Raw genomic sequence first — 40,479 nt, 5'->3', positions numbered from 1 at the left:
CCGCGGCAGCCTTCGGCGAACAGCGTGTACTTCGCGTGCAGTTCCATGCCGAGCTGGAAGTTCTCGGTCGGCTCGCCGTCCTTGCCTACGCCCATGTTGCCGGTGGCGACGCCTTTCACGGAACCGTCGTCGTTGTAGAGAATCTCCGCGGCCGGAAAGCCCGGGAAGATCTCGACGCCCAGGGCTTCCGCCTGCTGGCCGAGCCAGCGCGTGACGTTGCCGAGTGAGATCACGTAGTTGCCGTGGTTCTGGAAGTTGGCGGGCAGCGCCCAGTTGGGCGTCGTGACCGCGCTCTTTTCCGACAGGAACAGGAAGCGGTCTTCCGTCACCTCGACGTTCAAGGGCGCACCCTGTTCCTTCCAGTCGGGAAACAGTTCGGTGATCGCGCGCGGGTCCATCACCGCGCCCGACAGGATGTGCGCGCCGATCTCGGAACCCTTCTCGAGCACGCACACGCCGATCTCGGTGCCTTTCTCGGCGGCCAGCTGCTTGAGCCGGATCGCGGCCGACAGCCCGGCCGGGCCGCCGCCGACGATCACGACGTCGTATTCCATCGATTCGCGCGGGCCGTATTGTTCAATAAGAGAAACGTGGGACATGAACGTACAAGAAGGCAGGGATTAGCGTTCGACCGACTCGATCGCGATCGAGATCAGGCGGGAGTCAAGTGCGTCGGACTGCAGATCGATTTCTTCGCTGCGGCCGTCGAGCCACAGGCCATGCATCGGCAGCAGGGTCTGGGTACTGAGCGACGCGCTGCTGAAGCGCCATTGGCCGGCCGCGCAAATCAGCAGATGCGTCGGCGCCGGCGTCACGCGGCGTGAATGCGTCGCCACGCTCACGGTGGCCCGGCAGGCCGCGCGGCGCGTCATCACGTTGAGGACGTGCGTAGGCCGTACGATGTCAGTCGTCCACACCGGCAAATCGCCGGGAAAGCATGCTGGCACGATCGGGTGCGCGACGAGATGCCCGTCCTGCGCGCGCAGTTCGACGCTCGCGTTGTCGACCGGCACGAGTATCCGGTCGACGCCCGGAAACTGCGAGAAGCGGGCCGGTCCGTCGAGCGTCGCGAGACTGATACGCCAGTCTACGTTGCCGTCGGCGTCGATGCGGTTGGCGATCGTTCGCGTGACGCCGGCGCCGTTCGCCCAGGCTTCAGGCTCGACTTGCGCGCAATCGACAAACCTGACGGACGGGTAGTGCGATGCCGACGATGCACTCCCGCTGGAGGAACGCGGTGCAGGTACGCGCGGGACGCCGCCCTGCCCGGAATCCGGGTGCGTCATGCGCCACCCCCGGCGTCGACGTGACGTTCGAGTGCAGCCATCACGTCGAACAGGTCCCCCACGAAGCCCACGTCCGCAAACGAGAAGATGGGCGCATCCGGATCCTTGTTGACGGCGACGATCAACTTCGAATCCTTCATGCCGGCCAGGTGCTGAACGGCGCCCGAGATCCCGAACGCGAGATAGGCGTCGGGGGCGACGGTCTTGCCGGTTTGCCCGACCTGGATCGCGTTCGGTGCGTAGCCGGCATCGACCGCGGCACGTGATGCGCCGAGGGCTGCGCCGACACGCGACGCGAGCGTGCCGAGCCGCGCCATGTTCTCGCTGGACGCGAGCCCACGCCCGCCGGACACGACGATCGGCGCATTCGCGAGATCGATGCCGGCTGTCTGAGTGCTGTTGCGTTCGATGAGCGTTGTCGCGGCGAATGCGGGCGGCGCATCCACGGAATCGATCGGTGCCGGTTCCGCTCGCGCGCCTGCCGCCGCGAACGACGATGCGCGCACGGTCGCAAAGCTGGTCTCGCGCGCGCTTTCGACGGTCGCGACGATGCTTCCCGCATACAGGCCGCGCACGAAGCGTCCGTCGTCCGTGATGCCGGTCACGTCCGCGACGAACGCCGCGCCGGCGAGGGCCGCGGCCCGCGGCAACGCGTTCCGGCCCAGCGTGCGATGGGCGGCCGCGATCAGCGTGTAGCGTGGCGCCAGTCCGGCAAGCAGCACGGCGAGGCTTTCCGGCGTGACGGCGCCGGCCGTGCCGGGCAGATCGGGCCGGAGTACACGGTCGACGCCGTCGATCAGCGCGGCTTGCGCGGCCGCCGCGGGATCGAGCACAAGCACGTCGACAGGATGCCGGCATGCCGTTGCGGCAGTCACGACGCGCCGGACCGTATCCGGCAGCGTATGGTCGGCCGCGGCTTCGGCAACAACGAGCGTTCTCATGCGCAGACTCCTGTATGGGCAAAGACGTTGTGTGCCGCGAGCGCGGCGATCAGTGCGTCGATGTCGGCAACGCGGTGACCCGAGCGCTGTACGGTGGGCTCGTCGAGTTGCACTGCGCGCGACGACGGTGCGAGGTCGACTGCGAATCGCGTGGCGGGAACGATTGCGAGCGGCTTCTGCTTGGCCTTGACGATGCTCGGCAGCGTCACGCGTCGCGGTTCGGCCAGGCGCAGGTCGGCGCTCACGACGGCGCGTCCGGTCAGCCGCCAGGTTGCGGTGCCGCTGTCGTCGCCGCATGTGACGCGCCAGCCGTCGCCCTCGGGTGCGAGAGCGGTCGCGTCGAGACCTTGCGGCCAGCCGAGCAGGCCGGCGAGCATGGGCGCGACGCCGCCGGTGTCGTCGTCGATCGCCTGCTTGCCGCAAAGCACGAGGTCGTAAGGCGACGTGCCGAGGTATGCGTGGAGCAACCGTGCGACGCCCAGCGAGTCGAGCGACGCGGCGACGTCGCCGGTGTCGATCAGGATCGCGTCGTCGGCACCCATGGCCAGGCCGGTGCGCAGCACGTCCTGGCAAGCGGCCGCGCCGCACGTGACCACGCTCACCTGGGCGGCATGGCCTGCCTCGCGCAGGCGCAGCGCCATCTCGAGTGCGCATTCGTCGAACGGGTTGATGGACATCTTGAGGCCGGTCGTCTCGATCGAGCCGGTTGAACCGACCCGCACGCGCACGTTCGGATCGACGACGCGCTTGACGGGCACCAGTATCTTCAGGGGCATGGGAATGTCTCGTCGAAAGGATGAAGATCAGGACACGGCGCCGAGGCCATACTTGCCGGTAAGCAAGGCGCCGGTCGCAAAGCGTTCGAGCGAGTAAGGGGCGAGCGACACGTCGGTCGCCTGTCCGAGCGCATGCTGTGCGAGCAGTTTGCCGATGCCGGGCGACAGCTTGAAGCCGTGGCCCGAGAAACCGAAGCCAACCACGAGTCCGTCGATGTCGCCGATGTTGCCAAGCACCGGGTTCCAGTCGGGGGTCACGTCGTAGACGCCGGTCCACGACGACGCGAGCCCGGCTGTCTCGTAGGCGGGAAAGCGTTCGGCGACCTGCGCACCGACTTCGGCGACGTAATCCAGCGAAATGTCGCCCTGTTCGGTTTCCGGCGCATTCAGCGTCTCGCCGACGACGCCCTCGGAGACCAGCATCTGGCTGCCGCCATAGCTGCGGTAATAGAGCATGCCGGGCGAGCCCAGGTCCTTGAACGCCGGCATCTGGAACGAATATCGTGCGTCGCACTCGAGCGCCAGCACGGTGTGCCGTTCCGGTTTCACAGGTAGCGGGACATCGATCCAGCCGGACAGTTCCGGGGTCCAGATGTTCTGCGTACTGATCAGCGTGCCGCACATGAAGCGGCCGGCACTCGTGTCGACGCCGACGATGCGGCGGCCGTCACGCACGACCCCCGTCACGGTCGTGCCTTCGAGAATCTTCACGCCGCGCCGGCGTGCCGATTTCGCGAAGCTAGTCGCGACGAGATAGGCGTCGGCGAAGCCCGCTTCCGGCTCGAAGCCGATCAGCGCCGCGTCGTCGAACCGTGCGATCGGCAGGCGGGCACGTGCGTCGTCCCGATCGAGCAACTGCACCTCGATGTCCATCGCGCGTTGCGCGTCGAGCGAGGCGCGCAGCGGCTCGAGCTTCGCCCCCTCCGGCGCACAGATCATGTAGCCGCACTTGACGAGCCCGCACGACGCCTCGTCGTCGCCGACGTATTCGGCGAAGTTGTTGAAGGCCGACCACGACGAGCGCGCCAACTCGACGTTCTGACGGACCGAATAATGCGTGCGCAGCAGGCCGGACGATTGCGACGTGGTGCCGGCGCCGATCATGCCCCGTTCAATGACGAGCACGTTGCGTGCGCCGAGCGACGCAAGATGATGCGCGACCGACGTGCCGATCACGCCGGCACCGATCACGATGAAGTCGAAGTGGCTCATGGCTTCCCTCTGGATGGACGACGTGCCGATTCTAGGGAGCCGCGGTGCCGCCGAATTTTGTATTAGGCAAACTTATGCAACGTGCCCGGAAGTGCTCATCCTGCGTCCGGGCAGGCCGAATCGGCGCACCATGCGTTCCGTATTGCCGGAATGGACGCCGCCGCCACTGGAGCCTCTATGCGACGCACCCTATCGCCTATCGACCTGCGTGCCCTGCAGGCCTTCGTCGCCGTGTGCGAGACCGGTTCGATGACCGCCGCGGCCAGGCGGATCGGGGTCAGCCAGAGCGCGATCAGCCAGGCGATTTCCGCCCTCGAGCGCGAACAGGGGACGGTGCTGTTCGATCGGGACAGCCGCCCGCCGCGCCCCAATCTCGCCGGCCGGGCATTGCTGGAACTGGCCGGCCCGCTGCTCGAGCATGCGCAGATGGTCAGCACGCGCGTCGGCGATGCGTCGGACGCGGGGCGGGTGCCCGTGCGGCTCGGCTGCGTCGACTCGTTCGCGGCGACGGTCGGCCCGGAACTGATTCGCGCGGTGTCGGGCACTTCGCGACAGATTTCGATGTGGTCCGGGATCACGCCGGGTTTGAGCAAGCAATTGCATGACCGGGAGATCGACGTCGCCGTATGTACGCAGACCACGCTCAGCGACGCGCGTATCGTCGAAGTCCCGTTGTTCTCCGAAGCATTCGTCGCGGTCGTCGCGCGCGCGCATCTGGCCGGGCGCCAGCAGGCCGACTGGCGAACGCTGGCCGCCGAACTGCCGTTGATCCGTTACACCGCACGTTCCGTGATCGGCCAGCAGGTCGAGCGGTTCGCGCGCCATCTCGGCATTGATAGCCCGAGGCGCTTCGAATTCGACGCGACGGATCCGCTGCTGAGCCTGGTTGCCGCCCGGCTCGGCTTCGCGATCTCGACGCCGCTGTGCCTGTGGCAGGCGCGCCATTACCTCGGCGACGTCGTGGTCGTGCCGCTGCCGGGTGGCCGGCTCGGCCGGCGCGATTTCTTTCTCCTGCACCGACAGGGCGAGTGGGAGGACTTCGTCACGGAGATCATCGAGCTGACGCGCGGCGTGCTCGACCATTCGATCCGGCCGGCGCTCGCGCGCGCCGTGCCGCAGTTACCCGAAGATGCATTGCTTTGATTCGTACGGAGTGCTCGATGAGTGACCTATACACGCTGCAACGCGGCGATGCGCCGCTGCTGATTTCGATTCCGCACCTGGGAACGGCGATACCCGCGCCGTTGCGCGACGCGTACACCGACCGCGCGCTGACACTCGCCGATACCGACTGGCACCTCGACCGACTGTACGCGTTCGCGACCACTCTCGGCGCGACGATGCTCGGTGCGACGGTTTCGCGTTACGTGATCGACCTCAATCGTCCGTCGGACGACGAGAGCCTGTACCCCGGCCAGACGACGACGGGCTTGTGTCCGACCGAAACGTTTCGGGGCGAGCCCGTCTATCGCGAAGGATGCGAACCGGATGCGGCGGAGAAAGGTCGCCGGGTCGACGCATACTGGCAGCCGTACCACATGGCGCTGGCGGCCGAGCTGGCGCGGCTGCGCGAGCGTCACGGGCACGTGCTGCTTTGGGAAGCGCACTCGATCGCGAGCCTGCTGCCGCGGCTGTTCGACGGCAAGCTGCCCGACCTGAACATCGGCACGCAGGACGGCAGGACCGTCGCGCCGTCCGTGCAGGCCGCGGTCGAGCGCGAGGCTGCCGCAAGCCCGTTCACGTGGGTCGCCAACGGTCGCTTCAAGGGCGGCTTCATCACCCGCTCGTCCGGCCGGCCGTCACACGGCGTGCACGCGATCCAGCTGGAGATGTGCCAGTGGACCTACATGGACGAAGCTTTCCCGTTCGCCTACGACACCGAACGCGCGGCCCGCGTGCAGCCGACCGTGCGCCGGATGATCCGGGCGGCGCTGGATGCGCTGGCGGCACTGCCGCGGCTCGCAGCATAAGGAACGCTGATACATCTTCGTAATCAGGGTTCCCGTATCAGTGCGACGTTGCACCGAAGTTGGCGTGGCGCTGCACCCGCAGCACGCAGGGAGCGGGTTCTCACCCGCTGACGCACGGGTGTCATCTCGCCCGAAGTGTTTATTCACGGGAATCTTTGATTCCTGTAGATAAACCTGGCACGAGGCTTGCGTTATCTCTCGCGACGGGAGGGTCATTCGTCGGCAGGGGGGCCGTAGACGAAGATCGACAGGAACTGGATCGGGGTCTTGATCAGGCGTTCCGGGCCGTGCGGTACGTCGGCGCGGAACGTCAGGGTGTCGCCCGGATGCAGGATGTAGGTCTGCTGACCGTGCCGGTATTCGATCACGCCCTTGAGCATGTGGATGAACTCGGTGCCGGGATGCTCGAAGACGGGAAAGCGTTCCGCCTGGTCCTCCATCGTGATCAGGAACGGCTCGAAGGTTTTACGCGGACCCTGGTCGTAGGCGAGCAGATGGTAGGTGTGGCCGCTTTTCGTGCCTTTCCGGACGACTTCCATGCCAGCGCCCTTCTTCACGAGCTGGGCGCCGCCCTGCGGGACGTCGAAGTTGCGGAACAGCACGGCCATGGAGACGCCGAGCGCCTGGGCAATGCGGTGGAGTACGTCGAGACCGGTCGAGGTCTGTGCGTTTTCGATCTTCGACAGCATGCCGCGGCTGATGCCGGCCTGTTCGGCGACCTGGGCGATGGTCAGGCCGTGGCTCTGGCGAAGCTCGCGGATGGTCGACCCGAGATAGCGTTCGAGCGGGGTCTTGCTGTCGTCAGCGGTATGCATCGTCGACCTCGGCAAAAGGGGCAAGGGTAGCAGATTGTGGTACGCGCGCCGGCACGGTCGGGACCGCCGGCGTGCGCACCGCAAGTTTCATATGGAGAATTATTGTTTCACAACAATAAATCCCTTCGCATGCAGAAGGCGTGATCGCAGCGTACCGGACGCGGTGCTTGCCTCATGTCGCGCAATTGGGCCGCTCGCCAGCCGGGCGGATTCCACAAACCAGTGAACGCAGCAGTTGCAAGGAGAGACGATGAACCTGAACGATGCGAGCCCGTTGCCAGTCAACGCACTCGGAAGCGTACCGCGCTTCGATTCGGTGGACGAAGCGCAGACATACCTTGCGCAACACGGTGTGAAGTATGTGCTCGCGCAATTCGTCGACATTCACGGCGTGGCCAAGGCGAAATCGGTGCCGGTCGCGCATCTGGGCAGCGTGCTGACCGCGGGCGCGGGTTTCGCGGGCTTTGCGATCTGGGGTGTCGGCATCGAGCCGAACGGGCCGGACTACATGGCGGTCGGCGATCTCGCGACGCTGACGCCGGTGCCGTGGCAGTCCGGGCTCGCGCGCATCGCGTGCGACGGTCACGTCGACGGCGCACCGTGGGCGTTCGATTCACGCGTGACGCTGAAGAAGCAGGTTGCCCGCCTGACCGAGCGCGGATGGACGCTCTTTACCGGCCTCGAGCCCGAATTTTCGCTGCTGAAGCGCTCCGCGTCGGGCACGCTCGAGCCTTGCGATCCGAGCGATACGCTGGCGAAGCCCTGCTACGACTACAAGGGGCTGTCCCGCACGCGCGTGTTCCTGGAAAAGCTCACCGAATCGCTGCGCGCGGTCGGCATCGATGTCTACCAGATCGACCACGAGGACGCGAACGGGCAGTTCGAGATCAACTACACGTATACCGACTGCCTGACGTCGTGCGATCACTACGTGTTCTTCAAGATGGCCGCGTCGGAAATCGCGAACGAGCTCGGGATGATCTGTTCGTTCATGCCGAAACCCTTCGCGAACCGCCCGGGCAACGGCATGCACATGCACATGTCGATCGGCGACGGCAAGCGCAACCTGTTCGCCGACGCCGACGACACGCTCGGCATGGGCCTGTCGGCACTCGGCTACCGGTTCACGGCGGGCCTGCTCGCGCATGCGTCCGCGCTGGCGGCGCTCTGCAACCCGACGGTGAACTCGTACAAGCGCCTCGTCGTCGGGCGCTCGCTGACCGGCGCGACCTGGGCGCCGGCCTACATCAGCTACGGCGACAACAATCGCTCGACCATGGTGCGGATGCCAGGCGGCCGGATCGAACTGCGTCTGCCGGACGGCGCATGCAACCCGTATCTCGCGACGGCGGCCGTGATCGCCGCCGGGCTCGACGGCATCGACCGCGACCTGTCGCCGGGTGCGCCGGCGAACGAGAACCTGTACGAGTGGCCTGCGCAGAAACTTCGCGACCACGGCATCGGCGTGCTGCCGCAAAACCTTGGCGAGGCGCTCGACGCGCTCGAGGCCGACCGGACGATCTGCGATGCGCTCGGGCCGGTGGTCGACGAGTTCATCAAGCTCAAGCGAATGGAGTGGCTGGAATACATGCGCCACGTATCGGACTGGGAAATCAAGCAGTACGTCGAATTTTTCTGAGGAGCAGGCAACATGTGTGGAATCGTAGGATTGCTGGTCAAGACGCCGGCGTTGCGCGACCGGCTCGGCGAGCTGATGGTGCCGATGCTGATCGGCATGACCGAACGTGGCCCGGATTCGGCCGGTCTCGCGGTGTTCGGCGACGCGGTCGAGCCGGACCAGCGCAAGCTGAGCCTGTACTCGGGCTTTACGGATGAAGGCGAGCATTTTCCGTGGGACGTGCTGCTCGATCGGCTGAAGGCGTCCGTCGACGCCGCGGCGCGTGTCGATGCGAAGGGAAACCACGCGGTGCTGACCGTCCACGCGCAGGCCGACACGGTCAGGCACTGGCTGAACGAGCATTACCCGCGCGTGTACCTGCTGTCGGCCGGGCGCTCGATCGACCTGTACAAGGACATCGGCCTGCCCGCGGAGATCGCCGCGCGTTACGCGTTCGGCGGCCTCAAGGGCTCTCACCTGGTCGGCCATACGCGGATGGCGACCGAGTCCGCGGTGACGCCGGATCGCGCACATCCGTTTACGGCCGGCGAGGACTTCTGCCTGGTCCACAACGGCTCGCTGTCGAACCCTTACGGCGTGCGCCGGAAGCTGGAGCCGAAGGGCATTCACTTCGATACCGACAACGACACGGAGGCGGCGTGCCGCTTCCTCGAATGGCGACTGCGCGAGGGCGACACGCTGCCGGTCGCACTGCAGAAGGGCTTCGAGGAGCTCGATGGCTTCTACACGTTCCTGATGGGGACGCCCACCGAGCTGGCGCTGATTCGCGACCCGTTCGCATGCAAGCCGGCCGTCGTCGCCGAGAACGACGACTATGTCGCGATCGCGTCGGAATTTCGCTCGCTCGCGCATCTGCCGGACATCAGGAACGCCAAGGTATTCGAACCCGCACCCGAGGAGATGTACGTATGGAACGCATGACATTCGACCTTGAGCACGCAACCGTCAGGGACGTCAACCAGTACCTGCACGGCAGCGCTGACGTGCTCGACGGGCAGGCGATCGTCGTGGCCTCGCCGAACGGTGCGCACAACATCGCGGTCGGCGTGGACGCCGACGTGACCGTGACGATCGATGGCCACGCCGGCTATTACGCCGGCGGCATGAACCAGCGCGCGACGATCGTCATCGAGGGCAGCGCCGGGACCGGCGTCGCGGAAAACATGATGAGCGGCAAGGTGCACGTGAAGGGTTTCGCGTCGAACGGCGCGGGTGCCTCCGCGCACGGCGGGCTGCTCGTGATCGATGGCGATGCCGGGTTGCGTTGCGGCATCTCGCTGAAAGGCGGCGACATCGTCGTCGGCGGGTCGGTCGGCAGCTTCTCCGCATTCATGGCCCAGGCGGGCCGGATGGTGATCTGCGGTGACGCGGGCGACGCACTCGGTGATTCGCTCTACGAAGCAGTGCTCTACGTGAAGGGTGAAGTGAAGTCGCTCGGCGCGGACGCGCAGTTCGAGCCGATGGCCGACGCGGACTTCAGTGCCGTCGCGGCGCTGCTCGATGCGGCCGGGCTCGACCACGATCCGCGCGCGTTCAGGCGCATCGCTTCGGCCCGCACGCTCTACCACTGGAACGCCGACGCGAACCAGGAATATTGAATCCACGCTCCATCGAGGCAACGCCATGGAAGTCAAACCCATTCATTTCGCCCGCTTGCAGCAGGAAGAGTCGTACGGCTACGACCGCAAGACGATCGACTACATCCACACGGCCGCCCAACGCGGCCTGTACGAGATTCGCGGCCTCGGGGCGAAGCGTCACGTACCGCACTTCGACGATCTGCTGTTCCTCGGTGCTTCGCTTTCGCGTTACCCGCTCGAAGGATATCGCGAGAAGTGCACGACGCAGACCGTGCTCGGCACGCGCTTCGCGAAGAAGCCCATCGTGCTCGACATCCCGATCACGGTGGCCGGGATGAGCTTCGGCGCGCTGTCGGCGAACGTCAAGGAAGCGCTCGGCCGCGCGGCGACGGCGGCCGGCACGTCGACGACGACCGGCGACGGCGGGATGACGCAGGAGGAGCGCCGTTCGTCGAAGACGCTCGTCTACCAGTGCCTGCCGTCGCGCTACGGCTTCAATCCCGACGACGTGCGCCGCGCCGATGCGATCGAGGTCGTGATCGGGCAGGGTGCGAAGCCGGGCGGCGGCGGCATGCTGCTCGGACAGAAGGTCAATCCGCGCGTGGCGTCGATGCGCACGCTCCCGGCGGGCGTCGACCAGCGCTCGGCGAGCCGCCATCCGGACTGGACCGGCCCGGACGATCTCGCGATCAAGATCCAGGAACTGCGCGAGATCACCGACTGGGAAAAGCCGATCTACGTGAAGGTCGGGGCAACGCGCACGTTCAACGACGTGAAGCTCGCGGTGCATGCGGGCGCGGATGTCGTCGTGGTCGACGGGATGCAGGGCGGCACGGCGGCAACCCAGACCTGCTTCATCGAGAACGTGGGCATTCCGACGCTGGCGGCGGTCCGTCAGGCCGTCGCCGCGCTCGAGGACCTGAACATGAAGGGGCAGGTTCAACTGATCGTGTCGGGCGGCATTCGCACCGGTGCGGACGTCGCCAAGGCGCTCGCGCTCGGCGCGGATGCCGTCGCGATCGGCCAGGGGGTGCTGATGGCGCTCGGCTGCAACAGCGAATCGTACTTCCAGGACGGCATGCTGCATTCGGCTGCGGCAGATTACGCGGCGCTGCATACGTCGCCGGGTTTCTGCCACCACTGTCATACCGGCAAGTGTCCGGTGGGCGTGACGACGCAGGACGCGGTGCTCGAGAAGCGTCTCGAACCGGAAGAGGGGGTGCGTCGTGTGCGCAATTACCTGAAGACGCTGAACATGGAGCTGACCACCATCGCGCGCGCCTGCGGCAAGCAGAACGTTCATCACCTGGAGCCGGAAGATCTCGTCGCGCTGACGGTCGAGGCGGCCGCGATGGCGCGCGTGCCGCTGGCCGGCACGTCGTGGATTCCGGGCGAGCGGTCATGACCACGGTGTGACGGTGCGCGCGACATGGCGCCGCGCAGTAGCGGGCGGCGTCATGTCGTCGGTCGCTTCAGACGCCGCGACCCGCTCGGTGCCTCCGTGCGGTGTCGCGGTCATTCCCGATTTTGCTGGTTCGTCATCGGTTATCGCGTGCATCGCGGGGCGGTGCATGCCTTGCTTCGAGGAAACGACATGAAAAAGACGATTGGCTGGATTCTGTGCGCGTGGCTCGCATTGCTGGCGCTACCCGTGTTCGCGGACGACAAGGTGGCGGCGGTGCCGGTGCCGAACAAGGGCGACACCGCGTGGATGATCGTCGCGACGCTGCTCGTCGTGATGATGGCGGCACCCGGGCTCGGCCTTTTCTACGGCGGAATGGTGCGGGCGAAGAACATGCTGTCGATCCTGATGCAGACGCTCGTGGTGTTCTGCCTGCTCGGCGTTCTGTGGGCGGTATACGGTTACAGCATCGCGTTCACCGAAGGCAACGCGTTCTTCGGCGGGCTCTCGAAGGCGTTCCTGGTCGGCATCACGCCGGATTCGACCGCCGCGACCTTCAGCAAGGGCGTCGTCATTCCGGAGTTCATCTACGTGTCGTTCCAGCTGACGTTCGCCGCGATCACGCCCGCGCTGATCGTGGGGGGCATCGCCGAACGCGCGAAATTCTCCGCGGTGCTGGCGTTCATGGTGCTGTGGTTCACCTTCTCGTACCTGCCGATTGCGCACATGGTCTGGTACTGGGCGGGCCCGGACGCTTACACGAGCGCCGCGGCGGCCGACAAGGCCGGCGCGACGGCCGGCTTCTTGTTCCAGAAGGGCGCGATCGATTTCGCAGGCGGCACCGTGGTGCATATCAATGCAGGCATCGCGGCGCTGGTCGGCGCGATCATGATCGGCAAGCGGGCGGGGTTCGGCAGGGAGACGATGGCGCCGCACAATCTGACGTTGACGATGATCGGCGGGTCGCTGCTGTGGGTCGGCTGGTTCGGATTCAATGTGGGCTCCGCGCTCGAGGCAAGCGGCGCGGCGACGCTCGCATTCGTCACGACGCTTTTGGCAACCTGTGCGGCGACGGTGTCGTGGACGTTCGTCGAATGGTCGCTGAAGAAGAAACCGTCCATGCTCGGCGCGGTGTCCGGCGCGATCGCGGGGCTGGTCGTGATCACCCCGGCATGTGGGTTCGTCGGGCCGATGGGCGCGATCGCGATGGGGTTGATCGCGGGCATCGTCTGCTATTGGGGCGTCAACGGGCTCAAGCGCCTTCTCGGTGTCGACGATTCGCTCGACGTATTCGGCGTCCACTGCATCGGCGGCATCGCGGGTGCGCTGCTCACCGGGGTATTCGCGTCGCCGTCGCTGGGCGGAACCGGGATCTACGACTACGTGGGGAACAAGGTCGCCGACTACCACATCGGCGAGCAACTGATTGCGCAGTGCTGGGGCGTCGGGACCTCGCTCGTGTGGTCGGCGGTCGTGTCGGTTGCCGCATTCAAGCTGGTCGACATGACGATCGGTCTGCGTGTCGACGGTGAGCGCGAACGTGAGGGTCTCGACGTCAGTTCGCACGGGGAGACGGCTTACCATTCGTGACGATCGCGTAGCCGCAAGCGCGCATTGTGCGCCGGTTCGCCGCCCCTATCCGGGGCGGTTGAACTGCATCGGTTGTAAAACGGGGCGGCGGGATCGATTAAGGGAGAGCATCGACGGATGACTGAATTCGGCGGCAATTCGTCGTTCATCTGTCTGCCCGACGAACGCTTCGATTGCCGGCGCTCCAGTGCGGAAGTTACTTGCCGTGCTCCTCCCATACCTTCGACCATGAACGAATCGCCTCGAGATTCGTACGGATATCACACAGTACGCCGTCGGCACCCTGGGGATGAAATTGATGTCTGCGAACGCTGTAGAAGTCCTGGTCGAGCATCCTGATGTGACCTACCCTGTCGGCGCAGTAGCCGCAGCGAGCGCGAATGCGACCATGGAGAAGCTCGAGTTGTTCCAGGGCCGAAGGGTTTGGAGCAGCGAGATCGTTTTCGCGAAAAATTTCTTCTATCTCGGCTGCGACGTCGCGAATGATTTCAGATGTCTTCATGGAAAACTTATCCATAACACCGTGGGCGTTAGCTAGGTAAGATTGGTGCAAATGGGATTTAACAAAGTATAACGTTTCGATCGCGCCATTTTCTTTTTTTCAAAAAATAAGTCGCTGGTAGCCCGGATTTTCGTGGGTATCCCTATTGGCGTCTAATGCGAGTTATTTGGCGCATTTCGATAATGATTAAATGCAATGCAAATCACATAATGAAGTAACGGGAATTTATGAAAACCGCGCCATGGGGAATTTGGTCGGCAAGCGAGTCGTCATTGCCGGTGGTCCCGGTGGCTTCAGCGTCGGCGCGGCCAGGTGTCGTAATGAACCTGACGATGGGAGAGAAGGGTGATGGACCCGATAATCGCATTGCGCTTTTCGCGACGCAGCACCGCGGAGCAGGTCACCGAGGGCCTGGATCTCTCCGGCCGGACGATCCTGATCACGGGCTGTAATTCTGGTATCGGTCTTGAAACGACGCGGGTTTTGGCAATGCGCGGCGCCCGCATCATTGCCGTCGCGAGGGATGAAGACAAGGCGCGCGCCGCCCTGGCGATCGCCGACGCCGCAGATGGCATGGCCGTTGGAGCCGAACTGACCGATCTCGCTTCCGTTGCCCGCGCCGCCGACCGCATTCTCGCGTGCGGCATCACCCTCGATGCCGTCGTCACCAATGCCGCGATAATGGCGCTGCCAAAGCTGGAGACGGTGAACGGCGTGGAAAAGCAGTTCTTCGTCAACCATGTCGCCCATCATCTGCTGGTGACGCGGTTGCTGCCTTCAATCAACCGCTCGCGCCCGGGCCGGATCGTCATTGTGGGCAGTCATTCCCATCGCTTTGCTCCAGGCGGGAAAGGCATTGATTTCGACAATCTCGACGGTAGCAACGGCTATCGCGGTTTTCCGTTCTATGGCCAGGCGAAGCTCGCCAACATCCTGTTCGCGAACGAGCTTTCACGCAGAGTGGGTCATGTCGGAATCACTGCAAACGCACTCCATCCGGGACTGATTGGCGCCACGGGCCTGCATCGGCATATGCGCGGGCCGTTCAACTGGATCGTCTCGGCTGCGATGCTGTTCGGCAAAACGGTGCCGCAGGGCGCCGCGACAACGTGCCTGCTGGCCGCGCATCCTGCGCTGAACGGCGTCACCGGCCGTTATTTCGCGGATTGCCGCCCTGCCGAATCCTCGGCCTTTGCCCGGGACGCCGATCTCGCCCGGCGCCTCTGGGACCGCACCGAGGAAATCATCGCATCCCACGGAATGACCTGATCCCGAACGCTTCGGTTGCCTGCAGGTGTGTGCAAGGGGCAATCGCATCCGCTAGCCGCGCACGCGCGCCTTCTCCGGATCGTAAAAGATCGGGGCGGTCACCCGCGCGTCGATGCGCTTCTGCTGGCCGTCGAGCTTGCCGACGTGGAGCACGTTGCCCGGCTCCGTGTGGTGAACGTCGATTCGCGCGAGCGCGATGCTCCTGCCGAGGATCGGCGAGCGCATGCCGCTCGTGACGACGCCGACCTGTGCCCGCCCGTTGTGCACGCAATCGCCGTGACGGGCCGGTTCGTTGCCGGCGAGTTCGAGCCCGACGAGCCGGCGGTGCGGATGCGCGCTGCGGCGAAGCAGCGCGTCGCGCCCGACGAAGTCATCGGTCTTCGTCGCGAGCGGAACGCTGAAGCCGATGCCGGCCTCGAACGGATCGGTTTCGTCGGTGAATTCGTAGCCGGCAAACACGAGCCCGGCTTCGATCCGCAACAGGTCGAGCGCGTCGAGACCGAGCGGCACGAGTCCGTGCGGCTGGCCCGCCGCCCAGATCGCGTCCCATACGGCTTGCGCGTCGCGCGGATGGCACCAGACCTCATAGCCGAGCTCGCCGGTGTAGCCGGTCCGGCTGACGATGACGGGGCAGCCGTCGTCGCCGCCGAGGCGGCCGATCAGGAAGCGGAACCAGCCGAGGCTGTCGAGCGACGGCTGGGTCGCGGGCGTGCGGATCAGCGCGCGCAGGATCTCGCGGCTGCGCGGCCCTTGCAGCGCGACATTGTGGATCTGGTCGGACGACGACTTGACCCAGGCCTTCATGCCGAGCCTGTTCGCCTGCTCCCGCAGCCAGACACCCGCGAAATCGTCGCCGCAGATCCAGCGGAACGTGTCGGGGCCGAGCCGCATCAGGGTGCCGTCGTCGAGCATTCCGCCGTGCGGATGGCACATCGCCGAGTAGACGACCTGTCCGACCGCGAGCCTGCGCACGTCGCGCGTCAGGCAGTATTGCAACAGGGCCTCGGCGTCGGGGCCGGTGACGTCGAACTTGCGCAACGCGGACAGATCGACGATCGCCGCGCGCTCGCGGCAGCCGTAGTATTCGTCGATCGCGCCGTAGCCGTCGAACCGCGCCGGCAGGTGCCAGCCGCGGTAGTCGGCAAAGTGGCGCGTGAGCGCCGACGTGCGGGCGTGGAAGCCCGACTGGCGCGTCAGCACGGGCGGGGCGTCGGGGGTGGGTCTGATGGCGGTGGACATGGTGAAGCGCGCCTCGCTCGAATAGGTTCGGATCCGGATGTCGGTCGGTTGCCACGCGTTCGCGGGGTCGATGTCGTCGGGGCACGACGTGCTGACGCACAGCAGCGGCTTCAGCGCGCGCAGCAGCACGTAGTCGCCCGGGCGCGACCACGGCTCGTCGATCGTCATCTGGCCGTGCGCGTCGATCGAGGTGTTGAAGAAGAAATTGATCGCCGGCCAGCCGGGACGCGCGGCGATGCCGTATTCGGCGAGCACCGCACTGATGTTGTCGCTGCAGTTCGCATGGCCCGGGTAACCCTGCGTGTCGTAATAGCGCGCGGTGCACGCGAGCGCGAACGTGTCGTGCCGGCCGACGGTATCGTGCACGACTTCGAGCATCGGCTGCATGAGCTGATCGAAGAACCGCGAGTACAGACCGGGCATGGGATACGCATGACCGTTCAGCGTGCGGGTGACGGTCGGATCGAGACCGACTTCCCGGTGCCCACCGAGCGCGTCGAGATCGAATGCGACGAAATCGGAGCATTGCCTGCCGTCGACGTCGACGATCTGCAGGTACTCGCCGGCCGCGACCGTGTACGCGACGGCCGTTCCCGGACGGATCACGAAATCCGCGAGCGGATCGGCGAGCGGCACGCTCGTCTGCGTGGCGGCGGACGCGCCCGCGCGCACGACGGACAGCTGAAGCTCCGTCGCCGGCTGGCCGGCCCGGTCCACGGGCACGGGTCCGCCGGGCGCCGCGACGATCGCGACGATCGGCTCCGTCGCGACGAACGTGCGCATGGTGCCGGCGCGGGTGTCGCCGGACCAGAGGACGGCGCCGTCGGGCAACGGCTTGCCCGTCAGCCCGTGCCGTTCGAGCAGGATGGCGAGATCCGCTTGTGCTGCGGAAGCGCCGTTCAGGTATTCGGCGATGAAGCGTGCGCTGTCGTCGGGCGTCAGGGCGAGCGCGGCCAGCGCGCTGCCGCCGTCGCGCACGCGCAATGCGAGCAGCTCCGCGCGCTGCCGGCCTTCGACGTCGATCACCTGCAGCGTATCGCCCGCATCGAGCTTGACGGCGGCGAGCCCCGCACCGGCGACACGATGGCGTTCGCGGCCGGCCGCATGCGCGGACAACGCAGGTTCGTGCGGCCGCGACACGGTCGGTGGTCGAATGAGCATGGACGTTCCTTGAATGAGTGGACGGGCGCGGCCCGCGATGCGCGCGGCCGCGAACGGCACGTCGGGCGTCGCGGCACCCGGGGCCCGGTCGGGTGACGCGACAGCGCAGTGCCGCGACAGTCAGCCGGCGCGAACGCGCGGCTCGGGCGCACGCTCGCCGAGGTACGCGTCCATCGAATCGTCGAGCGCGTCGAGCCACGGCGTGTGATGCGGCGGCGACTGGGTGCCGGTCATCAGCGAGCGATACGATTTGTCGCGATAGCCCATGATGTTCTCGTGCTTGTCGTGTTTCCACGCGAGGAACGTGCGATTGACGCCGGCGATGTCGAAGCTCGGATAGTCGGTCGCATCGATCAGGTCCTGGATATAGCTGCCCTGATACTCGAACATCTGCTGGTTGGTGACCAGCGTTTCCTCGCGCGCGCGCCACGCGAGACTGTCGGCGTGCATCGCGTCGAAACCGGGCAGCGCGATGCGGCCGAGGATGACGTCGCGTGCGTACCAGGCTTGCGCGTCGAACATGTTGAACGAGTACCAGAGGTCCTGCATGCCGAGATAGATCAGTTTCGGGTTGCGTTCCCAGAAGATGCCCTTGTACAGGTCGAGCGGCCAAAGCCGGTTGTTCGTCTTCAGGCGCAGGCTGTCGGGCAGGAACGGGAAATGGTGCTGGTATCCGGTGCAGAGGATGATCGCGTCGATCTTCTTGCTGCTGCCGTCGGCGAAAAACGCGACGTTGCCGCGCACGCGCTCGAGCAACGGCTTTTCCTCCCAGTTCGCCGGCCAGTGATAACCCATCGGCGCCGTGCGATAGCAGCTCGTGATGCTGCGCGCGCCATACTTGTAGCATTGCGACCCGATGTCCTCGGCCGAATAGCTGCTGCCGACGAGCAGGATGTCCTTGTCCTTGAATTCGAGCGCGTCGCGAAAGTCGTGCGCATGCAGGATGCGTCCGCCGAAGCTGTCGAAGCCGGGAAAGCTCGGCATGTTCGGGGTCGAGAAATGGCCGCACGCATTCACGACGTAGTCGAAGTCTTCCGCGTACACGACGTCCTTGTCGAGATCGTGCGCGGTCACCGTGAAGCGGCCGCTCGCGTCGTCGAACGCAACCTGGCGCACGACGGTGCTGAAGCGGATGTCCTTGCGCACGCCGGCCTTCTCGACGCGTCCCTTGATGTAGTCCCACAGCACTTCGCGCGGCGGATACGACGCGATCGGCTTGCCGAAGTGTTCCTCGAACGTGTAGTCGGCGAACTCCAGGCATTCCTTCGGGCCGTTCGACCACAGATAGCGGTACATGCTGCCGTGGACCGGCTCGCCATGTTCGTCGGTGCCGGTGCGCCACGTGTAGTTCCACATGCCGCCCCAGTCGCGCTGCTTCTCGAAGCAGACGAGCTGGGGGATGTCCGCGCCCTTCGCCTGGGCCGACTGGAAGGCGCGAAGCTGGGCCATGCCGGATGGGCCCGCACCGATGATTGCAACACGTTGTGTCATCGCGTTCTACCTCGTTGGAAGTGGTTAGCCGTGGTTCGGCGAACGGCGCGTGCCGTTCGTGCGCGGACGCGGGTTACGTCGCGCGCTGCCGCCGCGCCGCGAGCGCGGTGTTCTTCATCAGGAAGGCGATCGTCAGCGGACCGACGCCGCCCGGAACCGGCGTCAACGCGGCGGCGACGCGCGCCACGCTGTCGTGGTCGACATCGCCGACGAGCCGCGTCGCGCCGCCGGATTCGATGCGGTTGATGCCGACATCCACGACGACCGCGCCCGGCTTGATCCAGTCCGCATCGACGAGCCCCGGCTTGCCGGCTGCCGCGACGACGATGTCCGCCTGGCGGCACAGTTCGGCGGCGTTCGCGCTGCGCGAGTGGACGGTCGTCACCGAGCAGTCGGACTGGAGCAGCAGCGCGGCCATCGGCTTGCCGACGATGTTCGAGCGCCCGACGACGACTGCATGCTTGCCGCGCAAGTCGCCGACGATCTCCCGCAGCAGATGCATGCAGCCCGACGGCGTGCACGGCACGAGCGCGTCCTGGCCGAGCGCGAGCCCGCCGACGTTGTCGCGATGGAAGCCGTCGACGTCCTTGCGCGGATCGATCGCGTCGATCACGGCCGCGGCGTCGAGTGGCGCGGGCAGCGGCATCTGCACGAGAATCCCGTGGACGTCGGGGTCGGCGTTGAGTTCGGCGACGAGCGCGAGCAAGTCGGACGCGACGGTGTCGGCGGGCAGCCGATGCTCGATCGAACGGATGCCGACCTGCTGCGCGCGCAGCATCTTGTTGCGCACATAGACGTGGCTCGCCGGGTCGTCGCCGACGAGCACGACCGCGAGGCCGGGCAGCACGCCGTCGCCGCGCAGCCGCGCGACGTCGTGCCGGACGGATTCCAGCAGCGCGTCGGCGATCGCCTTGCCGTCGATGATCGTCGCGCCGCTCATCGGAAGATCACCGTGCGGTTCTGGTTCAGGAACACGCGGTGCTCGGTGTGATACTTGACCGCACGCGACAGCGCGACCGTCTCGGTGTCGCGTCCGATCGCGACGAGATCGGACGGCTGCAGCACGTGGTCGACGCGCTGCACCTCCTGCTCGATGATCGGCCCTTCGTCGAGGTCGGACGTCACGTAGTGAGCGGTCGCGCCGATCAGCTTCACGCCGCGCTCGAACGCCTGGTGGTACGGCTTCGCGCCCTTGAACCCCGGCAGGAACGAGTGGTGGATATTGATCGCGCGGCCGGCGAGCCGCTCGCACAGGTCGTTCGACAGGATCTGCATGTAGCGGGCCAGCACGACGAGTTCGGTGCCGGTTTCGTCGACGATGCGCATCAGCTCCGCCTCCTGCCGCGTTCGGGTGTCCGGCGTGATCGGCAGGTAGATGAAGCGGATGCCCTCGCGCTCGGCCATCGGCCGCAGATCCAGATGGTTCGACACGACCGCGGTGATCTGCATGCGCAGCTCGCCCTTGCGGAAGCGGTACAGCAGGTCGGACAGGCAGTGGTCGAACTTGCTGACCATCAGCAGCACCTTCATCGGTTCGCCGGCGCTTTTCAGTTGCCACTGCATCGAGAAATCCCGGGCGACGCCCGCGAAATCGCGCTGCAGCTGCTCGACGTTGCCGTTCGCACCGGTGTTGAAGCGGAACACGGCGCGCATGAAGAACGTGCCGCTGACCTCGTCGTCGTATTGCGCCAGCTCGCCGATGTAGCAGTTCGACGCGGCGAGATGGGCGGTGACGGCAGCCACGATGCCGGACGTGGCCGGGCAGCTGATCGTCAGGATGTAGTTCGGATTCACGTCGTGTGTCCTCGAAACGGATCGGAATGCGGGAAAGGCCGGCCGTCGCCGGTCATGCATGGTCGTCAACGCGTCAGCCGACGGCGGTGCGCTTTTTCTTGTCGGGATCGTCGAACGGCAACAGCGCGGTGGTCGCGCGCGTCTCGACGCTGCCCTTCACCACGAGCGGCACGCCCGCACGGGCATGCCGGACGTCGAGGCGGGCGAGCGCGAGCGAGCGCCCCGTCAGCCGCGAATACATCGCGCACGTGATCACGCCGGCCGCCTTGCCGTCGTGCCAGAGCGTGTCGCCGGCCTGCGCGGCCTTCGCGGCCTCGAGCTCGACGCCGAAGATCCGGAACCGCTCCTTGCCGGCGAGCCGGAAGTGCTCGGCCGCGCCGCAGAATTCGGTCTTGCCGGGCGACACTGTGAAATCGAGGCCGAGTTCCCACAGCGTGTCGCCGGCGCGCTCGTCGGCAAACGGGTACATCTCGGAGTTGTCGTACGGATAGAACAGCAGGTAGCTCTCGACGCGCAGCCAGTCGAGCGCGGTGAATGCGCAGGGGACGATGCCCATCGCCCGGCCCTTGTCGAGGATCGTGTCCCAGATGAACGGCGCGTCGGCGGCCTTGCAGAAGATCTCGTAGCCGCGCTCGCCGGTGTAGCCGGTGCGCGAGATCATCGCCGGCCGGCCGAACAGGCGCGTCTGCACATGGTGGAAGTACGGCAGGTTGCGGATGTCCGGCACGTATTCGGCAAGGAAGTCGACCGCGACCGGCCCCTGCAGCGACAGGTCGTGCAGGTCGTCGTCGAACAGCACGGCGACCTGCCGGCCATACGCGGAGCGCACGAGGCGCTCGTACCCCGCGCCCGCGCCATGGACGACCATGAACGCATTGGGGCCGGTGCGGTAGACGATGCAGTCGTCGATGAACTTGCCGCTCTCGTCGAGCAGCGTCGCGTACACCGACTTGCCGGGATACAGCTTGCCGATGTCGCGCGTCGTCGCCCAGTTCAGCAGGCTTTCGGCGTGCGGGCCGACATAGTGCACCTTCTTCAGCCCCGATACGTCCATCAGGCCTGCGCGGGTGCGAATGGCCTCGTGGTGGTCGGCGAGATCGGTCGCATAGGTCCATGCGGTGCCCATGCCGTTCCAGTCCTCGAGATTCGAGCCGAGTGCGCGATGCCGGTCCGCGAGGGCGGAGATGCGCCAGGAGTTCGCCATCTTGAATTCTCCAAACGAAAGTGAAGGTCGATTACGGAAAACGCCGGGTCAGGCGTCGACGTCGAACCGGCTGAGCCATTCGACGAGCGTGTGCCGGTAGCGGGTCATGCCCTTGTATTCGGCGATCGGGTCGGGCAGGTCGCGCAGCACGCGGTGCAGCCGGCGCGCCCACACCGGGTTGCCGACGAGGTCGGCCATGCTGCACAGGTAGGTGCGGATGCCGAACATCAGCGCATTGCTGCGCGCAAGCCGCGCCATCAATTGCAGCTCGACGCGCAGGTGCACGGCTTCGCCGACGTTGTCGGGCGTCACGCGCCCGCGGTCCGCGCCCCACTGGTGATAGGTCTCGGGCGACGTGTCGAGGCGCGGATGAATGGTCAGCGTCCAGTTCAGGCGGCGCACGGGGTGGCCTGCCTGCACGCCGAGCAGGTATTTCAGCGCGCGGTCGAATACGCCCGCCTGGTGCGCGAGCGGCACCGGCGCGTGCCATTGTTTGAAGCTCATGCCCGCATCGAACGCGAGCGACCAGTCGGCCGGGCCGGTGACGACGCCGGCGTCCATGTACAGGTCGCCGGCGCGCTGGTCGAGCAGCGCGATGTCGCCTTGCGTCTGCCGCATGACGTATTCGAGCGGGCCGTACGGCAGCGTGCGCGCGTCGCCGAACACGAAGGCCTGGTCGAGGTCGAGCGCGTGGTTCCGCCAGTGCCAGCGATCACCGTCGCGCTCGAGCGCGAACCACGCCGGATAGTCGTGCGCGAGATGCGTCATGATCATCTCCAGCGTGTCCCAGCACGCGGTCTCCATGTGCGGCATCACGATCGCGCGGCGCGGATCGGCGTCGAGCACGCGTGCGCGTTCGGCGATCTCGGAACGGTAGTGCTCGTCGATGTCGAAGTGGTGCGCGAAGACCGAGCCGGGATCGCGCGGCGTCGCGGGCTCGAGGTTGACCGAATACATGTACCGGTCCTCGGGGAACGGAAACGGAAAGCGCGCGATCGCCGCCGGGCTGTTGCGGAACGAGAAGTCGTCGCGATAGGTTTGCGCGGGCTTGATGAATACGCTCATGGCTCGGATCTCACAGGTCGAGGGTCAATGCGGCGCCGCACGCGCGCGATACGCAGGGCATCAGATGGGTGGCGCGCGCGTCGGCGTCCAGGAACGCATCGCGATGCTCGACCGTGCCGTCGAGATAGCGCGTCGCGCACTGGCCGCATGCGCCGCCGCGGCACAGGTTCGGCACGTCGATGCCCGCCGATTCGAGCGCCTCGAGCAGGCTCTGCTCGGCGCCGACCGCGATGCGACGGCCGCTGCGGCGCAGGTCGACCGCGAACGGCTGGCCCGGCGCCGGCGCCACGAAGGCTTCCCAGTGCACGCGGCCGGCCGGCCAGCCGAGCGCGGCGGCCGCGGCGCGCACCGCGTCCAGCAGGCTTGCGGGGCCGCACACGTAGACGTGCGTGCCGAGCGGCTGCTTTTGCAGCATCGCGATCGCGTCGAAGCGTGCGTGCACGCCGTCATAGCCGTGAAAGCGCGCGCCGAGCCGCGCATCGAGCGATGCGCGATAGGCATCCGTCAGGCCCGCGCGGTACGCATGGTGCAACTCGTGGCTCGCTTGCCGGCGCTCGAGTTCCGCGAGATGCGCGATGAACGGCGTGATGCCGATGCCGCCCGCGACGAGAACGTGATGGCGCGCGGTGGTGTTCAACGCGAACAGGTTCGCCGGTGCGGTGATGCGCAGGCGCGCGCCGGGTTCCAGACGGTCGTGCACGAACGCGGAGCCGCCGCGTGACGACGCGTGACGGCGCACGGCGATCCGGTAGAGGTTTCGTTCGGCCGGATCGCCCGCCAGCGAATAGGCATTGCGATAGGTGCGGCCGCCGTCGTTCAGCACGACTTGCACATGGCTGCCCGACGAGAACGCCGGAAGGGGGCCGTCGAGCGCCGTCAGCACCAGTTCGCGCACGACGGGTGTGAGCATGCGGGCTTCGGCCACGCGAACGTCGAGCAGGTTCATGCGCGGTCTCCCGCGCAGGGCCGGTCGGCGTCCGCGCAGACGCCGAGATAGGCGCCGAGCCGCGCGGAGAAATGCTGGCGGACACTCAGGCGGACGTCGCATGACGGGCAGGTGACCTCATCGGGCTCGTCATGCCCGTCGTGCGCATGCGCGGCCCCGCAATGCACGCAGTACACGGTGCGCCGCGTGCCGGACACGGCCGCGGCCACCTCCTCCGGCAGCAGGCCGGCCGCCTGCGCGATACGCCGAATGTGCCAGACGAACGTCTCGTCGCCGCACACATAAAGACGCACGCCGACCGTGCTTTCATCCAGCCGGTGCCGCACCTCGTCTTCGAGCGTGTCGAGCGACGCGTGAAACACGGTCGGCAGGCCGATTGCCTGCAGCTTGCCGAGCGTGACGAGCAGCGCGCTGCCCGGCAGCCCGGCGAGCGCGTTGATGAACGCCGGCAGCGCGTGGAGCGCGTCGCCTTGCGCGACCACGAGATGCGAGCGGGCCTCGGCGCAGGGCTGCAGCGGCGCATAGTGCGGCAAACTCGGCGGCACGAACGGCGTATGGGCCGGTTGCCGGTTGCGGGCTGCGAACGGTTCAATTGAGTGCATCGATCGGCTCCCAAAATGGGGCGTTTGCATCATGAATGGGCGTACGCTCGGCGACGGTCGTGGCGTCACGTTTGCGTTCCTGTTGTTCAACATAGTTTCTTGCCAGTAATTGCCGTTCAATCCTGAAGAGGAGGTACGCCCTAAGAGGTAGCGCGCCGGAACGGCGCCGAAAGGCATGGAACTTGCGTCGTGATTCGATCCTGGTTTGTCCGTGCCGAACGACCGTGACTCCTGACGACAGCCTGACCGACCGATGCATGCGGCCCGCCGGCGGCGCGTCGTTGCCGACGCGCATGCGTGACGCGCTGCTCGCGTTTCTGGCCGGATACGTCAATGGCGCGCCGCGCCACGTGGCGTTTCACGCGTTCTTCACGGGGCTCGCGCGCGAATTGCCGGACGCGCGGATCGTGCTCGCGCTCGATGGCGGCGCGGGCTACGAATCCGCGCCGGACACGCTGGTGCGATGCACGCAGGGGCATCGCTGCAAGTTGCGGCATGGGGCAAGCGACGGCGCATGCGAACTGTGTCCGGACTGCGTCGGGCAGGGGCACGGGCGCGCGGTGCGCGCGCTCGGCGACGCGGTGCTGGTGCTGGACGTCGCGCTGCCGGCGGCGCCGACGCTGCTGATGGACCTCGAGATCGTCGCGGCCACGATCCGCGCGGCGCTGATGCGTCGGGCGCCCGCCGACGCGCACGGGCGCGACGCGACGAACCCGTCGGAGGCGCTGACACGCGAGTTGCACGACTCGGTCGCGCAGCAACTGGGCTTCATGTCGTTCCTGGTCGCTCGCCTGCAGCAACAGGACACGACCGGCAACCCGCTGTTGGCCGAACTGCGCACGATGACGACGCGCCTGCAGCGCCAGGTGCGCGAGCTCATCACCAGCGCGCGGCTGACGCTCGACGGGCGCTCGCTGCAGCAGGCGCTGGCCGAGTCGGTCGCGGAATTCTCGCGCCGCTGCGATGTGGTGTTCGAACTCGACAATCGCGTGCCCGACCTGCGGATCGATCCGCGCATCGCGCTGCATATCCTGCAGATCGTCCGTGAAGCGCTGTCGAACGTCGTGCGTCATGCGCAGGCCGGGCATGCGTGGATCACGCTGCGGACCGACGGCGATGGTTTGCAGGTATCCGTCGTCGACGACGGAATCGGGCTCAGCGAGGGATCGGCCGACCTGAACCACTACGGCCTCGACATCTTGCGCGAACGCGCGGCGGCGATCGGCGGACGCATCGCGATCGATGGCGGCGCCTGCCGCGGGACGCGCGTGATACTTGTCGTGCCGGACGGCGCGACATTCGGAGAGACATCCTGATGGAACCGACGACGCTGCTGTTGATCGACGATCACCCGCTGTTTCGCCGCGGCGTGGCCGAATTTTTTGGTGCGACCGGAGAATTTCGCGTGGTCGGCGAATCGTCGAACGGCGCGCAGGGGATTTCGCTCGCGGGCATGCTGCGCCCGGAGCTGGTGCTGATCGATCTGCACATGCCGGGGCTCGGCGGGCTGCAGGTGCTCGACGGGCTCAGGCGCAAGGAGGTCGATTGCGTGAAGGTGCTGCTGACGGCGTCGATGGAGCGCGACGAGCTGCGCGCGGCCGTGCGGCTCGGCGCCGACGGCTACGTGCTGAAGGAGTCGGAGCCGCAAGCGCTGCTCGCCTACGTGCGTAGTTGCATGCGGGGGCTCGTGGTGCTCGACGACGAACTCGCCGACGAAGACGGCGTCGCCGGCGCGCATGCCGACGCGCGGCCGGCCGACCTGACCGCGCGCGAAACGCAGACGCTGACGCTGATCGCCGACGGCATGAGCAACAAGCAGATCGCGCGCGTGCTCGGCATCAGCGAGGGCACGGTGAAGGTCTACGTGAAGAACCTGCTGCGGAAACTGGACGCGCGAACGCGGCTCGAGCTGGCGGCATCGGTGCACCGGCGCGCGATCGGCGCATCGACGCGGGAACGGGGGGCGTGATGAAGGACGGCGCGCGCGTGACTCAGCCTGTTCAGCCGACGCAGCCGTCGAGCGGCGCGTTCGACGTGGACGATTGCCCGCTTGCGCTGCTGAAGCTGGACGGCGCGGGACGGATCGCCGGCTTCAACGTCGCGTGGACCGACGCGATGGAACGGCCCGCGGCCGGTCGGCGCTTCGTCGATTACGTGCATCCGGAGGACCGGCGCATCTGGAGCGGCATGCTGCAGCGTGCGCGGGCGATCTCGCGCGGCGGGGTCCGCGAGCGTCTGCGCTGCGTGCGTCCGGACGGCGAACTGCGCTGGTTCGAGGTGTCGTTGAAGAGAAATGCCGGCGGCTCGTCCGTTGCGCTGTCCGACGTGACGCTCGACCGCCGTCGCGAGACTTCGACGCAGGCACACCTGAGAAGCGTCGCGGGGCTGCTAGACAGCATTCCGGGCCTCGTCTACCGCGGCCGCAACAACCGGCTGTGGACGATGGAGTACGTGAGCGCCGGATGCGAGGGCTTGACCGGCTATCCGCGGCAGTGGTTTCTCGACGGGCATGCGCATGCATTCGGGCAACTGATCGTGCCCGAGGATGCCGATTACGTGTGGACGGGTGTACAGCAGGCGCTGGCGGTGCGCGGCGTCTTCGATCTGCGGTATCGGATCAGGTGCGCCGACGGACGGATCAAGCCGGTGTGGGAGAACGGCGTCGGGATTTATTCGGCGAGCGGCGAGGTGTTGGGCGTCGAGGGCGCGATCTTCGAAGTGCGGCCGGGCGACCGGCCTGGCGCCTGAGCGGCCGACGCATGCGCGTGGCGGGCTGCGCCCGCGCCGGATTGCCGGCGCGAAAGCGCGGCGCCCGGTCGTGAACCGGGCGTCGTTTCGATTCGAGCGCAACCGCGACGGCGCGCTTATGGCGCGAACCAGTGCGTCGCAGCGACGACCGCCACGCCGAGCAGCAGCGTCAGGTACGGAAGATAGCCGGCCTTGCGCGGCTGCATGCTGCCGGACAACGCCATGTCCTCCCGCATCTGGTCCGGGAAGCGGCCCTTGTCGGTCACGTAATGCCGCCAGGCGAACACCGGCAGGATCAGCGCGGCGAACATGAGGCCCGAGACCAGCGTGCCCTTGCCCCACACGTCGGCGCCGAACCCCATCAGCGCGAGGTTGACGAACGACAGCAGCGTGCCGAGCGCGAGCAGCCAGCGCGGCGCCCTGAACGGGCGCGGCCAGTTCGCGCGGTCGAGGCGGTGGATCCATGCCGCGTTCAGGTTGAGGAAGTTGAAGATGATGTACCCGACGTTCGACATCGCGAGCACGACGGTGTAGTCGGACATCAGCAGCAGAAACAGGTTGAAGCCGAGATCGGTCCACATCGCGCGGGTCGGCGCGCCGTTCTCGTTCACGTGCGACAGGTACTTCGGCAGCCAGCCGTCGACCGATGCCTGATACAGCGTGCGCGACGATCCGGCCATCGACGTCATGATCGCGAGCACCAGCGCGAATACCAGCATCGGTTTCAGGATGTACTCGCCCCGGTTGCCGACGTGGACGATCTGCGCCATGGCTTCGGCGACGCCCATGCCGCTGAAGATGCCCGGCGACAGCACGCCGTCGTAGACGGCCGCCTGCGTGACGTTGCCGGCCGCATCCTTCACTTCGGGCGTGACGAGCTGGCCGAGGCCCAGCGCGCCCTGGAACGCGAGCGGGACCATCGTGAAGAACACGATGCACAGCAGGCCGGAATAGACGATGGCCTTGACCGTGTCGCGGCGCGGATCGCGAAACTCGCGCGTGTAGCAGACCGCCGTCTCGAAGCCGTAGGTCGACCACGCGGCGATGAACAGGCCGCCCGCCATCAGCTGCAGGCCCGCCAGATTCCATGTTCCGTCGATGACGCGGCCGGCCGCATCCTTAGCGAGCGGGTAGAGCGGCAGCAGGTGCGACTTGGGCAGGTCGCCGCTCAGGATCGGATAGACGCCGACGAGCAGCAGCGGCAGCAGCGCGGCGATCGCGAGAATCATCTGGAGTTTTGCGGCCTGCAGGATGCCGCGATGCTGGACCGCGAAGGTCGTGAGCAGGATGATCGCGCCGATCACGAAGGTCGCGTTGATGCGCAGCGACAGGCCGCTCGCGAGCCAGCCGAGATCGAGCAGCGTGATCTGCCAGGTGTTGATCGCGGCCGTGGCCGGGAACAGCATGTTCAGCACATAGCCCGCGCCCATGCCCGAGCCGATCGCCAGCACCGGCGACCACGCGAACCAGTTGCACCACACGGACAGCGGCGCGAGCAACTTGCTGTAGCGCACCCACGCGATCGCACCGTACACCGACGCGCCGCCCGACTTGTGCGGAAAGAGTCCTGCAATCTCCGCGTAAGAAAACGCCTGGATGAAGCCGAACAGGATCGAGATCATCCATACGATCCACGACGGCTTGCCGACGGTGGCCGCGATGGAGCCGATCGAGAAGAGCACGAGCGCGGGCACGCCGCTCGCGACCCAGAATGCGCCGGTCCAGCTTATCTTGCGCTGAAGTCCGGCCGTCTCGCCATGCGCGGCGGGGAAATCCGCCGGTGCGCTGTCAGGGAGGGAACTCATGGGGGTCTCCGTCAAGTCGGGTTGGGTACGATGCGATCAACGATCGTTGGCCAATAACGCGCAAACAACTCTCTTAAAGAGGTACTCCTTCCGAGAGAGAACCGGCGTCGCACGGCGACGGAGGGGCGATGCCGGCACGCGCTCGGGCGCGCATGTGCGCAAATCGCGCAGGCGAAGCGGGGCGCGCTTCGTTAGGTTGACGAAGAAAATGGAACGAAGGGATGGTGTCCGGTGAGTGGTGCGCCGCGACCCGAGCATGGGCGGATCGTTCGAAACGTTCGTTGCCCACGTGTCGTCGCCTGTCCGGGTAGTTCCGCCCGCCGCCGCGCTCCGGCGTGACCCGCACGCTGTTGCGCGTTGTAAGCAATCGCGGCGGCACGGCGCCACGCGAGCCGGCACCCGGGACCCGCCGGGCCTTTCATCGCGCCCCACAAAAAAGTCTTGACTATCTATCTACGAGTAGATAAAGTTCGATCCATGGAAACGAAGACGACCGTCCGCGAACAGATTCTCGACCACGCGATCACGCTGATGATGCTGCGCGGTTACAACGGCTTCAGCTATCGAGACCTGTCCGATCTGGTTGGCGTGAAGACGTCGAGCATCCACTACTACTTCCCGTCGAAAGACGATCTCGTGCTGGAAGCGGTGGCGGCGTACAGCGACGAAGTGCTTGCGGCGATGCGTGCGATCGATCCGGCGTTGCCGGCCGACGTCAAGCTGAGCCTCTACACGAAGCTGTTCGGCAGAACGCTCGGCGACGGCAATCAGATCTGTCTGTGCGGCATGCTCGCGGCGGACATCGAATCGTTGCCGGAGCGCGTGCGGCAGGCGGTTCAGGCCTTTTTCAAGGCCAACGAGAACTGGCTCGCCGAGTTGCTGGCGCAGGGCGCGAAGGAGCGCACGCTGCAGTTCAGCGGCACGCCGGAAACGGCGGCGCGCACGTTGTACGCGGCGTTCCAGGGCAGCGTGCTGGCCAGCCGGCTGTTTCATACGCGGGCGCGTCTCGAGGATGTCGAGGCCGTCTGGAAAACCCGGTCCTGATGGACGGGGCAGGCAGTCAGGCGGTTCGCCGCCTTTTGTTGGGGTTAGTTATCTATCTTGTGGTAGATAGATAATCGAGCGGATGGATTCGATCATCCGCATTTTTTTGGGGATATGTGTCTATCTATGAGTAGATAAACAAACGTGATGCCGGCGGCCAGGCCGTCGGCGCGCGATCCCGGGTTGGAAGGCTGTTTCACTTACTCACCATTGAAAAGGAGTCTGTCATGTCGATCGAAAAAGTGCTGTACCGCGCTCATGCAAAAGCCACCGGCGGCCGTGACGGCCGTGCCACGGTGCCCGAAAGCGGTCTCGACCTGAAGCTGACCACGCCGCGCGAACTCGGCGGTGCGGGCGGCGCCGGCGCGAACCCTGAACAACTTTTCGCGGCCGGCTACAGCGCGTGCTTCATCGGTGCGATGAAGTTCGTCGCGGCCCGCGACAAGATCGCGATCCCCGCGGACGCCGCGATCGAAGGCAGCGTCGGCATCGGCGCGATCCCGAACGGCTTCGGCATCGAAGTCGAACTGAAGATCTCGCTGCCGGGCCTCGACCGTGAAACCGCGCAAACGCTGATCGACCGCGCGCACATCGTCTGCCCGTACTCGAACGCGACGCGCGGCAACATCGACGTCACGCTGACGCTCGTCTGATCGCACGCACTACGAAGTAATCCGTCGTCATTCATTGCATACACCGGTTGAGCCAAGGAGTTTCATCATGAAGATCGTCAAGCCGCTGCTGATCGCCGCTGCCGTTGCGGCCGCGTTGTTCACCGCCCCCGCCGCCTTTGCCGCCGGCACCGACGGCGTCCGTCCCGATACGGCGACCAGCGGGTTGCTCGCCGTGCTGAACGGCCAGAAGGGGCCGGGCCTCGAAACGCTGAGCCCCGCGAAGGCGCGTCAGGTGCTGGTCGACGCCCAGCGCGGCGCGAAGGTCGACCTGTCCGGCATCGACGTATCGAACCGCACGATCGAGCAGGACGGCCTGTCGGTGCCGATCACGATCGTGCGTCCGCAAGGAGTGGCGGGCACGCCGCCGGTGTTCATGTTCTTCCATGGAGGCGGCTGGATTCTCGGCGACTTCCCGACGCATGAGCGCCTGGTGCGCGATCTGGTGGTGCAATCGGGCGCCGTCGCGGTGTTCGTGAACTACACGCCGTCGCCGGAAGCGCATTACCCGGTCGCGATCAACCAGGCGTATGCGGCGACGAAGTGGGTCGCCGCGCACGGCGCGGAAATCGGCGTCGACGGCAGCCGCCTCGCGGTGGTCGGCAACAGCGTCGGCGGGAACATGGCGGCCGTCGTGGCACTGATGGCGAAGGACAAGGGCGGCCCGGCGATCCGCTTCCAGGGCCTGTTGTGGCCCGTGACGGACCACGACTTCAATACCGGTTCGTACAACGCGTATCAGCAGGGGCACTTCCTGACCCGTCCGATGATGAAGTGGTTCTGGGACGCCTATACGAAGAACGAAGCGCAACGCAACGAGATCTACGCGTCGCCGCTGCGTGCGAGCACCGCGCAGTTGAAGGGATTGCCGCCCGCGCTGATCCAGGTCGCGCAGTTCGACGTGCTGCGCGACGAAGGCGAAGCATACGGCCGCAAGCTCGACGCAGCCGGCGTCGATGCAACGACCACGCGCTACGACGGCACGATTCACGACTTCGGTTTGCTGAACGCGCTGGCCGAGGATGCGCCGACCAAGGCGGCGATGAAGGCGATGGCCAACGAAATCGCCACGCGCCTGAAGTAGGGCTGCGGGCGGCATTCGAACGGGTTCGAATGCGAACGGCGAAGCGGCGGGCTCAGGTCCGCCGCTTTCGCATGGGGAGCGGGGCGACAGGGCCGTCGAAACGCGACCCCGGCGGCCGGATCGAAGCAGCCCGATGCCGATCCCGATCGCGTGATGGCCCGCGGTGCCCGCCGCGCGCATTGTTGGTACGATCGCGCGTATCGTCCACGCCGGCGTCGCATGCCGCCGGCCCATCGGCTGCACGGTCACGCGGCCACGTTCGGGAGAAGCGGCTCATGCTGCAGGCGTTCGCGGTCTTGCTGACCTTCCAGTGTCTCGGGGAAGGGGTGTCCTACCTGTTCGGCGTGCCGGTGCCGGGCCCCGTGATCGGCATGCTGCTGCTGTTCGGTTTCGTGATGCTGCGCCCGCGGGTGGCCGACGCGATCGAGCCGACCGCGCTCGAGCTGCTGCGCCATCTGTCGCTGCTGTTCGTGCCGGCCGGCGTCGGCATCATGGTGTCGGCCGACCGCGTGCGCGGCGATGCGCTGGCGGTCGTCGTCGCGCTGGCGGTGAGCACGTCGCTTGCGATCGCCGTGACGGCGCTCGTCACGCGCGCGTTGCTGCGGCGCCAGCGGCGCGCGGACGGTGCGGCGGAGGGCACGCAATGACGGCCTTCCCGAAACTCGGCGCGATCTGGGTCTACCTCGCCGCGACCCCGCTGCTCGGCCTGACGATCACGCTGATTGCCTACCTGGTTGCGCAGGCCGTCTATGCGCGGGCGCGCTTCAACCCGCTCGCGAACCCGGTGCTGATCACGGTCGCGCTGATCGTCGTGCTGCTGACGATCACGCACACGCCGTATCCGACGTATTTCGAGGGCGCGCAGTTCGTTCACTTCCTGCTCGGCCCGGCGACCGTCGCGCTGGCGCTGCCGCTGTACCGCCAGTGGTCGAAGCTGCGGCGCGCCGCGGTGCCGCTGCTCGTCGGGCTGCTGGCGGGCTCGCTGACCGCGATCGTGTCGGCGGTCGGCATCGCCGCGCTGTTCGGCGCGTCGCACCAGACGATCGCGTCGCTCGCGCCGAAATCCGCGACCACGCCGATCGCGATGGCCGTCGCGCAGGAAATCGGCGGGATTCCGTCGCTGACCGCCGTGCTGGTGATCTCGACCGGCATCTTTGGCGCCGTGTGCGCCCGCGCGATCCTGAACGCGTTGCGCATCGACGAACCGGCCGTGCGCGGTTTCGCGCTCGGCGTCGCGTCGCACGGGATCGGCACCGCGCGCGCGTTCCAGGTCAGCGAGGAGGCCGGCGCGTTCGCGGGCCTCGGGATGGGGCTGAACGGCGTGCTGACCGCATTCGTCGTGCCGATCCTGCTGCCGGTGCTGTCGCGCTGGATCTGAGCGGCGCAGGGCAGCGGCGGCGCGCGATGCTATCGGTTTCCCTGATGGCCGCGCCCCCCCGCGCCGGCCCGCCGGGCGCCTGCCGCGGATGTATCGTGGCCGTTATCGGGAGAATTCAGGAACCGGCACGGACATTTGTGCAGCGATCGGCTAACGTTGCATCGGCGCCGTGGCGGCACGCCGACGTCCGTCGCGTGCGGGCCGGCGTTCGACCCACATCCAACAATCGACAAGGAGAACCGGTCATGACGAAGTTTCGCGTGGTTTCGGTGGCAGTGGCAGTAACGGCGTCGTTCGGTCTGCTGTTGACCGCGGCGCCGGCGGCATATGCGCAGGATCCGGCGTCCGCGCCCATTGAGAATCCGGCATCCGCACCGACGCAGAAGCAACTCGACAAGGCGCAGAAGAAAGCTGCCCGCAAGGCGGCCCGCGCGCGTCACGCGAAGGACCTGAAGGCGATCGGCACGGGCACCGGCTACCGGCTCACCAACGACCAGAGCAACTATCCGCAGAACGCGGTGGAGAAGGCGCCCGCGACGAAGGCGGCGCCGGCGCCGGCCGCGCCCGCATCGGGGCAGTAACGGCCGCAAACGGCTGCAGGCGGCCGGCAAGGGCCGACGTTGGTTCAATGAAAAACGGCGCCGGGTTCGACCGGCGCCGTTCGCTCGTGTGTGTGCCGCGCAAGCGCCACGCGCCGCGGCCCCGGGGCTTCCCGGCACGCGCGGCATTCGTTCGCGTTACGACGCGAGCTTCGCGGCGAGTTCCGCGACGTGCTTGCCCTGGTAGCGCGCGATGTCGAGTTCGTTCGCGCTCGGCTGACGGCTGCCGTCCGCGCCCGCGAGCGTGGTCGCGCCGTACGGCGTGCCGCCCGTGATCTCGTTCATGTTGACGAGCCCGCTGCACGCATAGGGCACGCCGACGATCACCATCCCGTGGTGCAGCAGCGTCGTATGGAACGACGTGATGGTGGTTTCCTGGCCGCCGTGCTGCGTGCCGGTCGATGCGAACACGCTGCCGATCTTGCCGACGAGCGCGCCCTTCATCCACAGGCCGCCGGTCTGGTCGAGGAACGTGCGCATCTGGCCGGCCATGTTGCCGAAGCGGGTCGGCGTGCCGAAGATGATCGCGTCGTAGCCCGCGAGTTCGTCCACGGTGGCGACGGGGGCGGCCTGGTCGACCTTGACGCCGATCGCCTTCGCCTGGTCGGCGGGAATGGTTTCCGGCACGCGCTTGAGCGTGACCTCGACGCCGGGCACCGATTGCGCGCCTTCCGCGACGTGCTGCGCCATCGTTTCGACGTGCCCGTAGGACGAGTAGTAAAGAACGAGTACCTTGGCCATGTTGCGAATCTCCGATTAAGAAGGCCCCGCCTTCAGCGGGGCCCGAGGTTCCAAGCAGGCGTCATGCCCACTCGGCCGTCACTTCGACCGGACGCAGGTCGAATACCAGCACTTCGGCATCCTTGCCGTCGGCGAACGTCAGCGCCTGTTCGTCGCGGATGCGCGCGCCGTCGCCTTCGCCGAGCGTCACGCCGTTGACCGTCACGCTGCCGCGTGCGACATGCACGTAGGCGAAGCGGCCCGGTGCCAGTTCGAGCGTGGCGCGCTCGTCGCCGTCGAACAGGCCCGCGTAGATCCGCGTGTCCTGGCGGATCTTCAGCGAACCGCCGCTGCCGTCGGGCGACACGATCGGCGTGAGCTTGCCGCGCTTGTCGGCTTCCGCGATGTTCGTCTGCTGATAGCGCGGCTCGGTACCCTTCTCGGACGGTCCGACCCAGATCTGCAGGAAGTGGACGGGCGTCTCGTGCGAGTGGTTGAACTCGCTGTGACGCACGCCGGTACCCGCGCTCATCAACTGGACGTCGCCCGGCACGATCACCGACCCGGTGCCCATCGAATCCTTGTGCTCCAGCGCACCGTCGAGCACGTACGACAGGATTTCCATGTCGCGGTGCGGGTGCGTGCCGAAGCCGCGGCCCGGCGCGACGCGGTCGTCGTTGATCACCAGCAGGTCGGAGAAGCCGACTTGCTTGGGATCGTAGTAGTTCGCGAAAGAAAACGTGTGACGGGAGCTGAGCCAGCCATGCTCGGCACGGCCACGTTGGTTTGCTGCACGAGTCTCGATCATGATTTTTTCCTGGATGTCGCCGGACCTCGGAAGTGGGCCCGGCCGTTCGTTGAGATGAATCTTAGGTCAATCTATTTGACAAATAAATGGCCGTGGAGATAATGACTGTCGCTATGGAGTGGACAATATGGAACTCAACGACCTGAGGATCTTCGTCGCGACCGTCGATGCCGGCAGCTTCACGGCGGCGGCCGACCAGCTGATGCTGTCCAAGCAGTTCGTGAGCCGGCGCACGATGGCGCTCGAGGCGTCGCTCGGCGTGCGTCTGCTGCATCGCAACACGCGCAATCTCGCGGTCACGGAATCGGGGCAGGAGTTCTATGCGCGCGCGCAGCGGATCCTCGCCGAGGTCGCCGACGCCGAGCAGGCGATGTCGGTGCGCAGCACCGAGCTGCACGGCTCGCTGAAGATCAGCGCGCCGCTGTCGTTCGGGATCACGCACGTGTCGCCGCTGATCGCGGAATTCCTGTCCGCGCATCCGGCCGTGCGGCTGAACGTCGACCTGACCGACCGGCGGGTCGACCTGATCGGCGAGGGCTTCGACCTCGTGCTGCGGATCGGCACGCTCGAGGATTCGACGCTGATCGCGCGAGCGCTCGGCGCGTGGCAGATGATCGCGTGCGCGAGCCCCGCTTACCTGAAGCGGCACGGCGCGCCCGCGACGCCGGCCGACCTCGGCGGCCATACGTGCCTGATGTACGGGCGCGAGCGGCGCGTCGGCTGGGAATTCCGGGTCGACGGGGTGGCGCGCACCTTCGACGTGCAGGGGCCGCTCGTCGCGAACAACGGCGAAGTCGTGCGCGACGCGGCGATCGCGGGGCTCGGCATCGCGCTGCTGCCGCATTTCATCGTCGGCGCGGCGCTCGACAGCGGCGCGCTCGTGCCGGTGCTCGACGCGTACGCGCCGCCGCCGATCACGCTGAACGCGGTGTTTCCGCAGCACCGTGAAGGATTCGTCACGCTGCGGACGTTCATCGGGTTTCTGGCCGAGCGGCTGGGGAAGGCCGTGCCGGCGGCGAACGGCGGCGCGGACCGGCGGCGGTAGAGGCGCGGGCGTGCGGCGCGTGCGGTGAATCGAAGCGTAATCTCCGCAGGATTTGCGGAGATTGTTGAATCATGCAGTGAATCGGTGGGATAATCTCCGCATCATGAGCGGAGATTACACCTTCATCTGGCAGTCGTCCGACTGGCCCGCCTGGCGCTTCGACCTCCCGGCACTCGCGACGTCACTGGCCGATGTCAGCCGTGCGCAAGGTGCGCTGGCCGGGAGACTGGCGGATGTCGGCCTCGCACTGCGCGATGAGGCCAGCCTGGCCGCATTGACGGAGGATGTCGTCAAGACCAGCGCAATCGAGGGCGACAACCTGAACGTCGCATCGGTCCGATCATCGATTGCGCGCCGGCTCGGCGTCGATATTGGGGCGCTGGCGCCGGTTGATCGCCATGTCGAGGGCGTGGTCGACATGGTGCTGGACGCGACGGCCCGTTCGGCGGAGGCGGTGACCGAAGCCCGGCTGCGCGGGTGGCATGCGGCGCTTTTTCCGACCGGCTATTCCGGGATGTCGCGGATCACCGTCGGCGCGTGGCGTACGGATGCGAGCGGGCCGATGCAGGTGGTGTCCGGGCCGATCGGCCGGCAACGCGTGCATTTCGAAGCGCCGCCTGCCGCGCGCCTGCCGAACGAGATCGAGCGCTTCCTGCGGTGGTTCAATGCGACGCCGGTCGAGCCCTTGCTGATCCGGGCCGGCCTGGCCCACCTGTGGTTCGTCACGCTCCACCCGTTCGACGACGGCAACGGCCGTATCGCACGCGCGCTTGGGGATCTGGTTCTGGCGCGCGCTGATCGGAGCCCGCAGCGCTTCTATAGCCTGTCGGCGCAAATCCAGCGCGAGCGCAATGCGTATTACGACGTGCTGGAGCGCACGCAGCGCGGTTCGCTGGACGTCACGGCATGGCTCGCGTGGTTTCTGGATGCGCTGGGTCGGGCCGTCGATCACGCGCACACGACGCTCGATGCGGTTCTGGTCAAGGCGCGCTTCTGGCAGCGATGTGCGGGCCTCGCGATGAACGAACGTCAGGTCAAGGTGATGAATCGCCTGCTCGATGGTTTCGAAGGGAAGCTGACGACCAGCAAGTGGGCCGCCCTCGCGAAGTGCTCGCAAGACACGGCGCTGCGTGATATCGAGCAGCTCGTCGCGCGCGGTGTGCTGCATCGCTCGTCGTCCGGTGGCCGGAGCACGAGTTACGAACTGGTGCCATTCGACGGCTGACGGTTGACGCGTGCTTGCGCTGCCGGCGTTCGCGCGTGTCGCCATCACGGCGTGCACATGCAAGGCTGAGGCATCGTGCGCGTGATCGGTGTGGATGGCGCGCCCGGTTCGGGTTACGCTTCGGCGGGCGGGGCGAGTGCCGCATGCCGCGCCGGGCATTTTTACCTCGAACGTTGCGGGCATGGCGTTTCTACAGGCCCGCGAACCAGCGACGATCCAGGCCATGACAACCCAGAACCGATCGAATGCTCGCGCCGGCGAGCGAGGGCAAGCCGCGCTTCGCGGCCGGCATGCGCGGCGCGTGAGCCCGCGAGCCGCCATGATGTTGGCAATACTGACGATCGCGCCGATGGCCGCGCAGGCGGCCGGCTTCGACTGCGCGAAAGCCGCTTCACCGACCGAGAAGACGATCTGCGCGGACGCCGGGCTGTCGAAGCTCGACGGCCAGCTGGCGGCGGTGTGGAAGAACACGCTCGCGAAAGGCGGCGATACCGCCGCGCTGAAGGCGGCGCAGTTGAAATGGCTCAAGCAGCGCGATCGCTGCGGCAACGATGCGTCGTGCCTCGGCGATCGCTATCGCGAGCGGCTCGCGAGCCTGAACGGCGCGCCGCTTGCGGCCGACCGCTGGCAACAGACGTGGTATCGCGACAGCGACAACCCGTCGTTCGGCGGCGTGCTGACGTTCACCGGCACGGCACCGCGTCTGCACTTCGAACTGAGCGGCAACAACGGCGCGAATACCGGCGGACTCGGCGGCGATATCGACCTGCACGGCGAGCGCGGCACGTTTCGCCAGGATCGATGCCGGCTCGATTTCAGCCGCAAGGGCGGCCGCGTGCAGGTCGCGCAGCAGGGCGGCGATGCCGATTGCGGCGCCGGTGCGGGCGTCGTGTATTCGGGCGAGTACGTGACGGCGTCGAAGGCGCAGGCGAGCCAGGCGGCTGACCTCGTGACGCTGAAGGTGCTGGCCGACGCGCACCAGAACGCGATCGCGCACACGCTGCTCGGCGCCGACTATCAGACGCTCGTCGATACGATCAACACCAGCGCGGACGAGCAGGATCTTGACGGCCTGAACGCCGACGTGAAGTCGTACTGGGTGCGCGGCATCGCGACGACGAACGCCGCGATCGTGATGCGCCGGGGCACAGAGTTGTGGATCGGGCTGCTCGTGTTCGATGCCCATGACAAGGTGCGCATGCGCTACTACTCGAACGTGCCGGCGTGGAAAAAGACCGTGCCGAAGACCATTCGCGCCTGGCACGACAATCTCGACAAGACGCTGCCGATCGATTTGATGTGATCCGGCGGGCGGATGCGCCGTGCGTGACGAGGCCCTGGTCTTGGGCCAACGCTCTTCGCGATCGACGGCCGGCCATCCTGGCGACTGTCTTCAAGCTCGGCCGTGATGCGAGCGGCATCCGGCAAGATGTCCGCACCGGAAGAGATCTACCTTTGCTGTCTCGGGGTGGGGCAAATTCGGCGGCGAACCGTGGGTTCACGATTCGCTGGTCGCCGACAGCTGCCCGTCATTCGAGCGTATACGTCAACGTGCCATATCCCAGTTGATCGAAGCCGCCGCTGTTGGGACCATAGTCGCCACCGCCGCCTTCCGGCGCGACCTTGCGGGCAAAGGCCTCGACGTCCGGCGCGGAGAGCCCTTTCAGCACGACGTAGTGGTTATAGACGAGTGCCCATACAGGGCGCTCGTTTCCGCGCGAATTCGGCGAGATGACGGGCTGCGTGACATCGCTGTTCGTGTATTGCGTGTAAGGCACGTCCCTCCCGAGGTTATATCGAGCGGCGTATTCCGCTGCGCGCAGGAACCGGTTGTCGTCATATCCGTAAAGATCGTCCCCCTGGCTCCAGGCCATCTGGCAGAACGCCCCGAGCAGCGCAATATCGAGCATGGCATGCCCCTGGTCGCGCCCGCTTTCCTGCAGCTGACCCAACCCGTCCGGATACAACTTCCACACCACGTGTTCGATCGAGCCGTTGCCGGCGCCATGCCTGAAATAGTCGACCGCTTCGGCGTAGATGTCGTGGCGATCGGTCAGGATCCCGATCGCCAGCATGGACGCCATGTTGGCGAGATCCCAGTTGGCCCAGTAGTGGTCGATCCTTGCGCCGTTGTGCCGAACCAGGAAGTCGTGGTTCATGGGATAGAACACGCCGAGCATCATCGACTGGAAACGCCGGAAGTCGTCGGCGCGCCACATTGGAGACGTGCGCAGGATTTCGCCCGCGTTCGCCAACTGGTAGCCGTAAATACCGTAAGCCAGGAACTTGTCGGAACTGCCGCCGATCATCGTCAGCGTGCGTGACCACGCGTTCAGGACTCCTATCGCGTGTTGCGCGTAGGCGTCGTCGCCGGTGATCTTCCACCGAAGTGCCAGCGCGTAGGCCGCGGCGGCATCATTGAAGAGCGTCGCGTAATTTTCCGGGTGGTCGGGGTTTCGGCCGCGATAGATGGCCGGCTGCGGATTCGGCTTCCAGTCGAGCGAAGCATGCCGATTGGCAACCAGGCGTTGCCAGCCGTCGAACCACGGCTGCCGCCGCGCGGCGACGCTCTCGCGCATGCGCGTGAAATCGCGCTCCGTATGCAGCAGGCCGGGGTGCACAAAAGGCGCGCCGGCCATCCGGGCGCCGGGCACGGTCTTCAGCTGCGTGCCGGTGGGCGACCGAGATGAAACGGTCGCGTCGGTGGGGTGCTGCGCGACGGCGGCGCACGCACCCAGCATCACCACGCAAAGAACGGGAATGGTGGCTGCTGTTCGCAAGGACGGACGAAATGCCATATGGCTCCGATAATGGTCGCGCGGTCTTGCCGAAAAGAATCGGCATGGATTCGAACCGGGACCGTCGCAC

General features: G+C 66.6%; 39 protein-coding genes. 20 read left to right on the top strand and 19 right to left on the bottom strand.

Annotated features, from left to right (window positions below; translation table 11 throughout):
• The 5 genes from DIE16_RS16020 to DIE16_RS16000 all read right to left on the bottom strand — a co-directional run.
• Positions 1 to 599, bottom strand: a 599-nt coding sequence (locus DIE16_RS16020) for an NAD(P)/FAD-dependent oxidoreductase (protein ID WP_148095394.1), incomplete at its 3' end; no start/stop codon positions are given.
• 21 nt (positions 600 to 620) lie between these two features.
• A complete protein-coding gene (locus tag DIE16_RS16015) occupies positions 621 to 1,286 on the bottom strand; it encodes a HutD family protein (RefSeq protein ID WP_124892709.1) in 666 nt (221 codons plus the stop codon).
• Entirely contained in the window at positions 1,283 to 2,227 is a 945-nt protein-coding gene (locus DIE16_RS16010; RefSeq protein ID WP_124892707.1) for an electron transfer flavoprotein subunit alpha/FixB family protein, read from the bottom strand. Before DIE16_RS16010 ends, DIE16_RS16015 begins: the two co-directional genes overlap by 4 nt.
• Positions 2,224 to 3,003 carry an electron transfer flavoprotein subunit beta/FixA family protein gene (locus DIE16_RS16005; RefSeq protein ID WP_124892705.1) on the bottom strand — a complete coding sequence of 260 codons (780 nt, stop codon included), beginning with the start codon at positions 3,001 to 3,003 and terminating at the stop codon, positions 2,224 to 2,226. The genes DIE16_RS16010 and DIE16_RS16005 overlap by 4 nt, the downstream gene beginning before the upstream one ends.
• 27 nt (positions 3,004 to 3,030) lie before the next feature.
• Complete coding sequence (locus DIE16_RS16000) at positions 3,031 to 4,215, bottom strand: FAD-binding oxidoreductase (protein ID WP_124892703.1); 1,185 nt, start codon at positions 4,213 to 4,215, stop codon at positions 3,031 to 3,033.
• 177 nt (positions 4,216 to 4,392) lie between these two features.
• Between DIE16_RS16000 and DIE16_RS15995 the strand changes: the two genes are divergently transcribed.
• Together DIE16_RS15995 and hutG are read left to right on the top strand one after the other, a co-directional pair.
• Positions 4,393 to 5,358 carry a LysR family transcriptional regulator gene (locus DIE16_RS15995; protein ID WP_124488118.1) on the top strand — a complete coding sequence of 322 codons (966 nt, stop codon included), beginning with the start codon at positions 4,393 to 4,395 and terminating at the stop codon, positions 5,356 to 5,358.
• A 17-nt stretch (positions 5,359 to 5,375) separates the two neighbouring features.
• Positions 5,376 to 6,185, top strand: coding sequence for an N-formylglutamate deformylase (hutG, locus tag DIE16_RS15990; RefSeq protein WP_124892701.1), 810 nt, complete (start codon positions 5,376 to 5,378; stop codon positions 6,183 to 6,185).
• Positions 6,186 to 6,397: 212 nt separating this feature from the next.
• Here hutG and DIE16_RS15985 read toward each other — a convergent pair whose 3' ends face one another.
• Complete coding sequence (locus DIE16_RS15985; protein ID WP_124488097.1) at positions 6,398 to 7,000, bottom strand: helix-turn-helix domain-containing protein; 603 nt, start codon at positions 6,998 to 7,000, stop codon at positions 6,398 to 6,400.
• 250 nt (positions 7,001 to 7,250) lie between these two features.
• Between DIE16_RS15985 and glnT the strand changes: the two genes are divergently transcribed.
• The 5 genes from glnT to DIE16_RS15960 all read left to right on the top strand — a co-directional run bounded on the left by glnT (position 7,251) and on the right by DIE16_RS15960 (position 13,211).
• Positions 7,251 to 8,639: a type III glutamate--ammonia ligase gene (gene glnT / locus DIE16_RS15980; RefSeq protein WP_185640876.1), complete on the top strand. Its 1,389-nt coding sequence runs from the start codon at positions 7,251 to 7,253 to the stop codon at positions 8,637 to 8,639.
• A 12-nt stretch (positions 8,640 to 8,651) separates the two neighbouring features.
• Entirely contained in the window at positions 8,652 to 9,560 is a 909-nt protein-coding gene (locus DIE16_RS15975; protein ID WP_124488096.1) for a class II glutamine amidotransferase, read from the top strand.
• Positions 9,548 to 10,237 carry a protein glxC gene (locus DIE16_RS15970; protein ID WP_124521265.1) on the top strand — a complete coding sequence of 230 codons (690 nt, stop codon included), beginning with the start codon at positions 9,548 to 9,550 and terminating at the stop codon, positions 10,235 to 10,237. The genes DIE16_RS15975 and DIE16_RS15970 overlap by 13 nt, the downstream gene beginning before the upstream one ends.
• Positions 10,238 to 10,262: 25 nt before the next feature.
• The gene (locus DIE16_RS15965; protein WP_124892699.1) at positions 10,263 to 11,624 is read left to right on the top strand and encodes an FMN-binding glutamate synthase family protein; all 1,362 of its coding nucleotides are present in this window, start codon (positions 10,263 to 10,265) and stop codon (positions 11,622 to 11,624) included.
• Positions 11,625 to 11,813: 189 nt separating this feature from the next.
• A complete protein-coding gene (locus DIE16_RS15960) occupies positions 11,814 to 13,211 on the top strand; it encodes an ammonium transporter (RefSeq protein WP_124892697.1) in 1,398 nt (465 codons plus the stop codon).
• Between the two features lie 196 nt (positions 13,212 to 13,407).
• Here DIE16_RS15960 and DIE16_RS37110 read toward each other — a convergent pair whose 3' ends face one another.
• Entirely contained in the window at positions 13,408 to 13,713 is a 306-nt protein-coding gene (locus DIE16_RS37110; protein ID WP_260434397.1) for a hypothetical protein, read from the bottom strand.
• Between the two features lie 348 nt (positions 13,714 to 14,061).
• Here DIE16_RS37110 and DIE16_RS15950 point away from each other — a divergent pair, with 348 nt between their 5' ends.
• Complete coding sequence (locus DIE16_RS15950) at positions 14,062 to 14,982, top strand: SDR family oxidoreductase (protein ID WP_221625270.1); 921 nt, start codon at positions 14,062 to 14,064, stop codon at positions 14,980 to 14,982.
• Between the two features lie 51 nt (positions 14,983 to 15,033).
• Here DIE16_RS15950 and DIE16_RS15945 read toward each other — a convergent pair whose 3' ends face one another.
• The 8 genes from DIE16_RS15945 to DIE16_RS15910 form a co-directional block, all read right to left on the bottom strand.
• On the bottom strand, positions 15,034 to 17,382 hold the full coding sequence (locus DIE16_RS15945; protein WP_221625269.1) for a DUF1989 domain-containing protein: 2,349 nt from the start codon (positions 17,380 to 17,382) through the stop codon (positions 15,034 to 15,036).
• Positions 17,383 to 17,502: 120 nt separating this feature from the next.
• A complete protein-coding gene (locus DIE16_RS15940; RefSeq protein WP_124488092.1) occupies positions 17,503 to 18,873 on the bottom strand; it encodes an NAD(P)-binding domain-containing protein in 1,371 nt (456 codons plus the stop codon).
• 73 nt (positions 18,874 to 18,946) lie between these two features.
• Complete coding sequence (locus tag DIE16_RS15935) at positions 18,947 to 19,813, bottom strand: bifunctional 5,10-methylenetetrahydrofolate dehydrogenase/5,10-methenyltetrahydrofolate cyclohydrolase (RefSeq protein WP_124488091.1); 867 nt, start codon at positions 19,811 to 19,813, stop codon at positions 18,947 to 18,949.
• Positions 19,810 to 20,667, bottom strand: a complete 858-nt coding sequence (gene purU / locus DIE16_RS15930) for a formyltetrahydrofolate deformylase (RefSeq protein ID WP_260426285.1) — start codon at positions 20,665 to 20,667, stop codon at positions 19,810 to 19,812. Before purU ends, DIE16_RS15935 begins: the two co-directional genes overlap by 4 nt.
• A 73-nt stretch (positions 20,668 to 20,740) precedes the next feature.
• Positions 20,741 to 21,871, bottom strand: coding sequence for an aminomethyltransferase family protein (locus DIE16_RS15925; protein ID WP_124488090.1), 1,131 nt, complete (start codon positions 21,869 to 21,871; stop codon positions 20,741 to 20,743).
• A 48-nt stretch (positions 21,872 to 21,919) separates the two neighbouring features.
• Positions 21,920 to 22,936: a DUF3445 domain-containing protein gene (locus DIE16_RS15920; protein WP_124892693.1), complete on the bottom strand. Its 1,017-nt coding sequence runs from the start codon at positions 22,934 to 22,936 to the stop codon at positions 21,920 to 21,922.
• Between the two features lie 10 nt (positions 22,937 to 22,946).
• On the bottom strand, positions 22,947 to 23,882 hold the full coding sequence (locus DIE16_RS15915) for a PDR/VanB family oxidoreductase (RefSeq protein WP_124892692.1): 936 nt from the start codon (positions 23,880 to 23,882) through the stop codon (positions 22,947 to 22,949).
• The gene (locus tag DIE16_RS15910; protein WP_124892690.1) at positions 23,879 to 24,484 is read right to left on the bottom strand and encodes a dimethylamine monooxygenase subunit DmmA family protein; all 606 of its coding nucleotides are present in this window, start codon (positions 24,482 to 24,484) and stop codon (positions 23,879 to 23,881) included. The genes DIE16_RS15915 and DIE16_RS15910 overlap by 4 nt, the downstream gene beginning before the upstream one ends.
• Positions 24,485 to 24,708: 224 nt before the next feature.
• Here DIE16_RS15910 and DIE16_RS15905 point away from each other — a divergent pair, with 224 nt between their 5' ends.
• Genes DIE16_RS15905 through DIE16_RS15895 form a run of 3 tightly spaced genes read left to right on the top strand, consistent with a single transcriptional unit; the run spans position 24,709 to position 27,232 of the window.
• Positions 24,709 to 25,800, top strand: coding sequence for a sensor histidine kinase (locus DIE16_RS15905; RefSeq protein ID WP_221622530.1), 1,092 nt, complete (start codon positions 24,709 to 24,711; stop codon positions 25,798 to 25,800).
• Positions 25,800 to 26,453, top strand: coding sequence for a response regulator (locus DIE16_RS15900; protein ID WP_124488086.1), 654 nt, complete (start codon positions 25,800 to 25,802; stop codon positions 26,451 to 26,453). Before DIE16_RS15905 ends, DIE16_RS15900 begins: the two co-directional genes overlap by 1 nt.
• Positions 26,454 to 26,470: 17 nt before the next feature.
• Positions 26,471 to 27,232, top strand: coding sequence for a PAS domain-containing protein (locus tag DIE16_RS15895; RefSeq protein WP_260426284.1), 762 nt, complete (start codon positions 26,471 to 26,473; stop codon positions 27,230 to 27,232).
• A gap of 116 nt (positions 27,233 to 27,348) precedes the next feature.
• Here the strand turns inward: DIE16_RS15895 and DIE16_RS15890 are convergent, their stop codons facing one another.
• Positions 27,349 to 29,037, bottom strand: coding sequence for an APC family permease (locus DIE16_RS15890; protein ID WP_185641016.1), 1,689 nt, complete (start codon positions 29,035 to 29,037; stop codon positions 27,349 to 27,351).
• 477 nt (positions 29,038 to 29,514) lie between these two features.
• On the opposite strand from DIE16_RS15890, the gene DIE16_RS15885 reads away from it, so the two are divergent.
• The 6 genes from DIE16_RS15885 (at position 29,515) to DIE16_RS15860 (ending at position 33,795) form a co-directional block, all read left to right on the top strand.
• The gene (locus DIE16_RS15885; RefSeq protein WP_124488085.1) at positions 29,515 to 30,081 is read left to right on the top strand and encodes a TetR/AcrR family transcriptional regulator; all 567 of its coding nucleotides are present in this window, start codon (positions 29,515 to 29,517) and stop codon (positions 30,079 to 30,081) included.
• A gap of 227 nt (positions 30,082 to 30,308) precedes the next feature.
• On the top strand, positions 30,309 to 30,734 hold the full coding sequence (locus tag DIE16_RS15880) for an organic hydroperoxide resistance protein (RefSeq protein WP_011880657.1): 426 nt from the start codon (positions 30,309 to 30,311) through the stop codon (positions 30,732 to 30,734).
• A gap of 67 nt (positions 30,735 to 30,801) precedes the next feature.
• Positions 30,802 to 31,836, top strand: a complete 1,035-nt coding sequence (locus tag DIE16_RS15875) for an alpha/beta hydrolase (protein WP_124892688.1) — start codon at positions 30,802 to 30,804, stop codon at positions 31,834 to 31,836.
• Between the two features lie 275 nt (positions 31,837 to 32,111).
• Positions 32,112 to 32,483, top strand: a complete 372-nt coding sequence (locus DIE16_RS15870; RefSeq protein WP_124488083.1) for a CidA/LrgA family protein — start codon at positions 32,112 to 32,114, stop codon at positions 32,481 to 32,483.
• Complete coding sequence (locus DIE16_RS15865; protein WP_124892686.1) at positions 32,480 to 33,214, top strand: LrgB family protein; 735 nt, start codon at positions 32,480 to 32,482, stop codon at positions 33,212 to 33,214. The genes DIE16_RS15870 and DIE16_RS15865 overlap by 4 nt, the downstream gene beginning before the upstream one ends.
• 245 nt (positions 33,215 to 33,459) lie before the next feature.
• Positions 33,460 to 33,795 (top strand): hypothetical protein, encoded by a 336-nt coding sequence (locus DIE16_RS15860; RefSeq protein WP_124892684.1) that lies wholly within the window; start codon positions 33,460 to 33,462, stop codon positions 33,793 to 33,795.
• Positions 33,796 to 33,951: 156 nt separating this feature from the next.
• Here DIE16_RS15860 and wrbA read toward each other — a convergent pair whose 3' ends face one another.
• The gene (wrbA, locus tag DIE16_RS15855; protein WP_044847700.1) at positions 33,952 to 34,554 is read right to left on the bottom strand and encodes an NAD(P)H:quinone oxidoreductase; all 603 of its coding nucleotides are present in this window, start codon (positions 34,552 to 34,554) and stop codon (positions 33,952 to 33,954) included.
• A 61-nt stretch (positions 34,555 to 34,615) separates the two neighbouring features.
• The gene (locus tag DIE16_RS15850) at positions 34,616 to 35,341 is read right to left on the bottom strand and encodes a pirin family protein (RefSeq protein ID WP_124892683.1); all 726 of its coding nucleotides are present in this window, start codon (positions 35,339 to 35,341) and stop codon (positions 34,616 to 34,618) included.
• Between the two features lie 127 nt (positions 35,342 to 35,468).
• Between DIE16_RS15850 and DIE16_RS15845 the strand changes: the two genes are divergently transcribed.
• The 3 genes from DIE16_RS15845 (at position 35,469) to DIE16_RS15835 (ending at position 38,914) form a co-directional block, all read left to right on the top strand.
• The gene (locus DIE16_RS15845) at positions 35,469 to 36,386 is read left to right on the top strand and encodes a LysR family transcriptional regulator (RefSeq protein ID WP_124488080.1); all 918 of its coding nucleotides are present in this window, start codon (positions 35,469 to 35,471) and stop codon (positions 36,384 to 36,386) included.
• Between the two features lie 103 nt (positions 36,387 to 36,489).
• Positions 36,490 to 37,611 (top strand): Fic family protein, encoded by a 1,122-nt coding sequence (locus DIE16_RS15840; protein ID WP_221624304.1) that lies wholly within the window; start codon positions 36,490 to 36,492, stop codon positions 37,609 to 37,611.
• A gap of 319 nt (positions 37,612 to 37,930) precedes the next feature.
• Positions 37,931 to 38,914, top strand: coding sequence for a lysozyme inhibitor LprI family protein (locus tag DIE16_RS15835; protein WP_260434396.1), 984 nt, complete (start codon positions 37,931 to 37,933; stop codon positions 38,912 to 38,914).
• Positions 38,915 to 39,140: 226 nt separating this feature from the next.
• On the opposite strand, the gene DIE16_RS15830 is transcribed toward DIE16_RS15835, so the two are convergent.
• Positions 39,141 to 40,409 (bottom strand): alginate lyase family protein, encoded by a 1,269-nt coding sequence (locus tag DIE16_RS15830; protein WP_221625268.1) that lies wholly within the window; start codon positions 40,407 to 40,409, stop codon positions 39,141 to 39,143.
• Positions 40,410 to 40,479: the final 70 nt, after the last annotated feature.

The sequence above is a fragment of the Burkholderia sp. Bp9090 genome, from assembly GCF_003857985.1.
Taxonomy (GTDB): Bacteria; Pseudomonadota; Gammaproteobacteria; order Burkholderiales; family Burkholderiaceae; genus Burkholderia.
Note: the sequence above shows the minus strand (reverse complement) of the source record. Positions and strands in the feature narration are given on the sequence as shown.

Excerpts from the sequence above, each read along its gene's own strand:
- DIE16_RS15850 (WP_124892683.1), bottom strand. The coding sequence starts at position 35,341 with ATGATCGAGACTCGTGCAGCAAACCAACGTGGCCGTGCCGAGCATGGC.
- DIE16_RS15860 (WP_124892684.1), top strand. The coding sequence starts at position 33,460 with ATGACGAAGTTTCGCGTGGTTTCGGTGGCAGTGGCAGTAACGGCGTCG.
- DIE16_RS37110 (WP_260434397.1), bottom strand. The coding sequence starts at position 13,713 with ATGAAGACATCTGAAATCATTCGCGACGTCGCAGCCGAGATAGAAGAA.
- DIE16_RS15925 (WP_124488090.1), bottom strand. The coding sequence starts at position 21,871 with ATGGCGAACTCCTGGCGCATCTCCGCCCTCGCGGACCGGCATCGCGCA.
- DIE16_RS16010 (WP_124892707.1), bottom strand. The coding sequence starts at position 2,227 with ATGAGAACGCTCGTTGTTGCCGAAGCCGCGGCCGACCATACGCTGCCG.
- DIE16_RS16015 (WP_124892709.1), bottom strand. The coding sequence starts at position 1,286 with ATGACGCACCCGGATTCCGGGCAGGGCGGCGTCCCGCGCGTACCTGCA.
- DIE16_RS16000 (WP_124892703.1), bottom strand. The coding sequence starts at position 4,215 with ATGAGCCACTTCGACTTCATCGTGATCGGTGCCGGCGTGATCGGCACG.
- DIE16_RS15960 (WP_124892697.1), top strand. The coding sequence starts at position 11,814 with ATGAAAAAGACGATTGGCTGGATTCTGTGCGCGTGGCTCGCATTGCTG.
- DIE16_RS16005 (WP_124892705.1), bottom strand. The coding sequence starts at position 3,003 with ATGCCCCTGAAGATACTGGTGCCCGTCAAGCGCGTCGTCGATCCGAAC.
- DIE16_RS15875 (WP_124892688.1), top strand. The coding sequence starts at position 30,802 with ATGAAGATCGTCAAGCCGCTGCTGATCGCCGCTGCCGTTGCGGCCGCG.
- DIE16_RS15935 (WP_124488091.1), bottom strand. The coding sequence starts at position 19,813 with ATGAGCGGCGCGACGATCATCGACGGCAAGGCGATCGCCGACGCGCTG.
- DIE16_RS15835 (WP_260434396.1), top strand. The coding sequence starts at position 37,931 with ATGATGTTGGCAATACTGACGATCGCGCCGATGGCCGCGCAGGCGGCC.
- DIE16_RS15890 (WP_185641016.1), bottom strand. The coding sequence starts at position 29,037 with ATGAGTTCCCTCCCTGACAGCGCACCGGCGGATTTCCCCGCCGCGCAT.
- hutG (WP_124892701.1), top strand. The coding sequence starts at position 5,376 with ATGAGTGACCTATACACGCTGCAACGCGGCGATGCGCCGCTGCTGATT.
- DIE16_RS15940 (WP_124488092.1), bottom strand. The coding sequence starts at position 18,873 with ATGACACAACGTGTTGCAATCATCGGTGCGGGCCCATCCGGCATGGCC.
- DIE16_RS15900 (WP_124488086.1), top strand. The coding sequence starts at position 25,800 with ATGGAACCGACGACGCTGCTGTTGATCGACGATCACCCGCTGTTTCGC.
- DIE16_RS15985 (WP_124488097.1), bottom strand. The coding sequence starts at position 7,000 with ATGCATACCGCTGACGACAGCAAGACCCCGCTCGAACGCTATCTCGGG.
- DIE16_RS15870 (WP_124488083.1), top strand. The coding sequence starts at position 32,112 with ATGCTGCAGGCGTTCGCGGTCTTGCTGACCTTCCAGTGTCTCGGGGAA.
- DIE16_RS15845 (WP_124488080.1), top strand. The coding sequence starts at position 35,469 with ATGGAACTCAACGACCTGAGGATCTTCGTCGCGACCGTCGATGCCGGC.
- wrbA (WP_044847700.1), bottom strand. The coding sequence starts at position 34,554 with ATGGCCAAGGTACTCGTTCTTTACTACTCGTCCTACGGGCACGTCGAA.
- DIE16_RS15840 (WP_221624304.1), top strand. The coding sequence starts at position 36,490 with ATGAGCGGAGATTACACCTTCATCTGGCAGTCGTCCGACTGGCCCGCC.
- DIE16_RS15910 (WP_124892690.1), bottom strand. The coding sequence starts at position 24,484 with ATGCACTCAATTGAACCGTTCGCAGCCCGCAACCGGCAACCGGCCCAT.
- glnT (WP_185640876.1), top strand. The coding sequence starts at position 7,251 with ATGAACCTGAACGATGCGAGCCCGTTGCCAGTCAACGCACTCGGAAGC.
- DIE16_RS15975 (WP_124488096.1), top strand. The coding sequence starts at position 8,652 with ATGTGTGGAATCGTAGGATTGCTGGTCAAGACGCCGGCGTTGCGCGAC.
- DIE16_RS15915 (WP_124892692.1), bottom strand. The coding sequence starts at position 23,882 with ATGAACCTGCTCGACGTTCGCGTGGCCGAAGCCCGCATGCTCACACCC.
- DIE16_RS15865 (WP_124892686.1), top strand. The coding sequence starts at position 32,480 with ATGACGGCCTTCCCGAAACTCGGCGCGATCTGGGTCTACCTCGCCGCG.
- DIE16_RS15920 (WP_124892693.1), bottom strand. The coding sequence starts at position 22,936 with ATGAGCGTATTCATCAAGCCCGCGCAAACCTATCGCGACGACTTCTCG.
- DIE16_RS15880 (WP_011880657.1), top strand. The coding sequence starts at position 30,309 with ATGTCGATCGAAAAAGTGCTGTACCGCGCTCATGCAAAAGCCACCGGC.
- DIE16_RS15950 (WP_221625270.1), top strand. The coding sequence starts at position 14,062 with ATGGACCCGATAATCGCATTGCGCTTTTCGCGACGCAGCACCGCGGAG.
- DIE16_RS15965 (WP_124892699.1), top strand. The coding sequence starts at position 10,263 with ATGGAAGTCAAACCCATTCATTTCGCCCGCTTGCAGCAGGAAGAGTCG.
- DIE16_RS15830 (WP_221625268.1), bottom strand. The coding sequence starts at position 40,409 with ATGGCATTTCGTCCGTCCTTGCGAACAGCAGCCACCATTCCCGTTCTT.
- DIE16_RS15945 (WP_221625269.1), bottom strand. The coding sequence starts at position 17,382 with ATGCTCATTCGACCACCGACCGTGTCGCGGCCGCACGAACCTGCGTTG.
- DIE16_RS15970 (WP_124521265.1), top strand. The coding sequence starts at position 9,548 with ATGGAACGCATGACATTCGACCTTGAGCACGCAACCGTCAGGGACGTC.
- DIE16_RS15885 (WP_124488085.1), top strand. The coding sequence starts at position 29,515 with ATGGAAACGAAGACGACCGTCCGCGAACAGATTCTCGACCACGCGATC.
- DIE16_RS15995 (WP_124488118.1), top strand. The coding sequence starts at position 4,393 with ATGCGACGCACCCTATCGCCTATCGACCTGCGTGCCCTGCAGGCCTTC.